Below are 44,870 nucleotides of genomic sequence, written 5' to 3'. Positions count from 1 at the left end.
GCGCCATTAGCTCAATTGGCAGAGCAGCTGACTCTTAATCAGCGGGTTTGGGGTTCGAGTCCCTGATGGCGCACTCAACGGCAGGCGGCGTGTGCTCTCTTCGAGAGCCATGCCGCCTCATTCATTTCTTGTGGGGGCGCAGCTCCATCCCCGACTTCATCGGTGCGGACGAGGTCGCCGACCGGCGCGCGACCCTGGCGGCGTGGCGCAACGCTGCGGTCGTCAAGGCAGTCCCCGACGCCGCGCAACAGCCCCCACACCACCCTGGGGCTTTGCAGCACTGCTCGTGACGCGCCTCACGTCACAGGACGCTCGGTGAATGCGTCGTCGTGATGGAGCCGCGGCAGTACTCGGCGGCTCCATCGGGTGTTCTGACGACGAAGGAGGGGCCGATGGATCTCGCGCTCTGGATCGCCGCCGCCGTGCTGGCCGTGGTCGCTCTGCTCGGAGGTATCAGCAAGACGTTCATCCCCAAGGCCAGGCTCGACGCGATGGACGGCACCTGGACCACCGCGACCGGCGCGGGACCCGTCAAGGCCCTGGGTGTCCTCGAGCTGATAGCCGCGGTCGGTCTGATCGTGCCGCCGCTGGTCGGCATCGCGCCGGTGCTGGTTCCCGTGACGGCCACGTGCTGGGTCGTGCTGATGATCGGCGCGATGGTGACCCACGCCCGTCTCGGTCAGCCCAAGCTCGTGGCCCTGACGGGTTTCTACCTCGCCGTCGCACTGTTCATCGCCTGGGGCAGGTTCGTTCTCGAGCCGTTCGGCGCCTGAAGAGACGGAGACGGCCGGCTCCTGCCGCTAGGCCTCGTTCTTCGTGAGGGTGAGCTCGATGACCGGGATCAGGTCGTCCGGGCGGCACGTCGGGAGGGTGAGGGTCAGCGTGCCGGGCGGCGGCGCCGACGGGTTGAGGTGGGACTCCTCGGGCTCCTCCGAGCCGGCGTCGATCACGATCTCGGTGCCGTCGGACAGGAGTCGCGCGAACGCGGCCCTGCCCGCCAGACCCGGCAGGTACAGGGTCTTGAACGGCCAGGCCAGCACGTGCGCGTAGAGCGTGTCGCCGCGCCGGGTGTAGATCACGCCCGAGGGCGCCTCGGCGTCCTCGGCCGGCCCGGCGCCGTAGACGGCGTCCTGGTGGCGGCGCATCCACCGGCCGACCTCGCGCAGGATGTCGGCGTGCCGCTCCGGAACCTCGCCGCGCGCCGTCGGGCCCACGTTGAGCAGCAGGTTGCCGCCCAGGGAGACCGTCTCGACCAGCATCCGCACGATGAGTTCCGGGCTCTTGTCGTCGACGTTCCCCCGGTCGTAGCCCCAGGCGCCGTTGACCGTCTGGCACGCCTCCCACAGAACGCGCTCGCCGTCGACCTCGACGGGCCGCACCGGCTGGTACTGCTCCGGCGTCACCAGGTCGGCCGGAAGCCCGAACCGGTCGTTGACGATCATGGCGGGCTGCAGTTCGCGGCACATCGCCAGCAGGCCCGCCGCATCCCAGTCCTCCGCCGACTTGCCCGGCAGCCCGTCCCGGACGGCGGGCTGCGTGAAGTCGGCGAACAGGTAGTCGATCCGCCCGTACCCCGTGAGCAGCTCGCGGAGCTGCTCACGCATATAGGCGCGGAATCGACCCATGTCGCGGGTCGCGTTCAGCTCGTCGACGTCGGGCCGGTTCCCCAGCGGGTGCGACCAGTCGATCGTGTAGTCCGGGTGCGACCAGTCCAGCAGCGAGAAGTAGAGCCCGACCCGGAGCCCCTCGGCGCGCAGCGCCTCGACGTGCTCCCGGACCAGGTCCCGCCCACGGGTGCTGGCCACCGAGTAGTCGGTCGTCGCCGTGTCCCACAGGCAGAACCCCTCGTGGTGCTTGGCCGTGAGCACCACGTACCGCTGGCCCGCCTCCTTGGCCAGGCGCGCGATCGCCCGCGCGTCGTACAGGTCGGGGTCGAAGTGGTCGGCGTAGCGCCGGTACGTGTCGTCGTCGATCCGCTCGAAGTACTTCACCCACTCCTGACGGCCCGCCACCGCGTACGTGCCGTAGTGGATGAACATCCCGAAATGGTCGTGGCGGAACCAGGCCGTCCGCTCGGCCGAGGTCAGCGGGTCTGTCATGGTCCGGTCTCCTTGCGTGGACGACGGCGGTCTGCGCCTGAACGTACACAGTCGGCCGCGGTCGGCACAGCGCCAGGGCACGACGTGCCGGGATCTGCCAGGACTACGCGCCGGGATCACGGAGCCCGACGGCGTCGTGCCGCCAGAAGGGCTCCGAGTAGACCAGCGTCCCGGTCATCCAGCTCTCGTACGCCGGGAGCCGGACGGCCTGGAAGGCTGCCTCCGGGATGCGCAGGGACGGCCTGCGGAAGCCGAGCCCGCCTCCGGGCTCGAACCCGAGGCGCGCGTAGTAGCCCGGGTCGCCCTCCAGGAAGACGCCGGGGACCCCGCGCCCGCGGAGGACCTCCAGCCCGTGCCGGACCAGGGCCGAGCCGATGCCGCGCCCCTGCAGTTCGGGCGTCACGGCCAGCGGGCTGAGGACCTGCACGTCGACCAGCCGGCGGGGCGCGTCGAGCAGGCTCCGCGTGAACATGACATGGCCGACCACCCGCCCGTCCCGCTCGGCGACGAGCGAGAGCCCGTCCTCGGGCGTGATGGTGCCGCGCAGGCTCTCGACGAGATCGACGACGACGCGGCCGTGTTCGCCGAACGCCCTCAGGTGCAGGTCCCGCACCGCCTGCGCGTCGCCCGGCAGTTCTCCGCGAAGCTCCATGCCGGGAGGGTACGAAGTTCCAGGCACCGAGTCACAGGAATTGCCAGCCCCGGACGCGGTGGACGGTCGCGGTCTTCGGGTAGTGGCCGCCGGGCGGGCCGATCTCGAAGAGGTCGATCATGAGGAAGAGCGGGTAGCCCGGCGCCTGGGGTATGCGCCGCAGCACGACGCCCTCGCACCCGATGACGGTCTCGCCGTCGCCCCACAGCACCGTCCAGGTGTGCGGGGCGCTCGCGTCGAACGGCAGGGTGACCTCGGCCATGTCGGTCGTCATCCGGGGGTCACCGTGGGCCTTGACCCCGGACCGCGCGACGGTGGTCGCCCCGACGGCAGCCGTGTCGATCTCGAAGACACAGATCTCCCCCGCGTCGGCCTCGGCGGTGTGCTCCGTGCCGACGAGCCAGGCCGCGAGCATGCAGCCCTCGTCCCGACTCGCCGTCACGGTGATGTCGACGCGCCCGGCCGTCGGCGCCCAGAGCAGCCGCTGTGGTGTCTCGGTCCGCACGACCAGCCCGTCCTCCCGATGCCGGTGGGTCCCCCGTCGAGAGCCGAGCGGGCCGGAGTACGTGCCGGTCTGCAGGTTGGACACCCGCAGTGGTGCGTCCTCGGGACGCCAGTCGAGCTGGTCCTCCTCGATGCGCAGTGCGATCCCGCCGCCGTCGGCCGGAGCGTACCGGGCGGCGGACCGTTCCGGCGTCGTCCAGTGCGGCAGGTAGTGCGGCACCCACCGGTGAGGGCTCAGCGTCCCGGTGAAGTCGTCGTCGAGATCCGGCTCGCGATCCGGCGGCGGGGGAAGTTTCTCGATCGGCGTCGACATGGCTCGCGTTCTCTCTCGCCACCCACCGTAGATCGCTGAACGAACGGCCCGCCGGCGCTCCAGCCACGCCTGAACGGCCGACGCCGCGCGCGAAGAGGGCTCATCCGACGAAGATGCAGAACGGGTGACCCATCGGATCCGCGAAGACATAGAGCGGCTCCTCCGGGTCCTCCGAGCGGTCGTTGAGCTGGGTGGCGCCGAGCGCGAGGGCGTGGTCGCGGGCCTCGGCGAGTGCGGCGACGTCGGGGACCGTGGTGTCCAGGTGGAGCTGCTGGGGGACGTCCGGGGCCGGCCAGGTCGCTCTGGGCATGGCGTCGACCTGCTGGAACGCGAGGGGTACGCCGTCGTCGTTCCGCAGGACCAACCAGTCGCGGCCGTTCGGGTCGGGCTCGCCCGGCGGTGGCGGCTCGTCGCCGGGTCGGTAGGTGAGTCCGAAGAGCTTCCGGTAGAACTCGGCGAGGGCGCGGGCGTCGGTGGTGTCGAGCACCACCTGTCGGATTCGCGGGATCATCGTTCCAGCGCAGCACATCGAGCGCGAGACGCAAGATCTCGGCCGCGTGTCGCGGCACCCGCCCGCCCGTACGGCACGCGCTCAGGCGTGCAGGCTCGGCCGGTAGACGAGTTCCTGGGTGCGGCCGTCGAGCGTGCGGTGCTCGATCAGCTCGAGGTCGAAGTCCTCCGCGCCTTCGAAGATGGCGTCGAGCCCGGTCCGGCCGGTGATCACGGGAAAGATCGTCACCTGGACACGGTCCACCAGGCCGGCGGCCATCAGCGCGCGGTTCATCGACAGGCTGCCGTGCGAGCGCAGCGGGACGTCGGACTCCTCCTTGAGCCGGGCGACGACGTCGACGGCGTCGCCGCTCGCGACGGTCGCGTCCGGCCAGTCGAGAGGGCCGTCCAGCGAGGTGGACACCACCGTGGCCGGGAGGTGCCGCATCCGGGTGACCCACGGGTCGTGCACGCCCTCCTCGGTGTTCGCGGCCAGGAGCTGCGTGAACGCCCGGTAGGTGTTGGCGCCGAAGACCATTCTCTGGTCCTGGCTGTACTGGGCGAGCCGGTGGTCGAGGAGCTCGGGGCCCTGCTTGCCCCAGTAGCCGGTCCAGTCGCCGCCGGCGGCGCCGAAGCCATCGAGGCTGGAGAAGACGTCGAAGGTGTACGTGGCGGTCATGATGTCCTCCTGGGTGCGGTCGGTCCTGGCTGTACGGACCAGGGCCGACGGCGGAACTCATCGCTCCCGGGCGGGGGAACTCCACCGCGCGGGGCGGAGGACAGCCTCATTCCCCGCGTGCCGCCGTGTGACCAGCATGGACGCATGACCGAACCCACGTTCCGCACACTGTCCGCGATCGCCTTCGCGCTTGCCGTCCTCGCCGGGATCGCCGAGACCGCGATCGTCCTCGCGTCGATCGATCCCGCGCAGGCCGACGGCGGCCTGCTCCCGCAGCTGGCCCTGCGCGGCCTCGTGTTCGCCGGGGCGCTCGTGTGCGCCTGGTTCCTGGCGCGGGGCCGCCGGTGGGCGTGGTGGGCCCTCCTGCTCGGCCTCGGCGTCCTGGGCCTCGCCTCGATGGTCCTGCCGCCGGCCGCGGAGCTGGCGGCGGGCACGGGCTGGTACGACGCCCTCGGCGGCGACACCTCGGCGGCGTTCCCCGTGCTGCGCGGGCTGCACATCGCCCTCGTGGTGACCGGCGTCGCCGCCATGATCCGGCCGGAGGTCCGCGGATCGCTCGGGGCAGCGCGGGCGACCGCCCGCGACGACAGGCCGGCAGCGGTCGCGCGGTAGTCGGACCGAGATGTCATCGCGACCACGCCTTCCTGCGTCGTGGGACCGCAACCACCACGCACGACGGCGTGGTCGCCGGAATGGCGCGGTCGGTGGGGCGGAGGCCCCGCGACCCGCGGTCCTCGCGGCGACACGCCGTCGGGCCGGTCCGGGACCCGCGGCTTTTCGGGCCTTCCGCACCCGATCCTGGTAGAAAAGGTCCGTGACAGACACCGCGGACTACCCTGCCGACGACTTCTACCGCGACAACTCCCAGACCTCCGGCTGGCTCACGGAGGAGGACCTGGCTGTCGTGCGTGCGCAGCTTCCGCTGGTGTACGTGGACGCGGTACCGGTCCGGGTGGACGACTCGGGGGATGTCGTCGCCGTCGGCCTGCTGCTGCGCGTCGACACGCAGGGCGCGATCACACGCGCCCTGGTGTCGGGCCGCGTGATGTACCACGAACGGGTGCGGGACGCGCTGCTCCGCCACATCGAGAAGGACCTCGGCCCGGTGGCACTGCCGCAGGTGCCGCCGTCGCCGCAGCCGTTCACGGTCGCGGAGTACTTCCCCACTCCCGGGATCACGGCGTTCCACGACCCGCGCCAGCACGCGATCTCCCTCGCCTACGTGGTGCCGGTGACGGGTGACTGCCGCCCGCAGCAGAACGCGCTGGATCTCGCGTGGATGACGCCGGAGGAGGCCTGCGCCGACACCGTGCAGGCCGAGATGATGAACGGGCAGGGCACGCTGGTGCGGCAGGCGATGGCGCACGTCGGCCGGCTGAACTGAGGTCTCCGCGCGCCGCCCGCCGCACCGCACGGCGCCCCGCACCCGGCAGCGCCCCGTCCGAGATGCCCCTCGATGGGGTATAACTTCCCAGGTGCCACCCGGGGCACCCGCGGACGGGGAGGCGCATGCAGAGGCAGACGAAGCTCGCCGGCAAGGTCGCCACCGGCCTGGGTGGTTCGCTCCTGCTCCCGTTCCTCGTGGAGCTGGGCATGGCGTCGCTGCTCGACGAGAACTTCAGCCTGCGGCGCGGCATCCTGTTCGTCGGGGTGCTGGGCGGGATCAGCGCCCTGCTGTTCGGCGTCGACCAACTCGGTCACCTGCGCGCCCGCCGGGCCGAGGCGCGCGCCGATCGCGAGCTGAAGGCGCGTACCGAGCACGTCTCGCACCACGCGCTGCGTCCCTACGGCCCGGAGACCGACGGCGTCGTCGCGCTCTGCACGGCCCGCCTTGCGCCCAGCACCCTGCACTACCTGCAGTACCACACGCGCGGCAAGGGCATCTTCCGGGTCGACGTGCTCGACGACCCCGCGCTCGCGCCACTCCTCGGCCTCGCCGACGCCGACGAGCACCGCCGGGTCTACGAACGCTACGGCGAGGGCCTGCGGGCCATGGTGGAGCTGCTCGACGACGACTTCGTTCAGCTCGACTCCGGCCGCGTGCTCCGGCTCGTGCTCGACGTCGAGAAGGGCGCGGTCTTCGTCGTCGAGGTGCACCACGGCTCGGGCCGCTACCTCCTGGGCGTCACCCTCGACGAGACGGCCGTGGACCGCGCCGACACGGACCTCCGCGACCTCGCCACGACCATCCGTGCCCACCTGGGCCGCGAACGCGGCGCGACGATCCTCTAGCCCGGCCCCTCTCCGACGCCGGATCGGGTCGAGGTCAGGCGGTGGGTGGGAGTCACGACAGCATCAGTTCCGGCCAGTCCGCGAGTTCCTCGCGCATGCGGCGGTCGTGGGTGGCGACGACGACGGCGGCCGGCGTGGCCGTCAGGGCGCGGGTCAGCTCGTCGACCAGGTCGATCGACAGGTGGTTGGTGGGCTCGTCGAGCAGCAGCAGGTGCGGCACGTGCAGCAGCGCCCGCGCCAGCTCGAACCGCCGCCGCTGGCCCACGGACAGCTCGCCGAGCGGCCGGTCCAGGTCCTCCTCCGACAACAGGCCGAGGGATGCCACCGCCACCACGTGGTCGGGATCGAGCTCCCCGGCCGCGAGGAGCGACAGCGCCTCGTCGGCGGCGGTCTCGAACCCGGTCCGCCGCGCGGCTGCGGGCGTCAGGGCCGGGCTCTCCTGCCCGACGACGCCGATCCGCACGCCCTCCCGGGACACACGACTCCCCCGAGCCAGCCCGGCCTCCCCGGCAAGCACCCGCAGCAGCGTCGACTTCCCGGTCCCGTTCGGCCCCGTCACCAGCAGCCGGCCCGACGGCGGCACCGCCACCCTCGTGCCCGGCAGATCCAGCAGAACGCCTGGCACACTTTTCCTGGAGCTCCCGGGCGACGTAGCCGACCCGGCCGCCGCGGCATCCCGCGCAGGCCACGCGCCGGAGGCCTCGCCCGGAGGCTCCCCGCCGTCAGCCACCACGACCCGCGGGTTCCTGACCTCCACCAGCGCCTCGCCCGGGTCCCAGCCCGGCGACATCGCGGGCAGGTCGGGGAACGCGAGCGCCGGCGGCGGGACGGGCACCTCGACGGCCTCGGCCTCGAGCTTCTGGGCGAGGCGGTCGGCGGCCTTGACGTGGATGCGGGCACGGGTGGCGCGCCGGTGCCTCTGCGAGCCCTTGGGCGGGCGCCACTCGTCGGACAGGCCCTCGTAGGAGGCGTCGAGCACCTCGGCGAGGCGAGCCGCGCGCTTGCGCTCGGCCCGGTAGCGCTGGCGCCAGCGGTGCAGTGCCTGGTTCTTGGCGAACCGGTAGGAGAGGTAGCCGGGTTGCCCGTAGAGGACAGGCCTGCCGTCCCAGGAGGGATCGAGGTCGAGGATGGCGGTGGCGACGTCGTCGAGCAGCTCACGGTCGTGCGTGACGACGACCACTCCGCCGCGCCACGCGACGAGCTCGCCCGTGAGGAACTCGATGGCGCTCGTGTCGAGGTGGTTGGTGGGTTCGTCGAGGAGCAGGAGGTCGGCTCGTTCGGCGAGACGGCAGGCCAGGCGGACGCGGTACCGCTCGCCGACGCTGAGCTCGGCGAGCCCGCGGCCGAGGTCTCGGGGGGCGCCGAGGCGGGTGAGGGCGACGTCGACGCGGCGGTCCGCGTCCCAGGCGGCGAGGTGCTCGGCGCGGGCGAGGGTGCGCTGCAGCTCGGCGAGGTCGCCGGCCTCGTGGTCGAAGGCGGCGGCCGCGGCGTCGAGCTCGGCGGCGGCGCGCCGGAGGCCGTCGAGCGTGGCGGCGACGAGGTCGCCGACGGTCTGCCCGGGGACGGGGTGGAGTTCCTGTTCCACGAGCGCGACGGTGCCGTCCCGCCGCACCTCTCCCCCGGTCGGGTCGAGCTGCCCGGCCAGGAGGTGCAGGAACGTGGACTTCCCGGAGCCGTTCTCGCCGACGACGCCGAGCCGCGTCCCGGAGTTCACTGTCACGCCGACCCCCCGCAGGACGTCCCGCCCGGGATAGGAGAAGGCGAGATCGTCGGCCACGAGGTGCATGGGAGAACCCTATTGGTTCCCACGGATGCAGAGTGGTTGCCATGGGTACAGAGTTCCCACGCCTCTGCGTTCCCACGGCCCCGCGTTCCGACGGAGCAGCCGACCCGGCGCCGGGAAGCCGTTCGCTAGGGGGAGGCGGCTTCCCGACACCGGGCCGGGTCCGGGACCGGAGCGTGGCGGGGCGTCTGGGCCCGCCACGCTCCGGCGGTTCCGTGGGTCGGTCAGGCGTGCGTCTCCTCCCGCTCGGAGGGGTAGCGGATCTGCTCCACCATCTCCTGGACCTCCTCGGACGGCGGCCGGGTCGCCAGCGAGACCACGACCGTCACGACCAGGTTGACCACGGCGCCGATGGTGCCGATGCCCTCCGGGCTGATGCCCAGAATGTGCGGGTTCGCACTGGTCCCGAACACCTCGAGCGTGTAGATCATGTAGGTCGCGGTGAACGCGAGGCCGGCGATCATGCCGGACACCGCGCCGGTGGCGTTCGCTCGTTTCCAGAAGACGCCGAGCACGAGGATCGGGAAGAACGTCGATGCCGCCAACCCGAAGGCGAAGGCGACCACCTGGGCCACGAACGCCGGCGGGTTGATGCCGAAGTAGATCGCCACGAGCACGGCCAGGCCCATCGCGATCCGGCTCACACCGAGCCGCCGTGCCTCCGAGGCGTGGTGGTCCACGTACCGGAAGTACAGGTCGTGCGACACCGACGAGGAGATGACCAGCAGCAGCCCGGCCGCGGTCGACATCGCCGCGGCGAGCCCGCCGGCCGCCACGAGCCCGACGATCGGCGCGGGCAGGCCCGCGATCTCCGGGCTGGCGAGCACCAGGATGTCGTTGTTCACGAGCAGGTCGGCGTCGCCCGCCGCGAACACGGCGGCGTTGTTCGTGACCGAGTTGACCGTCTCCGAGGTCTCGGAGACCGACACCAGGCCCGTGGCCTGCCAGTTCTGCACCCATTGCGGGAGCGCGTCGACCGCCTGGCCCTGCACGCCGTCGAGCAGGTTGAACTTCGTGAAGGCGCCGACGGCCGGGGCCGTCGTGTACAACAGGGCGATGAAGACCAGCGCCCACAGCGCCGACCAGCGCGACCCCCGCACCGACTTGGTGGTGTAGAAGCGGATGATCACGTGCGGCAGGCCCGCCGTACCGATCATCAGCGCCATCGTCACGAGGAACACGTCGATCTGCGGGCGTGCGGTGAACGCCTGCGTGTACTGGTCGAGCCCGAACTCGGCCTGGAGCTCGTTGAGCTCGGCAAGGATCTGGCCGAACGACACCTGCGGGATCGGGATGCCGGTCATGGTGTTGGCCACGGCCCAGGCCGGGATCAGGTAGGCGACGATGAGCACCGTGTACTGGGCCACCTGGGTCCAGGTGATGCCCTTCATGCCGCCGAACACGGCGTAGGTGAAGATGACCGCCGCCGCGATGGCGACGCCGCCGGCCTGCGGGATCTCCAGGAACCGCGCGAACACGATGCCGCCGCCGGCCATCTGCCCCACCACGTAGGTGAAGGACACGATGATCGCGACCACGGCGGCCACGGACCGCACGGTCTCGCTGAACCGGTCGCCGACGAACTCCGGGACCGTGAACTTGCCCCACTTGCGCAGGTACGGCGCGAGCAGGAGGGCCAGCAGCACGTAACCGCCCGTCCAGCCCATCAGGTAGATGGAGCCGTCCGAGCCGAGGAACGCGATGAGTCCCGCCATCGAGATGAACGACGCCGCGGACATCCAGTCCGCCGCGACGGCGGCACCGTTGGCGACCGCCGGCACGTTCTGCTCGGCGACGAAGAAGCCCTTCGTCTCGCGCACCCGGCTGCGCCACGCGATGTAGATGTAGACGCCGAAGCTGAGCGCGACGAAGACGAGCGCCCAGACCTGTGTCTCGCTCATGTCAGCCCCCCGTCGTGGTTGCGCTCGTGCACGCCGTACTCACGGTCGAGCCGGTCCATGCGCACGGCGTAGACGAGGATCAGCACGATGAAGGTGTAGATCGATCCCTGCTGGGCGAACCAGAAGCCGAGCGGGAAGCCGGCGATCACGACCTGGTTGAGCTGCTCCACGAAGATGATCCCGCAACCGAAGGAGACGGCGAACCAGACGATCAGCAGCACGACCATGAGCCGCAGATTCTTGCGCCAGTACTCCTTCCGCCACCCGTTGCCCTCGCCGCCGGCGGGCGGCGGGCCGCCCTCCGGCGTCACGACGTCGTCGGACATGTTGCGCTCCTTTGCGTCTCGGTCCGGCAGTGCCGGAAGGACCCGCCCGCACCCACCGGTGTGGCCCGGGTCACATGGTTCCCACGATGAGCCAAGTACCCCGGTCCTCCGGCCTGCAAGGGGCAGGGTGCCCGACGGCGGTCGTGGTCCCGCGAGCGGTCGCGTGCGGCAGGCCAGCGGGTCGATCGGGCCGGCGGGAACCACTCGCGGGACCGGACCGACCGTTCGCGGTCCCGGCGCCCCCGCTCGCACGCCCGGTCGCGCACGCCGGCCGGCCGGGTCGCGGCGCGAGCGCGCCGTTGCTCTACGATCGAGAGCATGTCCTCGACGTCGAGCGCATCCCGGCCCACCGCGCGCCGACGGATCCTCCATCCCGGCAGCACGATGATGATCGTCGGCGCGCTCTGCGTCCTCATCGGCTCGCTGCTCCCCTGGGTCCGCACCGCTGCGGGCAACCTGCCCGGCTACGGCGGGGCGGGGGTCCTGACGGCGGCCCTCGCGATGCTGCTCTTCTCCGGCGCCGTGATCCCCCACCGGATCTCCGCGATCGTGCACTGCGTCGTGGTGGGCCTGCCGGTGGCGGTCATCGTGGCCTGGCAGTCGGTGCGCCTCGGCCACACCGTCGCGACCACCGACGCCTGGTGGCACGTGTGGGCCGGGGAGGGACTGGTCCTGGTCGGCGCGGGCGCCGTCGTCGTCCTCGCCACCGCCTGGCGCCTGTACCGCAACCCGTTCTGACCCCGGTCGACAGGCACACACCCCGCCCCGCCCGCGACCGCGCCAGACTGAACCCCATGGACGACGCCGATACCCGCCCTGCCGATACCCGTCTCGACGTGGAGGAGCACGACACCCCCGCGGAGGTCGACGCCGCCTTCCGCACCCTGCGCAGGGTCGCGGTCTGGCACTTCGTCCTCTTCCTCGCCGCCGTGCTCGGCGTGCCCGCGCTGTCCCTCACCCTCGGCTGGTGGTCCGGCGCACGCATCGACGGCGGGATGAGTCCCGGGTTCGCCATGGCGGCGTTCGGGCTCTACGTGTTCTTCCTCGCCGTCGGGCTGGCCGCGGCCACGCTCTCGTCCGCCGTCGAGGCCCGCATGCTCGGCGGCGCGCACGACGAGGGCGACGACCGCCCCGAGCCCCAGGACACACCGTGACCGCGGCCGGCGCCACCGCCCTGGTGACCCTGGTCACCACGCTCGTGCTCGTCGCCTGGCTGGTGCGCCCGCGCGGCGCCTCCACCGTCGACTTCTACCTGGCGGGCCAGCGCGTCGGGGTGGCGACCAACGCCCTGGCCATCTGCGGCGACTACTTCTCCGCGGCGTCGTTCCTGGGCGTGGCGGCCGCGGTGTACGTGTCCGGCCTGGACGGCGTCTGGTACGCGGTCGGCTTCGCGGCGGGGTTCGTGCCCGTGCTGCTGTTCGTCGCCGCGCCGCTGCGCCGGTTCGGCGAGTTCTCGATCCCCGACTTCCTGGGCCGGCGCCTCGGGTCGGAACGGGTCCGACTGGTGTCGGTCGGCGTGGTGCAGGTGGTCATCCTGAGCTACCTCATCCCGCAGTCCGTCGGCAGCGGCATCACGTGGCAGCTGCTCGTCGGCCGCGGCCTGCCCGGCCTCGACCCGTACGGCACGGGCGTCCTGCTGTCCACGATGTTCGTCGCCGCGCTGGTCGCGTTCGGCGGGATGCGCGGCACCACGTGGACGCAGGCCGTGCAGTTCCTCGTGCTGCTCGGCGCGCTGGTGTGGCTCGCCCTGGCCGTCATCGGCTCCGGGTTCCGCTATCCCGAGGCCGTCTCCGACCTCTCGGCGACCCCGCTGGCCAACCCCGTGCCCGGCCCGGAGGGCTGGGAGCTGCGGGCAGAGACCGACCAGCTCGACCCCGGCACCGCGGCGACCTTCGGCGAACCCGGAGCCGCCTACGGCCCGCTCGCCCAGTTCGCGCTCATCCTCACCCTCGTCATGGGCACGGCCGGGCTGCCGCACGTGATGAACCGGTACTTCACCAGCCCGACGGGCACCGCCGCGCGCATGACGACGGTGTGGGTGCTGGGGCTCGCGGGCCTGTTCTACGCGCTGGCCGTGATGCTCGGCACCGCGGCCCGGCAGAAGATCGCCGACGCCGCCGACGACCACGCCTGGCTCGCCGCCCTCACCACCGACGGCGTGCTGCGCGTGCCCGAGCACGCGCTGCCGGTCCTCGGCCGGCTGTACGGCGGCGACATCGGGCTCGCGGTCATCGCGGCCGGCGCGCTGGTCGCGGTGATGTCCACGATCGCGGGCCTGCTGCTCGCCGCCGCCGCGTCCTGGGGGCACGACGTGTACGAGCGGCACATCAACCCGCGCGCCACCCAGCGCCAGGCGGTGTGGGCCGGCCGGGCGAGCACCGCCGTCGTCGCGCTCACCGCCGCCGGGATGGCGATGGTCATGCAGCCGGACAGCCTCGCGCCGTCCGTCCCGTCCATCGTCGCCGCGATGGTGACGTGGGCCTTCGCCATCGCCGGCTCGGCGCTGACACCGGTGTTCGTGCTGGCCATCTGGTGGCGCGGCACGACGGCGGCCGGTGCGGTCGCCGGGATGCTGACCGGCGGCCTGGCCTCGATCGGCATGTTCGTGCTGGGCGTGCTGCCGGTCGGGCCCGGGATCGGCGAGATGCTGATGACGCCCACGCTGGTGGCCGCGCCGCTGGCCGCCGCCGTCTGCGCGCTCGTGTCGCGGGTGACCCGGCCGCCGTCGGACGTCGACCGCCAGTGGCTGATCATGCACGGCACCGCGGCCGACCGGCAGGCGGAACGCCTGGCACACCTCACGATCCACGGCCCCGGCCGGAGCAGGCGACGCCAGGGCGGCACGATCCACGGAGAAGGTACTGCCCTGGCGGAACGACAGCGCCGGACATCGCGAGGACCGCAGAAGGGGGACTGAGAATGCGTTCGGGGAGCGTGCTGCTCGCAGGGGGGATCGCGGTGACCTGGGTGGTGGTGTACCTGGTCACGCAGGTGATCGTGGATCCGCCGCTCGGAGTGGGGACCACCGTCGTGGCCGGCGCGGTGGCGAGCATCGCCGTCGTCCTCGGGTACCCGTCGGCGCTGCGGGGGCCGCGCTCGGCCACCGCGCTGCGGCGCGGACCCGAACCCCGCCGGGGCACCCGCAGCATCGTGGCGGGCCGCACCATGCCCCTGAGGTCGGGCCTGACCGCCGACGCCGCGCGTCGCACCGCGGACCTGCTCCGCCCGCTGCTCGGCGGCGACGCCGTGGCGATCACCGACACCGAGCGCATCCTGGCGTTCGTCGGGCCGGGCGAGGACCACCACCGGGCCGGCGGGCCGGTGCGGGCGTCCGTGACGCTCAAGGCGATCGCCTCCGGACGCACCGCCACGTCGCGCAGCACGGCGGAACTCGGCTGCGGGGAACCGGACTGCCCGCTGGCGGGCGCCGTCGCCGCGCCCCTCATGGTCGCCGACCGCGTCGTGGGGGCGCTCGTCGTGCTCCGCACGGGCCCGGAGCCCGCCGGGCGCGGGCAGGTCGAGGACATGGCGGGCATCCTGTCGCTGCACCTCGAGCTCGCCGAGGCCGACCGCGAGCGCGAGCTCGCCGCGGACGCCCGCCTGCACGCGCTGCGCGCGCAGATCAACCCGCACTTCCTGTTCAACGTGCTGAACACGATCGCGTCGAAGTCCCGCACCGACCCGGAGGAGGCACGGGCCCTGCTGCTGCGGCTGAGCGACTTCTTCCGGTACGCGGTGCGGCAGGACGGCCAGCTGGCGGAGTTCGCGCAGGAGTACTTCTTCGTGCGGACCTACCTGACACTCGAGCAGGCGCGGTTCGGCGACCGGCTGCGGGTGCGGTACGACATCGATCCGCAGGTGCTCACGGCCCACGTCCCGGTGCTGACGATCCAGCCCCTGGTGGAGAACGCGGTGAAGCACGGGCTGGCCGACAAGGTGGACGGCGGCACGGTGACGCTCCGGGCGCGGGTGGACCCGCTGACCCGCACCACGTCGATCCGGGTGTCCGACGACGGCGTCGGGATGGCGCCCGAGGTCCTGGAGCGTCTGGACGGCCCGCACCTGACCGCGATCCCCGACGGCGGCCGCAAGGGGAAGGCCGGCGGAGGCGAGCGCGACCGCGCGCGCGACCACGAACCGGGCGACGGCGACGGGACGGACGGCGGCCGCGCCCACCATCTCCACACGGGCGTCGGTCTGCGGAACATCTCGCAGCGCCTCACGAGCCTGTTCGGGGAGCGCTTCTCCCTGGACGTCCGCTCCACGCCGCACGAGGGCACCGTCGTGGATCTCCGGGTCCCACTGCGCTGAGTCCACGCCGCACGGCTGGACCGGCTCCGCTCCCGCCCGCCCGCGCCTCCCGCTGCGCTGAGCCCCGCCGCCGGCGGAGCCCACATCCCACTACGCTGAGGCCGTGCGCGACGACGACACCCGCCCGCGTGCGCTGATCGTCGACGACGAGGCGCCCGCGCGAGCCGAGCTGCGGTATCTCCTGGAGGAGCTGGGCGACGTGCAGGTCGTGGGCGAGGCGGCGAACGGCAACGAGGCCCTGCAACTCCTGGAGTCGATCCCGTACGACCTCGTGCTGCTCGACATCCGGATGCCGGGCACGAGCGGTCTCGACGTCGCGGCCGCCGCGCGGAGGCTGCCGCATCCGCCGCGGATCGTGTTCACCACCGCCCACCCGGACCACGCGGTCGAGGCGTTCGACCTGGAGGCCGCGGACTACCTGGTCAAACCTTTCGACGCCGCCCGGCTGGCCCGCGCCGTCGAGCGGGCACTGACCCAGCCCGGCTCGGACGACGGCGCGGGCGGGGGCACCGGCGGCGACGCGCCGGGCGGCCGGGGCACGTCGTCGGGCGCCGAACAGGGCTCCGAGCCCGGCCTGCCGCGGCCCCTGGCGAAGGTACCGGTGCAGAAGGACGGCCGGACGGTGCTGGTGGACCAGCGCGCGATCGTGTACGCGAGCGCCGCGCGCGGCTACTCGTACCTGAAACTGGCCGACGAGCGGTTCCTCGTCACCTTCTCGCTGAACGAGCTCGAGCGTCGGCTGCGCGGGCACTTCTTCCGCACGCACCGCTCGTACCTCGTGAACCTCGACCACGTGCGGGAGCTGGTGCCGGACTTCAAAGGCGCCCTGGCCTGCGTGATGAACGACCGGCAGCGCAGCCGGGTGGAGGTGTCGCGGCGCCAGGCGGCCGAGCTGCGCCGGCGCCTGGGCGCATAGGAAGTTTCATCCCCCTTGTATTGACCTGCACAAATGGGCAGTATGACCTTCATGTCCCAGGCCATTCCCCCCATGCTCAGGATGCTCAACCTGCTCACCCTGCCGGGGGCGCGCAGCCGCAAGGACCCCGGCGCCGCCTTCGACAAGCTGGTGGCGCAGGCGGAGCGCGGGTACCGGCCGCTCGGCGCGGAGGACCTCGCCGCCGTCGAACCGCTGCGGCTGCTCCTGCGGGCACACGCGGCGAATCCCGGCCTGAGTCCCTTCGGCTGGGCGACCGTGCAGGAGGCGATCCGGAACCGGCTCCGGAACCGCGTGATCATCCGGGACGTCCAGGCGCGGCATCCCGAGGTGAGGGAGCAGCCGGTCGTGGCACCGGTGTTCGTGACCGGTCTGCCGCGCACGGGGACCACGTTCACGTACAACCTGATCGCCCGTTCGCCGGGTAATCGCGGTCCGCTGCTGTGGGAGATGCTCAACCTCGGCCTGCCGGTCGAGGACCCGGCGGAACGCGCCCGGATCGCCGAGCGCACCGCCAAGCGGATCTCGTTCGTCGACCGGCTCAGCCCGGACTGGTCGCAGATCCACCCGTTGATCGCGACCAGCGAGGAGGAGGACTTCTTCCTGCGCGACCACTCCGAGCTGCACACCACGGCGTCCGCCGTGCCCGAGTACCGCCGGTACCTGGCCGGGGCGGACCTCACCGACGACTACCTCCTGCTGCGCGAGGCGCTGCAGGTGATGTCGTTCGGGCAGGAGCCGCCCCGGTGGGTCCTGAAGCACCCCGGGAACCTGTGGCGGATGCCCGAGATCCTGCGCGCGTTCCCGGACGCGCAGGTCGTGTGGACGCACCGGGCGCCCGGAAAGGCGCTGGCGTCGGGCTGCTCCATGTCCGAGTCGATGCGGAACATGCACTACAAGCCCGGCGCGGTCGACCTCGAGGCGATCGGCGCCGAGTGGCTGACGATGCTGTCGGAGGGCGTGGACCGCGCCCTCGCGCAACGCGAGCAGCTCGACGAGGGCGTGCTGGTGGACGTCTCGTACAACGACCTGGTCGAGGAGCCGGTCAAGGTGATGCGCGGCGTGTTCGACCACCTCGGCATGACGTGGACCGAGGCCGACGACGCCAATCTCGCGACGGCGCAGGACCGGCCCCACCACAAGGGCCACAAGTACACCCTGGAGCGCTACGGCCTGGACGAGCTCCAGGTGGCGGCGGCCTTCGCGGGCTACAAGATTCCGTCCGCCCTCTCGTAGACCCACGCCGGCCTCCCCCGAGGCAGGAGGCGTGCCGCCGGCGGTACTGCCCTCTCCTGAGCGTCAGCTCGTGCGAACCTCAGCTCGTGCTCAGCGCCCGCACGACCAGCGGGGCCAGGGCGCGGAACGCCTTGCCGCGGTGGCTGATGGCGTTCTTCTCCTCCGGGGTCAGCTCGGCCGCGGTCCGGGTGCCCGGGGTGCCGTCGTCCGCCGCGGGCTGTTCCGCGGGGACCAGGATCGGGTCGTAGCCGAAGCCGTTGGTGCCGCGGGGAGCCAGCGTCAGGACGCCGCGCATCTCGCCCGTGCGGACCTCCTCGGTGCCGCCCGGCGTGACGAGGGCCGCCGCGCAGACGAACCCGGCGCCGCGGTGCTCGGGGCGGACGTCGGCGAGCTGGGCGAGGAGCAGGTCCAGGTTGGCCTGGTCGTCGCCGTGCCGGCCCGCCCAGCGGGCGGAGAAGATGCCGGGCGACCCGCCGAGCACGTCCACGGCGAGTCCCGAGTCGTCGGCGACGGCGGGCAGGCCGGTCGCCGCGCACACCGCACGCGCCTTGATGAGGGCGTTCGCCGCGAACGTCACGCCGTCCTCGACCGGCTCGGGCGCGCCGATCCCGCCGGACGTGACAAGGGCGCCGTCAGGCAGGTCCACGCCGGAGGCGCCGAGGATCGCGCGCAGTTCCACGAGCTTCTTACGGTTGTGGGTGGCGATGACCAGGCGCGCCTCGTCCGGGACGCGAACCGCCGGGTTCGCGGGCGCGCCGCCCTGGGTCTCCGTCCGGTCCGTCACTTCGCCTCCTGTTTCCGCGCACCGCGCCTGAGCACCGTCACCATCCCGCGCCAGCCCAGCATCGTGACGCCCAGGAACGCCGCCGTCACGAGCAGGAACGAGATCTCGGACGAGCCGCCCGTGGCGACCCGCAGGATCATCCCGCCCACCACCGTGGTGAACCAGACCCCGACCCCGACCGGCCAGATCCGGGCCGGATCGTGCCAGGCACGTGTCCAGGCCCAGCCGACGGCCGCTCCCACGGCGAACGGCCAGACGACCCGCCCGAGCTCGAGCACGAGCGTGTCGTGCGCTCTCATCCCCGCGATGGCGAACACGAGGACGGCGACGGCATCGGCGACGATCCCCGGGGCGACGGGGATCCGGCCCGCGCCGGGCCGCCCCGCGTCGTCGGCCGTCGTCATCCGCCCAGCTCCCGGGCGAGCGCCTCCTCCTGGAGCCGCGTCAGCTCGGCGGTGCCCGCCACGGCCAGATCCAGCAGGGCGTCGAGCTCGGACCGGTCGAACGGCGCGTGCTCGGCCGTGCCCTGCACCTCGATGAACTTGCCACCGCCGGTGACCACGACGTTCATGTCGGTCTCCGCGCGCACGTCCTCCTCGTACGGGAGGTCGAGCATGGGCGTGCCGTCGATGATGCCCACGGACACGGCGGCCACGGAGTCGGTCAGCACGGGCTTGCCGCGCGAGGTGATGTGGCCGTGCCGCTGCCCCCAGGCGACGGCGTCGGCCAGGGCCACGTAGGCGCCGGTGATCGCGGCGGTGCGGGTGCCGCCGTCGGCCTGGAGCACGTCGCAGTCCAGCACGATCGAGTTCTCGCCGAGCGCGGACATGTCGACCACGGCCCGCAGGGACCGCCCCACCAGCCGCGAGATCTCGTGCGTCCGGCCGCCGATCCTGCCCTTGACGGACTCGCGGCTCCCGCGTGTGTTCGTGGACCGCGGCAGCATCGCGTACTCGGCCGTCACCCAGCCCTCACCGGAGCCCTTGCGCCAGCGCGGCACGCCCTCCTCGAACGACGCCGCGCACAGCACCCGCGTGCGGCCGAACTCGACGAGCACGGAGCCCTCGGCGTGGTCGAGCCAGCCGCGGGTGATCCTCACGGGGCGGAGCTGGTCGGTGGCGCGCCCGTCGGCACGCGTGATGTCGGAGGTACTGATAGTCACGCCAGAAGCCTACGCGGCTCGACGCATCGACCACGAGCTTCGCCGCACGAGCACGAGGTTCTGCCGCGTCGCGCGGGACGGCGTGCCGCCAGGCTCATGGTCGTCGTCATCACACTGTGTACGTCGCTCCCGGCTGAGCCAGCCTGACGTCGCCGTCGTACTCGTCGCGTGCCTCCGCGAGGGTGATGGCGGGCTCGTTCCACACCGGCAGGTGCGTCAGCAGGAGCCTCCTGGCCCCCGACTCGTGGGCGATCCGCCCGGCCCGCCTGCCCGTCAGATGGATGCCCGGCTCGACGTGGTCGTCCCGCCCCTCGACGAACGCCGCCTCGCTGAGCAGGAGGTCGACGTCGCGGGACAGCGCCACCACGCCCTGGCAGTAGTCGGTGTCGCCGGTGTACGCGATCACCGCGCGCTCGTCCGGCCGCAGCGTGCTCGGCCCGGTCACCCGGACGCCCCACGCCTCGTCCGGGTGGAACACCCGGTACGGCTCCAGGGTCAGCGGCCCGACCTGCACGGGCACGCCCTCCCGCCAGGACCGGAAGTCGTAGTCCGCGTCCATCGTCTCGCCGTCGCTCAGCCCGTAGGACCGCGCGGCCTGCACCGCCGTTGTCGACGGGGACCACACCGGCAGGTGCTTTCCCTTGCCGGTGCGGGCCGACCCGTGCTCCGGGTGGTACCGCAGGTAGACGTACAGGCCCGAGAGGTCGGCGCAGTGGTCGGGGTGCAGGTGGGAGATGGCCACGGCGTCGACGTCGAACGGGTCGACGGCGCGCTGCAGCGCGCCGAAGGCACCGTTGCCGAGGTCCATGACGACGGTCCAGTCCCGTGCCTCGTACCCGGCCGCGGCGGCCTCCGCCGCGGAGACCTGCACGAGGTACGACGACGCCGGCGAGCCCGGCCCCGGCCCGGAACCCGAGACCCCGAGAGTGATCAGGCGCATCAGACGGCCTCCATGCGGGAGACCTCGGGTCCGAGGAAGCGGTGCGCGAGCGGCTGGACGTCGTCCGGCGCACCGGTGGTGAGGAACGCGTGCACGGGCGGGCCCGCCTCGGGGCTCCGCTCCAGGTCGTGCGCCACGAGCTTGCGGTACACGTCCTTGGCGGTCTCGTCCGCGCTGGAGACGAGCGTGACGCCCTCGCCCATCACGTAGCTGATCGGCCCGGTGAGCAGGGGGTAGTGCGTGCAGCCCAGCACCAGGGTGTCGACGCCGGCCTCCTTCATGGGATCCAGGTACTCGTGGGCGTACTTCAGGACGTCCTCGCCCGAGGTCTGCCCCTCCTCGACCAGGCGCACGAACTCCGGGCACGCCTGGGTGACGATCTCCAGCCCGGGGGTGACGTGGAACGCGTCGTCGTAGGCCAGGGACTCGATGGTCGCCCGGGTGCCGATGACGCCGATGCGGCCGGTGCGGCTGGTGCGCACCGCCGCGCGCGCCGCGGGGAGGATGACCTCGACCACGGGGATGCCGTGGCGCAGCGTGTACCGCTCGCGGGCATCGCGCAGCGCGACCGACGACGCCGTGTTGCACGCGATGACCAGCATCTTCACGCCGTCGGACACGAGCCGGTCCATGACGTCGAGCGCCATGGCACGGATCGCGCCGAGGGGCTTGGGGCCGTACGGGGTGTTCGCGTTGTCGCCGAGGTACCGGACCTGCTCGTTGGGTAGCTGGTCCAGGATGGCGCGCGCGACGGTGAGGCCGCCGAGGCCGGAGTCGAAGATGCCGATGGGCGCGTCGTTCACGGGTGCGATGCTAATCGCGCGAATGTGTCCGATCCGTTACCCGGGCCACGCGTCGTGGGTGATGCCTGCCACGTTCGGCGACGCCGGAAGGCCGCGCGGGTGCACGCCACCCTTCAGTTGTCCTCGGAGCGGCTCTCCGGAGGGCGGGGCCGGCCGCGCAGATCCGCGATCATGACCTCCATCAGGGTCTCCAGCGCGAAGCCCGCCGCGACGAACACCCCGGACCAGAACCGCCGCGCGGCGCGCCCGTCGGCGGCGACCGGGATCTCCCGGCCCATCTGCTGGTCCCACATCACCTGGTCGGTCAGCGCGTTGACGTCGTCGTCCGACTCCAGGCCGAGGCGCTGGGCGATGACCAGGCGCATGTCCGTGAGCGCTCCCGCGACGGCGTCGGCGGACTCGCGCGACACGCGCACGGGCGGGGGCGCCCCGTGGCGCCCGAGCGTCTGCCACGGCGCCTTCTCCGGCTCGGGATCGTCCTCGGACGCCGGCGGCTCCAGGAGGTCCGCGAACGCCTCCAGGCGCTCGGCCTTCTCCCGGGCCAGGTCGTTCTGCGTCAGGCGGCGGAACTCCCCCGCGACGGCGTCGTCGTCCTTGCTCGCGTCGGGCAGGAGGCGCCGGACCGCTGGATCCTGGGGCGTGGGCCCGACCGACGAGATCCCCGTCAGCTTCGCGAGGTCGCCGTCCGTGATCTCGTCCGGGGCGAGCAGTCCCTTGTTCCACACACGCGTCGTGCTGCCCGTGTGGGGCGTGGGCACGTCGTTCGGATCGGGTTCGGGCGCGGCGGCGGGCAGGCCCGTCTCGTCGCGGACCATCGCGGCGACGTCGCGCGCCACCCGGGCGAGCACGGCGCGCTCGACAGGATCCATCCGCGACTCGTAACCACGTCGCATGGCGCGGAACGGCGTCATGCCGCTCCCTGCGCGCCGCCGGACTCCTGCAGCGTCGCCCACAATCCGAATCCGTGCATGGCCTGCACGTCCACCTCCATGCGTTCGCGTCCACCGCTGGACACGACCGCCTTGCCGTCGTTGTGCACCCGCATCATCAGCGTGTGTGCCTTCGCCTGGGGATAGCCGAAATAGCTCTCGAAGACGTACGTCACGTACGACATGAGGTTGACGGGATCGTTCCACACGATCGTCACCCACGGATCGGCGGGCTCACGGGCCGCGTCCTGCTCGGTCTCCTGCTGGGTGGCCGTCCCGGCTGAGACTGTTGCCGCGGGCGCGGACAGGGGCATCTGCGCAGCGGAGGAAGTCACCCCCCTACCTTAGCGATCTCAGGGGGTCGGAATCACATCTCCGACCACTGGATTCATAGGCATTCACCTGCGCCTGGCCGGCCGGGTGAATATCAAAGATAGTTTCCCACGACCGTGGCCGGTTTCCAGCGGCCCGACGTCGCGATGTCCAGCACGCGATCCGTCGTCAGGCCGTCGGCGCCGTGCTCCAGCAGCCCGCGGCGGGCGACCTCGCGGAGGTCTGCACCCGTCGCGCCGTCGAGGAACGAGGCGACCAGGCCGGCGTCGACGCCGGTGCCCGGGGGCAGGTACAGCCGGAGGATCGCCTCGCGGCCCGCGGCGTCCGGCGGCGGGACTTCCAGGATGGTGTCGAACCTGCCCGGGCGCTTGACCGCCGGGTCGAGCGCGCCCGGGTCGTTCGTCGTGGCCACGGTGAGGACGTCGTCGGTGGCGCGGGCGCCGTCGAGGGCGTCGAGGAACTCGCCGAAGCTGGTGGTGCCGCGGCTCTCCTTGCCGCCCACCGAGTCGATCTCCTCCAGGACCACGAGGCACGGCCCGAGCGTGCGGACCTCCTCGTAGAGCTCGGTCATCCACGTGCGCAGCACGTCGGCGGTGACCAGCACGACGGTGACGGTGCCGACGAGCTCCGTGGCCAGCACCCGCGCCAGCTTCGTCTTGCCGACTCCCGGCGGCCCGGCCAGCAGCAGGCCGCGGGACGTCGAGTGGCCGAGCGCGCGGAGCGTGTCGCGGCGTGTGGTCACCCCGGCGCAGAACAGCCCGATCTCGTGCCAGATCTCGTCCGGCAGGATCAGGTCGGAGCGCTCCTGGGGCGTCGGCGTGACGGGCCGGATCGTGAGCCGGCCCGTGCCGTTCGCCTGGAGGGTGCGGCCCCGGTACGGGTGGTCGGCGGCGAGGTCGTCGCTCAGGGCGTCGAGGGCGCGCTCCGCGACGTCGCGCCGGCCGGGCAGCGCGCGGGCCGTGAGGAACGGGTCGCCGAACTGGTAGCCGGTCTCGATCGCGACCGGGTGCTCGTCGCGGGTGCCCGCGGGGAAGAGCACGGTCGCGGCCGTCGGAACCGTGACGGCGACGCCCGACCCGAGATCGAGCCGGGACAGCTGCGGGGCACGGCGGTCGGGGCCGCGCTGGGTGACGACGTCGGCGTGCTCCGCGATCCACCGCCCGAGCACGAAGCCGTACAGGAGGTGCAGGACCGGGGAGACGGGACGGGAGACGGTCTCGAGCGAGGCCTCGGGCACGCCCCAGGTGCGGGCGAGCCATTCGGAGGCGTCGCGGGGCTCCGTCGTGCGCTCGGGAACGGGCTGCCCGAGCAGGGCGGCGATCCCGGCGACGGCGGCACGGGCCGCGGCGTCGTGCTGGCCGAGGTCCGGCCAGACGGGGGCGTCGGCGGCGGGGGCGTCGGTCGTGGAAGGGCCCGGCGTCGAAGAGCCCGGCGTCGAAGAGCCCGGCGTCGAAGAGCCCGGCGTCGAAGAGCCCGGCGTCGAAGAGCCCGGCGTCGAAGAGCCGGGCGTGGAGGCGGCGGTGTGGCTGGTGCTCTCGTGCAGGGTGTTCCTCTCGTCGCGTGCGGTCACGGCCTCTGTCTACCAGGTGAGCTATACGAGGTAAAGGGAAATGGGCGGCGCCGCGCGCCGGCCACGGAGACGTCTCCTCCGTGTCCTTGTCGGTGTCGCGCAGTAGAATTCCGGATCATGAGCGATCCCCTCGACAGCCCGCCCGACGATCCCCGCACCAGCGGTTCCACGAGCGTCCTCGAGCGCGAGGAGACCCGTGAGGAGGCGCAGCCGGGGGACCACGAGCGCTTCGCCCACTACGTGCGCAAGGACAAGATCATGGGGTCGGCCCTGTCCGGCCGGCCGGTGATCGCGTTGTGCGGCAAGGTCTGGGTCCCGGGCCGGGACCCGAGCAAGTTCCCGGTGTGCCCGGTGTGCAAGGAGATCTACGAGGGCCTGCGCGACCCGCAGGACGGCGGCGGTTCCGGCAAGGGTGGTTCGGGCAAGGGCGGTTCCGGCAAGGGTGGCGACGGTCCGGCCGGGGGCGGTCCCGGCAGGTGACCAACACGCCGCAGCTCCCGCGCACACCGTCGTCTGCGGCCGCCTCGCACCTGAGCCCCGCCTTCCCGCGCCGTGCCCCCTGGGGTACGGCGTCGAACCTGCGTGCCTGGCAGGCCGAGGCGCTGGAGCTCTACCGCGAACGGTCACCCCGCGACTTCCTGGCCGTCGCCACGCCCGGCGCCGGCAAGACCACCTTCGCCCTGCGCGTCGCCACCGAGCTCCTCGAGGCCGGCGTGGTGCGCCGGGTCACCGTCGTCGCGCCGACGGAGCACCTCAAGCACCAGTGGGCCGACGCCGCGGCGCGGGTCGGCATCCGGATCGACCCCAGCTTCACCAATGCCCAGGGCCGGCACGGCGCGCACTACGACGGGGTCGCGCTCACCTACGCCCAGGTCGCGGCCAATCCCGCGCTGCACCGCGCACGCACGGAGGCGGCCCGCACCCTGGTGGTCCTCGACGAGGTGCACCACGGTGGGGACGCCCTGAGCTGGGGCGACGCCGTCCGCGAGGCGTTCGAGGAGGCCACGCGCCGCCTGGCGCTGACCGGAACGCCGTTCCGCAGCGACACGTCGCCGATCCCGTTCGTCACCTACGCGGAGGACCGCGACGGCATCCGCCGATCCCAGGCCGACTACACCTACGGCTACGGTGACGCGCTGCGCGACCACGTCGTGCGGCCGGTGCTGTTCCTGACCTACTCCGGCGACATGCGGTGGCGTACCCGTGCCGGCGACGAGGTCTCGGCCCGGCTCGGCGAGGCCATGACCAAGGACATGACCGCCCAGGCGTGGCGCACCGCCCTGGACCCGGAGGGCCAGTGGATCCCGTCGGTGCTGCGCGCCGCGGACAAGCGCCTCACCGAGGTGCGCCGCACCGTTCCCGACGCGGGCGGCCTCGTCATCGCCACCGACCAGAGCACCGCGCGCGCGTACGCGAAGCACCTGACGGAGATCTCGGGACAGCGCCCCACCGTGGTGCTGTCCGACGACGCGGGTGCCTCCGGCCGCATCGAGGAGTTCACCGCGTCCGACGACCGCTGGATGGTTGCCGTGCGCATGGTGTCCGAGGGCGTGGACGTCCCCCGGCTCGCCGTCGGCGTGTACGCGACGTCGACGTCGACCCCGCTGTTCTTCGCCCAGGCCGTCGGGCGGTTCGTGCGCGCCCGGACGCGCGGCGAGACCGCGTCGGTCTTCCTGCCGTCCGTCGCGCCGCTCCTGGAGCTCGCCGGCGGGCTCGAGGTGGAGCGGGACCACGCGCTGGACCGGCCCACCACCGCCGAGGAGCAGGGGATCGAGTACGACCCCGAGGCCGGCCTGCTCGCCGAGGCGAACCGCGAGGAGAAGGCGTCCGGCGAGCTCACGCAGGGCACCTTCGAGGCGCTGGACGCCCAGGCGTCGTTCGACCGCGTCCTGTTCGACGGCGGCGAGTTCGGCACGGGCGCGGACGTCGGCTCCGCGGAGGAGCTCGACTTCCTCGGCCTGCCCGGCCTGCTGGAGCCGGACCAGGTCACCACGCTGCTGCGGCAGCGGCAGGCGGACCAGGCCAAGGCGCGCGGCGCCCGGGCCGCGCAGGCCGCGCAAGGGCTCACGGAGCGCGAGCAGGCGGCCGAGCGGGCCGAGCACGAGCACCGCCGGGCGGGCGAGCTGCGCAAGGAGCTGTCCAAGCTCGTGGGCGCCTGGGCCAAGCGGTCCGGCGAGCCGCACGGCGTCATCCACACCCGCCTGCGCCGCGAGTGCGGCGGCCCCGAGGTGCCGCTGGCGACGGCCGCGCAGCTCGAGGAGCGGGTGGCGAAGGTGCGGCGCTGGTTCGTCGGCGCACGCTGACGCAAGCTTTCCCCTCCACGTGATGTTTCCGACACGGTCAGATCGTGAGACGAGAGCGTAAAGTCGGCGCTTTCGGCCTGCCCGCGCCGCTCGGCTGCCATACCGTTGACCGCATGACCAGCGAGCCCCGGGGCACTGGCGCCCCGCTCAGCGACTGGCCTGCCCTGCACCTTGTCGAGCCGGCGCCGCCGTCGGCCCCCGCACCGGGCCAGGGCCTGCCGAGAGACCTTCCCGCGGACCTGCCCGCCGCCCCGCGACCCGCGGCGCGGCCGTCGGTCGCGCTGCTCACCGACCGGTACGAGCTGACGATGCTCCAGGCGGCCCTCGCGGACGGCACGGCGAACCGGCACTGCGTGTTCGAGGTGTTCACGCGCCGGCTCCCGGCCGGGCGCCGGTACGGCGTGCTCGCCGGTACCGGCCGTGTGCTGGAAGCGCTTGCGCACTTCCGGTTCGGCGACGACGAGCTGGCGTACCTGGAACGCGAACGCGTCGTGGACGCCCGGACGCTCGACTACCTCGCCGGATATCGTTTCACCGGCACGATCCAGGGGTACGCCGAGGGCGAGATGTTCTTCCCCGGCTCGCCCGTGCTCCAGGTCGAGGGCACGTTCGCCGAGGCGGTCCTGCTCGAGACGCTGGTGCTGTCGATCCTCAACTACGACTCGGCGGTCGCGTCGGCGGCGTCGCGCATGACCAGCGCGGCGGTCGACCGGCCCGTGCTGGAGATGGGTTCGCGGCGGGCCCACGAGCAGGCCGCCATCGCCGCCTCACGTGCCGCCGTCGTGGCCGGCTTCGCGGGCACGTCGAACCTCGAGGCCGGGATGCGCTACGGCCTGGACACGATCGGCACGGCCGCGCACGCGTTCACGCTCCTGCACGACGACGAGATCTCCGCGTTCCGCTCGCAGGTCGAGGCGTTCGGGCCGGGCACCACCCTGCTGGTCGACACCTACGACGTGCTGCGGGGTGTGGAGCGCGCCGTCGAGGTGGCGGGCACGGGGCTCGGCGCGGTGCGGCTCGATTCCGGCGATCTCGGCGGTCTCGCGGTCGAGGTGCGCGCGCGGCTCGACGAACTGGGCGCGCGCGACACGAAGATCGTGGTCACCTCGGACCTCGACGAGTACTCGATCGCGGCCCTCGCGGCCGTGCCGGTGGACGTGTACGGCGTCGGGACGCGGCTCGTGACCGGGTCCGGGGCGCCGACCTGCGGGATGGTGTACAAGCTCGTCGCGCGGGAGAACTCGGCGGGCCGGCTGGAGCCGGTGGAGAAGTCGTCGCCGGGCAAGGCATCCGTCGGGGGCCGCAAGGCGGCCGGGCGGCGGTACGGGCCGGACGGCCGCGCGACCGAGGAGCTTCTCGTCACGGGGCCGGACGAGCTGGTCACGGCCTGGACCCCCGACAACCGGGACGTCCGCCCGCTGCACGCCCCGCTGGTCGTGGAGGGCGCGGTGGACTCACGCTGGGTGGGGGCGTACGGCGTGGAGAACGCGGTCCGCACCCACGCGAACGCGCGGGCGGAACTCCCCCGCGGCGCCCGGCGCCTCTCCTCGGGCGATCCGGCCCTCCCGACGACGGCCCTGACCCTGACGGACTGACCAGCTCCGCCCAGGCGTCCCCCGGCTACAGAGCCTGCCAGTCCGGCTTCTCCGCGTACGTCTGGCGGTAGTAGTCGGCCAGCTGGAGGCGGCTCGCCGCGGCGTCGTCGACCAGGACGCTGGCGTGCGGGTGCATCTGCATGATCGTCGCCGGCCACATGGCCGAGATCGGGCCCTCCACGAGCTGGTGCACGGCCTCCGCCTTCGCCCGCCCCGTGGCGAGCAGCAGCAGGTGCTTCGCCGACATGATCGTCGCCAGCCCCTGGGTCAGGCAGTGCCGCGGGACGTCGTCGACCGCGCCGCCGAAGAACCGCGCGTTGTCCTCACGGGTCTGCCGCGTCAGCGTCTTGATCCGCGTGCGCGAGGCCAGCGACGATCCCGGCTCGTTGAAGGCGATGTGCCCGTCGGTGCCGATGCCGAGGAGCTGCAGGTCCACCCCGCCGGTCGCGGCGATGGCGGCCTCGTAGTCGGCGCAGGCGCGTTCCAGGTCCTCGGCGTTCCCGTCCGGGCCCCGCACGGCGCCGGGCGCGAAGTCGACGCGCGAGGCGATCTCCCGTTCGATGACGTTCCGGTACCGCTCGGGGTGGTCGTCGGGCAGGCCGACGTACTCGTCCAGCATGAACGCCCGGGCGTGCGCGAAGGACAGCCCGGCCTCGTGCCGCCGGACCAGCTCGTCGTACACCTTCAGCGGGCTCGATCCGGTGGCCAGCCCCAGCACGCTCCGTGGCCGCGCGGTGAGCAGCACCTCGATCGCGTCGGCCGCCAGCCGCGCGAGCTCGTCGGCCGGTGCGATCACGACCTCCATGTCATCGTCCCCTCGTCTTGGTGCCCGCCAGGGCCGGCGCGGGCGCCGCGCCATCGACCTTCGCCGGCAGCTCCGCCCGCTCGTCCCGCCGACCCAGCACCGCGGCGCCGACGGCGGCGACCGGCACGTCCGACGGTGCCAGCGTGACACGTTCGGGCAGGCCGAGCGATGCGAGGAAGGGTGACACCTCCGCCTGTTCCCGCAGCGAGTCGCGCACGACGTCGAGCAGCGGCCGGCCGAGCTGGGCGACGCCGCCACCGAGCACCACGTAGTGCACGTCGACCGTGAGCACGAGCATGCGCACGGCCGCCGCAACCGCGTCCGCGAACCGCTTCCGCACGCGGATCGCGTCGGCGTTCCCGGCGTCGGCCGCCTCGAAGAGCTCGACGGGCGAGGGCTTCCCGTGCCGTGAGGGCCACGCGGTGGCCAGCGCCGTCCCGGACACGAAGGTCTCGATGCAGCCGCGCTGCCCGCAGGAGCACTCGGGGCCCGCGGGGTCGACGGGCACGTGCCCGATCTCCCCGGCGGCGCCGCTCACGCCGCGGCGCAGGCGGCCGTCCATGACGAGGCCGGACGCGACGCCCGTGCCGAGCGCGAGGAACGCGAGGTCCTCGTGGTACGCGGACGCCGGCACCCCGGGCGCCAGAACCGCACCCGCACCGCCGTCGGACACCGTGAGGTCGTCGTGGCACGAGGCTGCCTGCGCGCCCTCCCGCTCCAGCACGTGCGCGGCGCCGACCGCGGCGACGTTGAGGTCGTTCTCGACGACGACGGGGACGCCGCCGAGCGCGGCGGACAGCCGCTCGGCGAGCGGCAGCTCGTCCCGGACGCCGAGATTGACGGCGTGCTTCACGGTGCCCGCCGCCGCGTCGACGATGCCGGGTATGCCCAGTCCGATGCCACCCACGGCGGACAGGTCCAGCCCGGCGGCCGCCACGACGTCGCGGGTGGCGCGGGCGGCGGACCGGACGACGCCCTCGGGCCCGAGCTCGGTGGCCAGGCGGGTGGTGGCGACGAGGCCGCCGCCGGCGTCCAGGAGCGCGCCGAGGATCTTGGTTCCGCCGATGTCCAGGCCGACGGTGTGCGCCGCCGCACCGGACCGGTTGGTGCTCGTGTTCGTCATCAGCCTTTCACCGCGCCGGCGACCAGGCCACCGGACATCCGGCCCTGGACGATGAGGAAGAAGATCACGGCCGGGATCGCCACGAGGACCGCGGCGGCCATGACCGCGCCCCAGTTGGTGGCCTGCGTGACCAGGACGAAGGTGCGCAGCCAGAGGGTCAGGGTCATCGTGTCCGGGCGCTGCATGATGACCAGCGCGAGGACGAAGTCGTTCCACGCGTTGATGAACGCGAAGATGCCCGTGGCGACGAGACCGGGCGCGAGCAGGGGGAACGTGACGCGCCAGAACGCCCCGGCCGGCGAGCAGCCGTCGACCATGGCCGCCTCCTCCAGCTCCTTCGGCACACCCGCGACGAAGCCGCGCAGCGTCCAGATGGTGAAGGGCAGCACACCCGCCACGTAGACCGCGGAGAGGCCGATGATCGTGTTGATCAGCGCCCAGCCGTCGATGATCCGGTAGAGGGAGATGATCATCGCCTCGCCCGGGATCATCTGGATGACGAGGATGAGGATGATGAAGGTGCGCCGCCCCTTGAAGGTGAACCGGGTCAGCGCGATCGACGCGACGAAGCCGATCACGAGGCACACCACGAGGGTGAGGAACGTGGTGCTCAGGGAGTTCATCACCGCGGGGGCGAAGGGCGCGCGCTCCTCGCTGAACATCGCGGAGCGGTAGTTGTCCAGCGTGAAGACGTCCGGCGTCGGGAAGAACGAGATCTCCTCGCCGCGGATCCGGTTGTTCGGCAGGAAGGACGTGTTCAGCATCCAGTAGACGGGGAACACGAACAGCGCGAAGACGACGATCGCGACCAGCCCCCAGCCGGCGTCCTTCGCACGCCGGACGGGTGACCGGCGCACCCCGGGGGTAGCGCTCCCGGACCTTCGCGGCGGGGCCGCGCGCCCCGCCTCGACCGACCGCACCTGGCTCACAGTTCCTCCTCCTTGATGGTGCGGCGCACGTAGTAGACGGACAGCAGGAGCATGATCGCCACGAAGACGAACGCGATGGCGCTGGCCATCCCGAAGTGCCCCTGCCCCATGCCCATCTGGTAGATGTACACGCCGATGGTGTTGGTCTTCTCGCGGTCGCCGCCGATGTCCTGCAGCGCGTAGACCTGGGGGAAGACCTTGAGGTCCCAGATCATCGAGAGCACGACGAGCACCGTGACGATGGTGCGCACGTACGGCAGCATGACGAGCCGGAACCGGGCGAAGGGGCCCGCGCCGTCGAGCTGGGCGGCCTCCAGCACCTCCCCCGGGATCTGCGACAGACCCGCGTACATGGTGAACGCGACGAACGGGATGGCGCCCCAGACGATGATGAAGGTGAGGATCGTGAAGAAGCCGAGCGGGTCGAGCAGCCAGGAGTGGCCGAACCAGCGGTCCCCCGTGATCCGCGTGAGCAGGTTGTTCACGAGGCCGTACTCGGTGTCGAAGATCCAGCCCCAGATCGTCGTCGAGCTCAGGGGCGGCATGGACCACGCGAGCAGCAGGCCGACGGAGACCAGGAGCCGCATCTTCCGGCCGAGCCGCATCATGAGCAGGGCGACGAGGGTGCCGAGCACCATCGTCAGCGTCACGGCGACGACCATGAACACGATGCTGCGCCCGAGCACCTCCCAGAAGCCGCTGTCGGTGAGGATCGCGACGTAGTTGTCGAGGCCCACCCACTCGGCCGGCATGCCCATGACCTGGGCGCGCTCGTACTCCTGGAAGGACATGACCAGCATCCGCACGACCGGGTAGCCGGTCAGCACGCCGAGGATCAGGATCGACCCGGACAGCAGGAGCCAGGGGACGGTGGGGAAGCGCCGGCGACGCGGACGCGGCGGCGTGGGCGCCGGCGCGGGTGGCGCCGCGGCTTCGGTGGCGAGGGAGCTCATGGCCGCCTTCCGATCACGAACGAGAACGACAAGCAGGTGGAGGGGCAGTGTGACGGTCCCCTGCCCGGGCTCCGGGGATGCCCGGGCAGAGGACCGCGAACGTGGGCGGCTGTGTCAGCCGTTGAGGATCGACTCGATCTCGGCGTCGAGATCGGCCGCGACCTGCTCGACGTCCTCGCCGTTGGCGAGTCGCGTGAACTGGGTCTGCAGCACGGTCTGCGCCTCGACGTCGGCCCACTTCGGGGTGGCCGGGGTGAGCTTCGCGTTGGCGGCCGCCTCGACGCCCGCCGCGCCGATCGAGGTGTCCTGCGGGACCTCGCCGGCCAGGGAGACCTTGGCGGGGATCAGACCGATGCCCGCGAGGATCGACTGGTACTCGTCGCTCAGCATGATCTTGAGCGCCTCGTACGCGAGGTCACGGTGCTCGGACTTCTGCGCGATGGCGATGTTCGAGCCGCCGGCGAACACCTGGGCGGCGCCGCCGTCCTTGCCCGGCAGCGCGAACGCCTCGAGGTCGCCGCCGTACGTCGACGCGCAGCCCGGCACGCCGTCCTCGGTCTCGGGCTCCTCGGGCGCGTTGATCGACCACTGGATCCACGTCGGGGCCGAGAGGTAGCCGATCTTCCCCTCGCAGAACGGCACCTGCAGGTCGGTCTCCTGACCGTCCTTCGGCGCGTTCGACGCGTTGAGCATCAGGTCCTGGATCTGCGTCAGGCCGGCGATGCCGCCCTCGCTCGAGAAGCCCGCTTCCCAGGTGCCGTCGTCGGCCTGCTCTGCGATGTAGCCGCCGTTCTCCCAGATGAAGGGCAGGGCGTTGTACCAGTCCTGGCCCGGCCACCACACGCCGGAGAACTTGCCCTCGTCGTAGAGGCCCTTCGCCGTCTCCACGTACTCGTCGAGCGTGGCCGGCGGCTCGGCGTCGACGAGCTGCGGGCTGTAGAACACCGCACGCGATCCCGCGTAGTAGGGCAGCGCGTAGTGCGCACCCTCCCAGTCACCGGCCTCGACGAACCCGGGGAGCAGGTCGCTGCCGCCCAGTTCCTCGAACTCCTCCGCGGTGATCTCGCTGAAATACCCGTTCGACGTGAACGCGGACGCCTGCGTGTTGCCGACCTCGACCACGTCCGGGGCGTCCGAGCCCGCGAGCGCCGTCGTGTACTTGTCGACGAGCCCGTCCCAGGCCTGCTCCTCGATGACGAGCGTGGAGCCCTCGTTCTGCTCCTCGAAGGTCTTCTTCAGGTAGTCGCGGGCCTCGTCGGGCGTGTCGGTGCCGACCAGCCAGACACGGACCTCGCCGGTGGCCGGGCCGCCGTCGCCGTCACCGGCTTCGGCGCCGGACGAGCAGGCGCCCAGTGCCATGGTCATGGATGCCGCCGCCGTGACGGCGACGAGACGGTTCTTTCTCACGAAGTCATTCCTCTCGGTCTTGCCTGTGATGTCGGTGCGGTGCGTTGCCGCGCCCACCCGTGACCACTCCCGTGTGCTCACGACACCCCCAGCTGAGCGGACAGGACCAGGACGGCGGCGCCGAGGAGCACCACGTCCTGGCCGAGAGACGACATCCGCAGCTGGAGCCCGGCGCTGACCGCCGGCATCGTCCGCTGCTGGAGCGTCTCCTGCGCTGCTTCCCGCAGGGGGCCGTCGAGCAGGTCCGCGGGACCGCTCAGGAGCACCTCGGCGAGGTTCAGCGCGCTGACGACGGGTGCCAGGGTCGTTCCGAGCACCCTTCCGACTTCCGCGAGGTCGGCGTCAGCAGTAACGGGGTCCTTGCCCTCGACGGCGCTGCGCAGCGCGCGGGTGGACAGGACGGTTTCGAGGCAGCCGCGGCGGCCGCAGGCGCACAGTTCGCCGTCGTCGACGGCGGTGGTGTGGCCGAGCTCGCCGGCCGCGAAGCGGAGGCCGTGCACCCGGATGCCGTCGACGACGATCCCGGCGCCGACACCGAGGCCGACGAGGAGGAGCAGCATCCCGGAGGCGGCGCCGCCGTAGGTGAACTCGCCGAGTGCCGCCGTGTTGGCGTCGTTGGCGACCTGGACGGGCAGGCCGATCCGGTCGGTGAGGATCTCGGCGAGCGGGACGTCGTACCAGCCGCGGTTGGGCGCCTCGATGACGCGGCCGTGGTCGTCGATGACGCCGGGTGATCCGACGCCGATGCCGAGCACGGGGCAGGTCGCCTGGGCGACGAGCAGGCGCGCGAACCGGGCGACCAGGTCCGTGAGTTCCTCGCCGGTGCGGCCGTCGACGTCGAGGGTGCGGCGCTCGACGACCTGACCGGTCAGGCTGATCACGGCGCCGCGCATCTGGGCGGCGTCGGTGAGGTCGAGCGAGACGATCTGGAACGCGTCGCCGCGCAGGCCGACCAGGATCGCGGGCTTGCCGACGCGCTGGCCCGGCCGCGTGCCGAGTTCCTCGACGAGGCCCTCGGCGATGAGGACCGAGACGAGGTCGGAGATGGTGACGCGGGTGAGGGAGGTGGCCCGGGCGAGGTCGGCGCGCGACGTCGGGCCCTCGTGGAACAGGTGCTGCAGCACGAGCGAGCGGTTGTGGGCGCGGGCGTGCTCGGGGAGCACCTTGGACGTGGCGCGGAGGCGCGCCCCCACTCGTCCGGTGCTGCGTGTCGTCGTCGCCATGTTTGTTAGTACACCTGATTAACGGCTCGCTGTCCATCACCGGGGGGTGCCGTTACCTGACCGTTACCTGACGTCACCCGTCGAGGCGCCAGTTGAGCATCGACTCGATCTGCGCGTCGAGGTCCTTCGCGACCTGCGCGGGGTCCGCCCCGGAGGCGAGCCGGGCGAAGGCCGCCGGGATGATCCCGTGATCCTCGATGTCGCCCCACTTCGGCGTGGCGGGGGTCAGGCGCGCGCGCTGGGCGGCGGCGACCCCGGCAGCGGCGATCGGGTCGGACTGGTCCACCGCGTCCGCCAGCGACCGGCGTCCCGGGATCAGGCCGTTCTCGGCGAGGATCGTCTGGTACCCGTCGCCGAGCATGATCCGCATGACCTCGTACGCGAGCTCGGGGTTCGCGGACTCCTCGGCCATCGCGATGTTCGACCCGCCCGCGAACACGGGCGCCACCTCGCCCGGTTCGCTGCCCGGCAGCGGGATCGCCCTCAGGTCCTTCCCGTAGGTCGAGGCGCAGCCCGGCGCCCCGTCGCCCTCGGGCTCCTCCGGCGCCTGGATCTCCCACCGCAACCAGGTCGGCGCCGAGACGAAACCCGCGATCCCCGCGCAGAACGGCACCACCAGATTCGTGCCGTCGTCCCCGGCCGGGGCGTTCGAGGCCGACGTCATCAGCCGTTGCACCTGCTCCATGCCCCTGATCCCGCCGGGCGAGGAGAAGCCCGCGTCCCACGTGCCGTCGTCGCGCTGCCGGGCCACGTACCCGCCGTTCTCCCAGATGAACGGCAGCGCGCTGTACCAGTCACGCCCGGGCATCCACATACCCGAGAACTCGCCCGTCCGCATCTCGACGGCCGTGTCGACCAGCTCGTCGAGCGTCTCCGGTACGGGGCGGTCCCCGAGCAGCTGCTCGGAGTAGAAGATCACCCGCGAGCCGGCGTAGTAGGGCAGCGCGTAGAGCACGCCGTCGTAGGTGCCGGCCTCCACGAACCCGGGCAGCAGGTCGTCGCCGCCCAGCTCCTCGTACTGCTCCGGCGTGATCGCCGCGAGCAGACCCCCGGCGTCGAGCGCCGCCACCTGCGTGTTGCCCATCTCGACGACGTCGGGCACCACGCGGTGCGAGCCGCCGCTCAGGCGATCGGTCAACACCTCGACGAGTCCGCTCCACGACTGCCGCTCCACCAGCAGCTCCACGTCCGGATGCCGCTCGGCGAACGTCTCGGTCAGGTGGTCGATCGCCGCCTGCGGCGTGTCCTGACCGGCCAGCCACACCCGGACCGTGGTGGGATCCCGGCCCTCCGACGCGCTCGGCTCGCCGCCCGCGGCTCCGGGCGAGCAGCCCACGAGGATGGACACCGCCGCCGTGGCGGCGACCAGGAGACAGATCTTCTTCTTCATGTGGGGACCTCCCGACGGGCCGGCCGCGCCACGGCGGCCGGCGTCGGCTCCCCTGTGCGCCGACCCGTAAGTTAGGTCCCCTACTGAACCGGGTCGAGCGCGCGAAGTCCAGCCGTCACGGCGGGACGGGGCCGGACTTCACCCCCTCGCCCTCAGTCCGTGATCGCCAGGGCGTCGATCTCCACCAGCATCTCCGCGCGCGGGAGGCCCACCATGACGGTGGTGCGGCCGGGTAGCACGCCCGACGGGCAGTGCTCCGCCACGAACGCCGCGTACGCCTCGTTCATCGCGGCGAAGTCGTCCCGCGAGGTGAGGTACACGCGCAGCATGACGACGTCGTCGAACGTCCCGCCCGACGCCTCCACGATCGCGGCCACGTTCTCCAGCGTGCGGGTGGTCTGGGCGGCGACGTCGCCCGGGTACAGGTACTCCCCCGTCGCCGGGTCCACCGGGCCCTGCCCGCTCACCTGGACGAACGGGCCCTTGCGCACGCCCTGGCCGTAGCTGGCGGCGGGTGCGGGGGCGGAGTCGGTACGGATCGCCTGCTTGGTCATGGGATCTCCTCTCAGAGAGTGTTTGTGAACTCGCCTGTTGGCGGTTCGGCCGGTTGCGGCTTCGGCATGCGCCGTGCAGAGCAGCGAACTACAGTTCTTGCATGGCTAGGCATGTGGCGTTCCGGTGGTCCCTCGATCCGACGGTCGAGCAGCAGGTGGCGCTTGCCCGGCATGTGGGTGCGGCCAGGTTCGCGTTCAACACGTGCCTGGAACTGCACCTGGCAGCCCGACGTCGCCGGCACCACGCCGATGGTCTTGGCAGTGTGCCGTGGTCGGGCTTCAGCCTGATCAACACGTTCAATAGGTGGAAACGGTCGGAGGCGGCAGGGCGCCGGTTCGTCGTCGACTCCCGAGGTGGTACCCAGGTGGAGGTGACCGGGCTGGCGTGGCGGGGGCAGGTGTGCTCGCTGGTGTTCGAGGAGGCGGCGGTCGATCTGGGTCGGGCGTTGAAGGCGTGGACGGCCTCTCGTGCGGGCAAGCGTATCGGGCGGCGAGTAGGACACCCGAGGTTCAAGAAGAAGAACGCCACGTCCGGGTCGTTCCGGATCCGTAACCAGCGCTCTCGGACGGGTCGCTCATCGATCCGCGTAGGTGACAGCTCACCCAGGTCGGTGTCGTTGCCGAAGCTCGGCACGATCCGCGTGCGGGAGGACACGCGCCGATTGCGGCGGATGATCGCCAAGCAGCGCGCCCGCATCCTGTACGCGACAGTCTCGCGCGGTGTGCGGGGCCGGTGGTGGATCTCTGTCACGGTCGAGGCCGCCGACTTCCACCCCGAGACTCGACACCGGCCGCGCACCGATGACGATGACTCCGGTTGGGTGGGAGTCGACCGCGGACTGAAGGATGCCGTCGTGGCCGCCACCTCTGACGGTGTCGTGACGCTGCGGGTCAAGCCCGCCAAGACGCTGGCCAACGGGTTGCCGCGGATCCGGCTGCTGTCGCGTGCGGTATCCAGGAAGAAGAAGGGATCCAGCAACCAGAAGAAGGCCCGTACCCGCCTGGCGCGGGAACACCAACGCATCCGCAACCGCAGGCAGTATGCGCTGCATCAGGTCTCCAATCGGCTGGTCAATAACCACGACCGGCTGGTCCTGGAGGACCTGAACATCGCAGGCATGATCAAGAACCGCAGGCTGTCGCGCGCGATCTCGGACGCCGCATGGGGCGAGCTCGCCCGCCAGGTCGGGTACAAGCAGGCCTGGCGTGGCGGACAGGTTGCGATAGCGAATCGCTGGTTCCCGTCGTCCAAGACGTGCTCCGCCTGCCACACCGTGAAGCAGTCACTCACGCTCGCCGAGCGGGAATTCGTCTGCGACGCCTGCGGGCACGCGATCGATCGTGATCTGAATGCTGCGGTGAATCTCGCCGCCTGGGCCCACAACACCGGTGGTGGGGTCCGGGCCGCCGGGGACCGTCAAACAGCCGGCCCCGTCACCAATGCCCACTGACAGGAACGCACTGACCCACACCCTGGTGCGGGTGAAACGAGCCTGGATGACGTGGGAACCGGCAGCCTGACCGCACCCGCGGCCTGAACTGCCGGACGCCCGAGAAGGGCGGTGCCCGGGAACCCTACACGGAGTTCCCAGACATGTTGTCAGTGGAACGCCAGCTGCAGTGGCTCGACGATCTCGTCGCCGTCGACCAGGTACGCCGTGCGGTAGAGCTGGAACGTGGTGCACGGGTGGGAGATGCCGAACCCGACGACATCGCCCGGGCGGATCTGCCTCGCCGCCTCCGGGGCAACCCGGACGAACGTGTGCTGGTCGTTGAGCGCGGTGACCTCGCCCCAGCCCTCCGGCAGGTCGCGTGCCTTGCCGAGACGACCGCCGTCGTCCACGGTACGGACGGTGAGCGGCGTCGGCAGGTCGATGTCCGACGACGCGTCGCGACGCCCCACCGAGCAGATGACCAGTCCGGGTTCCGGCATCGACAGCACCTGGCCCCACACCGTCAGCGCCGGGCGCAGCGGGCCGGCGCCCAGCCGGCGCCACGGGTCGGCGCGCAGGTAGTGGCCGTGGTCGTGGGCGACGTAGGCGCCCGAGCGCAGCACCACGCGGGTCGCCACGGCCGCCCCGGCCGGGTCGGTCAGCGGCCTGGTCAGCTCGCGCAGCACGACGTCGGCGAACGCGCTGCCGCCCGCGCTGAGCACCACCTCGCCGGGCACGAGCCCGGCGACCCGGGCGCCCGCCGCGCGCAGGTCCGCGCACCAGCCGGCCACCGCCTCGAGCTCGGCGTCGCTCGTCCCGCCCGCCACGGGGCCCTCGTACCCGGCGACGCCGACGAGCCGCAGCCCCGCGCGAGTCACCTCCCGGGCCAGCGCCGCGACCTGCGCGATCGAGCGCACCCCGCTGCGGCCGCCCTGGACGCCGACCTCGACGAGCACGCCGAGCCGCTCGGGGAACACGGCCTCGGCGAACGCCGCGTCCAGGAGCGCCACGCCGTCCGGCGAGTCGACGTAGACCCAGACCTCCTCGACGTCGCCCGCGTCCAGCGCGGCGCGCAGCCACCGGGCCTCGCGCGGGTCGGTGAGTTCGTTCGCCAGCAGCACTCGGGCGCGCAGGCCCACCTTGCCCCACCACACGACCTCCCGGAGCTGAGCGGGGGTCGCCACCGTGGCGCCCCAGGTCCCGGCCGCCGCCTGACGCCGGTAGATCCCGGTGGACATGTGCGTCTTGACGTGGGGCGCGAACTCCACGCCCGCCTCCGAGAACACGTCGGCCACGCAGGCGATGTTGTGCTCGAGGGCCGCCCGGTCGACGGTGAGCAAGGGCCAGGACAGCGAGAAGTCGTCGATGCGCACGGGGAGATTGTGCCGGATCAACCACGCCGCACCGGACGCCCCGGGGGCGCTCGCGTCAGGTCGCCGCCCGAGAAGTACTGTGCCCGATCACCCGGGCCGTACCGGGCGGCCCGGGGTCGCTGCCGTCAGGTGGCCGTCCGAGAGCACCGGGACGCCGCGGACCAGGACGTCGTCGATGCCCGACGCGACCACGCGCGGCAGGTCGTAGGTGGCGCGGTCGCGAAGCGTGTCGGGGTCGACGAGGACGACATCGGCCACGGAACCGGCGGCGAGCGTGCCGCGCCCGGCGAAGCCGAACCGGCGGGCCGCGCGGCCGGACAGGTGTTCCGCGGCGTCGTGCCACGACCAGTCGCCCGACCGCACGCGCTCGGCGAGCATCCGCGCGAACGCGCCCCAGCCGCGCGGATGCGGGCGTCCGCCCAGGTAGATCGCGTCGGACCCACCCAGGTGCGCCGCATGGTTCGCGAGCGCCCGCACCGACTCCGCGGAGTTCGTGGGCGGCTGCGCGAACACGCACGTGGCACGCAGGCCGGTCGCGACGAGGATCTCGATCACGGCGCCGGCGGGGTCGAGGCCCAGGAGCCCGGCGACGTCGGGCAGCGTGCGCCCCTCCGCCCAGGTGAGGTTGCGGTGCCCGTGCTCGGGGACCGACGCGAACGTGATCCGCGGCCAGAGCTCGGCCAGCCCGGCGAAGTGCTCGCGCCGCAGCCGCGCGACCACCGCCGGGTCCCGCAGGGCGGTCACCGTGGCCTCGGGGTCCGCGAGCGGCAGCCAGGACGGCAGCGACACCATCGAGAGGATCGAGCATCCCCGCAGGTAGGGGTAGGAGTCGAAGGTGACGTCGAGACCCTCGGTCCGTGCCTCGTCGACGTAGCCCGCGAGTTCGGCCGCGGGCCCGTGGTAGTGCGACACGTGGGTGGCGGCCCCGGACGCCCGCGCGATCCGCACCAGTTCCGCGAATCCGTCGCCGGCCTTGTCCTCGTACCCGCGCATGTGGCTGACGTGCGGCAGCCCGCGCTTCGCGACGACCTCGGCGACCGACACCAGTTCCCGCTCGTCGGCGTACCCGCCGGGAACGTACTCGAGGCCGGTGGAGAGCCCGCAGGCGCCGTCGTCCAGCGCCTGGCGCAGGAGCGCGCGCATGCGCGCGAGGTCCTTCTTGGTGGCGCGCTTCGGGTTGTCGCCGAGCACCTCGTGCCGGATCGTGCCGTGCGGGGCGAGGTAGGCGACGTTCACCGGGACGGTGCCGTCGTAGCAGGCCAGGAGGTCGCGGACGCGGGGGCCGTGGTAGGCGGGGTGCTCGCCGAGGATCGCCGCGAAGTACCCGGCGGGCCAGGTCCCGTCGCCGGGGGCGTACGAGACGCCGTCCTGCCCGGTCACCACCGTCGTGACGCCCTGCCGCAGGAGCGCGTGCTGGGCGTCGGGGTCGAACACGACTCCTTCGGCGTGCGAGTGCGCGTCGATCAGGCCGGGCAGGGCGACCCGGCCGCCGGCGTCGAGCACACGACCGTCGCGGGGCGCCTGGCTACCGGAGGCCGCGCTACCCGGCGCGGCGCCGGCCTGCGTCACCAGCCCGACCCGCCCGTCGGCGAGGTGGAGGTCGACGGGCTCGGACAGCGACCCGTCCGGCAGCGGCAGCCGCGCGCCGCGGACGACGGCGACCTCCCCCGCGCGCGTGGCGGGACCGGTCCGAAACGAGCGTGCCGCCGCGCGCCCCGACGCCACGCCGTCCGCCGTCGTCGTACCTGACGCGGTCGGCAGGTCCGGACCTGCCGCCCCTCGCGGGTGCACCACGATCTCCGCGAGCGCCCCCGCCTCCGCGCCGTGCAGCCTGGTCTCGGCCTCGCGTGCCTCCGCCATCTCCCGGGCCAGGTCCCGGGGCGCGCCCCGCACGCCCGGCCGCCGCTGCCAGGGGTGCGGGCCGTCGAGCGGCCGGTACTCGACGCCGTAGGCGTCGAGCCGCGGCAGGTGGTGCCCGGCCAGCCGATCGAGGAACTCGGCCGACGACGGCGTCCCGGGCGCGCGGTCGGCCGCCGGTGACCAGAGCACCTCGGCGATCGCCGCGAGCCGCGGGAACGCGGCGTAGTCGACGCGGCGCGCGGAGTCCAGGTGCTCGGTCCACACCTGGGCCTGCCCGCCGAGCAGCCGGTCGTGCGGCGCCCGGCCTGCGGTCGAGCACGACACCGGCGTTGGCCCGGAACTCTGCAACAACGTTCTCGTCGTGCCCGGCGGAGCGGGGACGAAGGCGCACGGCTCGTATGCCAGGACGTCCTCGACCGCGCGCAGGAAGCCGACCGGGACCGGCTCACCGGGGTGATCGCCGCCGCGATGGTCCAGGTACCACGCGGCCTCGGGCGCGACGACGACGTCGTGCCCGGCCGCGGCCGCGCGCGACGCGACGCCCGGGCTGCTCGACCGCCAGGCCATGACCACGACGTCGCGCGGCAGATCGGGACCGAACGCCTCGTCCCAGGCGATCGGCCGCCGCCCGAGGGACCGCACGTGATCGGCCAGCCGTGCGACGAACCAGCCGTGCAGGCGCGCGACATCGGGCACGCCATCCGGCCGCGTGAGGCCGAGCGCGGCGGCCCGGTCGCGGACCGCCGGTGAGCGTTCCCAGCGGTCGGTCGGGACCTCGTCGCCGCCGAGATGGATCCACGGCGCGTCGAAGACCTCGGCGACCTCGTCCAGCACGTGCCGGAAGAACGACAGCGACTCGTCGGACGGGTCGAGCACGTCCTCGCTGATGCCCCAGGTGGTGCGGGCTCCGCGCCGGTCCTTGCGGGTCCCGAGGAACGGGTAGGCGGCAGCCGCGGCCTCGACGTGCCCGGGCACGTCGATCTCGGGGACGACGGTGACCCCGCGCTCGCGCGCGTAGCCCACGATCTCGCGCAGGTCGTCCTGCGTGTAGAAGCCGCCGTGCGGAGTGCCGTCACCGGCCCCGGTGCGCCACGTACCCACGGTGGACTCGGCGCGCCACGACCCGGCCTGCGTCAGCTCGGGGTAGCGGCGCACCTCGAACCGCCAGCCCTGGTCGTCGGTGAGGTGGAGCTGGAGCACGTTGAGCTTGTGCATCGCGGCGAGGTCGACGAACCGCAGCACGTCGTGCTTGGGCAGGAAGTGTCGCGCGACGTCGAGGAGGACGCCGCGCCAGCCGAAGCGGGGGTGGTCGGTGACCGTGGCGGCCGGGAGTTCCACGGTGCCCGACGGCGCCGGGAGGCCGGGTTCTCCGGCGGCGCGACGGACGGGCGCCCGGCGGAACGCCCCCGGTCCGGCCAACTGCCGCAGCGTCTGCGTCGCGGCATGCGCGCCATCGAGGTCGGCAGCCTCGATCCGCACCCGGCCCGACCTCCGGGAGTGCCCGGCGACACCTGCGAGAGGCTCGGCGGAGTCGCTCGGCGCGCCCGGAGCGGCCGAGGCAGCCCTGACCGGCTCGGCGACGGCGACGATCCTCAGCCGGTAGCCTCCCGGCGGCACATCCCGGGCATGAGCGAAGCGCACCTCCGGCTCGCCCGCGGCGCCGTCGTCGGGCACGAGTTCGATCCCGAACGCCGCCTCCGTGACCCCTCGCCACCATCGCGCGGCGGGCCGGAGGACCGCGTCCGCGGCGACCCGCGCGCCGTCGCCGAGCGTGACGGTACCGCTCCCGGTCTCCAGCGACACGGGTGCGGGCACGAGCCCGGGACGAACATCGGTCACGGAGTGCAACCCTAGCGCCGACTCGCTCGACGCGATCCGGGCCGTGCCCGCGCACGAACACGCCTGACCTGGTAGGCGTTCGGTGTCCGATCTGCGGCGCTGCCGGCGGCCCTCGCGCTTGCCCGGCGGGCACCGCGGCGGAAGGATCGTGGCATGGCGAGACGTCCCCGGGTCATCGCGTTCGACGTCATCGAGACGATGTTCCCGCTCGAGCCGATCCGCCGGCGGCTGATCGACGCCGGGCAGCCCGGCCACGTGCTGGAGCTGTTCTTCTCGCGCCTGCTGCGGGACGGCTTCGCCCTCGCGGCCGGCGGCGGCTACCGCCCGTTCGGCGACGTCGCGGCCGGCGCCCTGCGGTCGGCCACGGGGTCCGCGCTGGACGACGACGCGGCCGGTGCCGTCCTCGCGGGGTTCGCCGAGCTCGATCCCCACCCCGACGTCCTGCCCGCGGTCCGCCTCGCGCGAGACGCCGGCGTCCGGCTGGTGACCCTGACGAACGGGTCGGCGGAGAACACCATCCGGCTCCTGCGCCGTGGCGGTGTCGACGACGACATCGAGCAGGTCCTCTCGGTCGACGACGTGCGGCGGTGGAAGCCCGCCCCGGAGATCTACCGCCACGCGGTACGCGCCACGGGAGTCGAGCCGGGGCGGCTCGCCCTGGTCGCGGCGCACGCCTGGGACGTTCACGGCGCCCACCGGGCCGGACTCGCCACGGGTTGGGTGGCCCGCCTCGACGACCGGTTCCCGGACGTCTTCGCGGCCCCGGACGTCGTCGGACACGACCTGGTCGAGACGGTCGAGGGGCTCCTGGAGCTGCCGATCGATTGAGGCGGACCGGCCTCGCACAGCCCGGCCCTCGCAGTCAGTACACGTGGACAGGGGTGCCGATGGGCGCGCCCCAGGACCAGATCCAGTCCATCGCGGCGTTGGACACGCGGATGCAGCCGTGCGAGGCCGGGTAGGCAGGGATCGACGGCGAGCCGTGCACTGCGATACCGCCGGTGAAGTACTTCGGCCGGTACAGGCTGCCGAGGTCGAGGGACGACTCCCGGATCCCGTCCACCTGCCGGTACACGGCGTAGCTGCCGCTCGGTGTATGGGCCACGTAGCGGGCGCCCAGCGCCTCGTAGCTCTCCCCGTTGCCCGACGACGCGTTGAACGTCCGGATCACCTTGCCGTTCTCGACGACGAGCAGCACCTGCCGGCCCAGGTCCACCTCGATGCCGGTGCCGCCATGGCGGGAGACCGGCACCACGCCGTTGTCGAGAGCCTTCCTGGTGGCCGGTCCGACCACTCCGTCGCGGCCCAGGCCGGCGACCTTCTGGAGGGCGACCACCCCCTGCCAGGTCTCCGCCCCGTACACGCCGTCCGCCGACGTGACCTGGTAGCCGAGCTGCCGCAGGCGCTCCTGCAGCTCTGCCACGTGCTCGCCCTGCTCGCCGGGGGTGATCTCGGCCAGACGGGCCTCCCGCTCCGCCTCGGCCCTCGCCTTCGCCTCGGCCTCGGCCCTGGCCTCCGCTCTGGCTTCAGCTCTGGCCTCCGTCTCTGCCCGGGCCTGAGCCGCTGCCTTCGCTTCCGCCCGGGCCCTCGCCTCCTCGGCAGCCCTCGCGGCGTCGGCGCGACGCTCGGCAACCCGCTCTCGCTCGGCGGCGCGGCGCGCGTCCAGCGCCGTCTCCAGATCCGCCGGGGTCAGCCCCGCGGCCGACATGACGCCATCCGATCGCTCGGTGCCGCTGGTCGCCGACGGCGTGCCGGATGCCTCCGCCCGGGTCTCGCGCGCCTCGCTACCGCTGGCCGTGACCAGGGCGGCAGCGACGGCCACCACACCCAGGGTGCCGATCGTCATCTTGCGTCTCACGCCGTCGTCCATTCCCGTTCCTCCCGTATGGCGGCTCCGCAGTCGTACGGGGCCGCGGTCCCGGCCCCGGCCATCATGCCGTCGTCTCGCACCGCGACCTGTGCCGCCCCTGTTCAGCAAGCTCACCCGTGCCGTTCTTCATGGGAGGAGACGGCCGGGGCATCCGGTCCGTTGCGCGGCAACGACGGATCGTCACCGGACCGTGACCGCCGGGACGCGGCCGTCTCCGTTGTGGTCGGTCCCGT

Annotated in this window: 43 protein-coding genes and 1 tRNA gene (1 of these 44 running past the window's edge); 16 read left to right on the top strand and 28 right to left on the bottom strand. The window is 72.7% G+C overall.

Annotated features, from left to right (window positions below):
• Together IIE03_RS16100 and IIE03_RS16095 are read left to right on the top strand one after the other, a co-directional pair.
• Positions 1-73 (top strand) — tRNA-Lys (locus IIE03_RS16100).
• A gap of 319 nt (positions 74-392) precedes the next feature.
• Positions 393-773 carry a DoxX family protein gene (locus tag IIE03_RS16095; RefSeq protein WP_192863763.1) on the top strand — a complete coding sequence of 127 codons (381 nt, stop codon included), beginning with the start codon at positions 393-395 and terminating at the stop codon, positions 771-773.
• A 27-nt stretch (positions 774-800) separates the two neighbouring features.
• On the opposite strand, the gene IIE03_RS16090 is transcribed toward IIE03_RS16095, so the two are convergent.
• The 5 genes from IIE03_RS16090 to IIE03_RS16070 form a co-directional block, all read right to left on the bottom strand.
• The gene (locus IIE03_RS16090; protein WP_192863762.1) at positions 801-2,099 is read right to left on the bottom strand and encodes an alpha-L-fucosidase; all 1,299 of its coding nucleotides are present in this window, start codon (positions 2,097-2,099) and stop codon (positions 801-803) included.
• A 103-nt stretch (positions 2,100-2,202) separates the two neighbouring features.
• Entirely contained in the window at positions 2,203-2,751 is a 549-nt protein-coding gene (locus tag IIE03_RS16085; protein ID WP_192863761.1) for a GNAT family N-acetyltransferase, read from the bottom strand.
• A 31-nt stretch (positions 2,752-2,782) separates the two neighbouring features.
• Positions 2,783-3,568 (bottom strand): LamG domain-containing protein, encoded by a 786-nt coding sequence (locus tag IIE03_RS16080; RefSeq protein ID WP_192863760.1) that lies wholly within the window; start codon positions 3,566-3,568, stop codon positions 2,783-2,785.
• Between the two features lie 100 nt (positions 3,569-3,668).
• On the bottom strand, positions 3,669-4,079 hold the full coding sequence (locus IIE03_RS16075; protein ID WP_192863759.1) for a VOC family protein: 411 nt from the start codon (positions 4,077-4,079) through the stop codon (positions 3,669-3,671).
• Positions 4,080-4,160: 81 nt separating this feature from the next.
• Positions 4,161-4,736 (bottom strand): dihydrofolate reductase family protein, encoded by a 576-nt coding sequence (locus tag IIE03_RS16070; RefSeq protein ID WP_192863758.1) that lies wholly within the window; start codon positions 4,734-4,736, stop codon positions 4,161-4,163.
• A gap of 144 nt (positions 4,737-4,880) precedes the next feature.
• On the opposite strand from IIE03_RS16070, the gene IIE03_RS16065 reads away from it, so the two are divergent.
• The 3 genes from IIE03_RS16065 to IIE03_RS16055 all read left to right on the top strand — a co-directional run bounded on the left by IIE03_RS16065 (position 4,881) and on the right by IIE03_RS16055 (position 6,968).
• Positions 4,881-5,348, top strand: a complete 468-nt coding sequence (locus IIE03_RS16065) for a hypothetical protein (RefSeq protein WP_192863757.1) — start codon at positions 4,881-4,883, stop codon at positions 5,346-5,348.
• Positions 5,349-5,550: 202 nt separating this feature from the next.
• Positions 5,551-6,120 (top strand): NUDIX hydrolase family protein, encoded by a 570-nt coding sequence (locus IIE03_RS16060; RefSeq protein ID WP_192863756.1) that lies wholly within the window; start codon positions 5,551-5,553, stop codon positions 6,118-6,120.
• 125 nt (positions 6,121-6,245) lie between these two features.
• Positions 6,246-6,968, top strand: coding sequence for a hypothetical protein (locus tag IIE03_RS16055; protein WP_192863755.1), 723 nt, complete (start codon positions 6,246-6,248; stop codon positions 6,966-6,968).
• Positions 6,969-7,020: 52 nt separating this feature from the next.
• Here the strand turns inward: IIE03_RS16055 and IIE03_RS16050 are convergent, their stop codons facing one another.
• The 3 genes from IIE03_RS16050 to IIE03_RS16040 all read right to left on the bottom strand — a co-directional run bounded on the left by IIE03_RS16050 (position 7,021) and on the right by IIE03_RS16040 (position 10,978).
• On the bottom strand, positions 7,021-8,754 hold the full coding sequence (locus tag IIE03_RS16050; RefSeq protein ID WP_192863754.1) for an ATP-binding cassette domain-containing protein: 1,734 nt from the start codon (positions 8,752-8,754) through the stop codon (positions 7,021-7,023).
• 221 nt (positions 8,755-8,975) lie between these two features.
• Positions 8,976-10,652, bottom strand: a complete 1,677-nt coding sequence (locus IIE03_RS16045) for a sodium:solute symporter family protein (protein WP_192863753.1) — start codon at positions 10,650-10,652, stop codon at positions 8,976-8,978.
• Complete coding sequence (locus IIE03_RS16040; RefSeq protein ID WP_192863752.1) at positions 10,649-10,978, bottom strand: DUF4212 domain-containing protein; 330 nt, start codon at positions 10,976-10,978, stop codon at positions 10,649-10,651. The genes IIE03_RS16045 and IIE03_RS16040 overlap by 4 nt, the downstream gene beginning before the upstream one ends.
• Positions 10,979-11,296: 318 nt before the next feature.
• On the opposite strand from IIE03_RS16040, the gene IIE03_RS16035 reads away from it, so the two are divergent.
• The 6 genes from IIE03_RS16035 to IIE03_RS16010 all read left to right on the top strand — a co-directional run bounded on the left by IIE03_RS16035 (position 11,297) and on the right by IIE03_RS16010 (position 17,459).
• Positions 11,297-11,716: a hypothetical protein gene (locus tag IIE03_RS16035; RefSeq protein ID WP_192863751.1), complete on the top strand. Its 420-nt coding sequence runs from the start codon at positions 11,297-11,299 to the stop codon at positions 11,714-11,716.
• A gap of 56 nt (positions 11,717-11,772) precedes the next feature.
• Complete coding sequence (locus IIE03_RS16030; protein ID WP_192863750.1) at positions 11,773-12,132, top strand: ABC transporter ATP-binding protein; 360 nt, start codon at positions 11,773-11,775, stop codon at positions 12,130-12,132.
• A complete protein-coding gene (locus IIE03_RS16025; protein ID WP_192863749.1) occupies positions 12,129-13,895 on the top strand; it encodes a sodium/solute symporter in 1,767 nt (588 codons plus the stop codon). Before IIE03_RS16030 ends, IIE03_RS16025 begins: the two co-directional genes overlap by 4 nt.
• Before the next feature lie 2 nt (positions 13,896-13,897).
• A complete protein-coding gene (locus tag IIE03_RS16020; protein ID WP_192863748.1) occupies positions 13,898-15,289 on the top strand; it encodes a histidine kinase in 1,392 nt (463 codons plus the stop codon).
• A gap of 103 nt (positions 15,290-15,392) precedes the next feature.
• Positions 15,393-16,205, top strand: coding sequence for a LytR/AlgR family response regulator transcription factor (locus tag IIE03_RS16015; RefSeq protein ID WP_192863747.1), 813 nt, complete (start codon positions 15,393-15,395; stop codon positions 16,203-16,205).
• Between the two features lie 51 nt (positions 16,206-16,256).
• Positions 16,257-17,459: a sulfotransferase family protein gene (locus IIE03_RS16010; protein WP_192863746.1), complete on the top strand. Its 1,203-nt coding sequence runs from the start codon at positions 16,257-16,259 to the stop codon at positions 17,457-17,459.
• A 79-nt stretch (positions 17,460-17,538) separates the two neighbouring features.
• On the opposite strand, the gene rdgB is transcribed toward IIE03_RS16010, so the two are convergent.
• The 8 genes from rdgB to IIE03_RS26785 all read right to left on the bottom strand — a co-directional run bounded on the left by rdgB (position 17,539) and on the right by IIE03_RS26785 (position 23,980).
• On the bottom strand, positions 17,539-18,243 hold the full coding sequence (gene rdgB, locus IIE03_RS16005) for an RdgB/HAM1 family non-canonical purine NTP pyrophosphatase (protein WP_192863745.1): 705 nt from the start codon (positions 18,241-18,243) through the stop codon (positions 17,539-17,541).
• On the bottom strand, positions 18,240-18,647 hold the full coding sequence (locus tag IIE03_RS16000; RefSeq protein WP_192863744.1) for a DUF3054 domain-containing protein: 408 nt from the start codon (positions 18,645-18,647) through the stop codon (positions 18,240-18,242). The genes rdgB and IIE03_RS16000 overlap by 4 nt, the downstream gene beginning before the upstream one ends.
• Positions 18,644-19,405 carry a ribonuclease PH gene (gene rph / locus IIE03_RS15995; RefSeq protein WP_318843022.1) on the bottom strand — a complete coding sequence of 254 codons (762 nt, stop codon included), beginning with the start codon at positions 19,403-19,405 and terminating at the stop codon, positions 18,644-18,646. The genes IIE03_RS16000 and rph overlap by 4 nt, the downstream gene beginning before the upstream one ends.
• 109 nt (positions 19,406-19,514) lie before the next feature.
• Positions 19,515-20,345, bottom strand: coding sequence for an MBL fold metallo-hydrolase (locus IIE03_RS15990; protein WP_192863743.1), 831 nt, complete (start codon positions 20,343-20,345; stop codon positions 19,515-19,517).
• A complete protein-coding gene (murI, locus tag IIE03_RS15985) occupies positions 20,345-21,148 on the bottom strand; it encodes a glutamate racemase (protein ID WP_192863742.1) in 804 nt (267 codons plus the stop codon). Before murI ends, IIE03_RS15990 begins: the two co-directional genes overlap by 1 nt.
• A gap of 113 nt (positions 21,149-21,261) precedes the next feature.
• Complete coding sequence (locus IIE03_RS15980) at positions 21,262-22,017, bottom strand: DUF2017 family protein (protein WP_192863741.1); 756 nt, start codon at positions 22,015-22,017, stop codon at positions 21,262-21,264.
• 38 nt (positions 22,018-22,055) lie between these two features.
• A complete protein-coding gene (gene clpS / locus IIE03_RS15975; protein ID WP_192863777.1) occupies positions 22,056-22,391 on the bottom strand; it encodes an ATP-dependent Clp protease adapter ClpS in 336 nt (111 codons plus the stop codon).
• Positions 22,392-22,504: 113 nt separating this feature from the next.
• The gene (locus tag IIE03_RS26785) at positions 22,505-23,980 is read right to left on the bottom strand and encodes an AAA family ATPase (protein WP_192863740.1); all 1,476 of its coding nucleotides are present in this window, start codon (positions 23,978-23,980) and stop codon (positions 22,505-22,507) included.
• A gap of 117 nt (positions 23,981-24,097) precedes the next feature.
• Here IIE03_RS26785 and IIE03_RS15965 point away from each other — a divergent pair, with 117 nt between their 5' ends.
• The 3 genes from IIE03_RS15965 to IIE03_RS15955 all read left to right on the top strand — a co-directional run bounded on the left by IIE03_RS15965 (position 24,098) and on the right by IIE03_RS15955 (position 27,878).
• Positions 24,098-24,460 carry a DUF3039 domain-containing protein gene (locus tag IIE03_RS15965; RefSeq protein ID WP_192863739.1) on the top strand — a complete coding sequence of 121 codons (363 nt, stop codon included), beginning with the start codon at positions 24,098-24,100 and terminating at the stop codon, positions 24,458-24,460.
• The gene (locus IIE03_RS15960; protein WP_192863738.1) at positions 24,457-26,283 is read left to right on the top strand and encodes a DEAD/DEAH box helicase; all 1,827 of its coding nucleotides are present in this window, start codon (positions 24,457-24,459) and stop codon (positions 26,281-26,283) included. Before IIE03_RS15965 ends, IIE03_RS15960 begins: the two co-directional genes overlap by 4 nt.
• 113 nt (positions 26,284-26,396) lie before the next feature.
• Complete coding sequence (locus IIE03_RS15955) at positions 26,397-27,878, top strand: nicotinate phosphoribosyltransferase (protein WP_192863737.1); 1,482 nt, start codon at positions 26,397-26,399, stop codon at positions 27,876-27,878.
• A gap of 25 nt (positions 27,879-27,903) precedes the next feature.
• Here the strand turns inward: IIE03_RS15955 and nagB are convergent, their stop codons facing one another.
• The 8 genes from nagB to IIE03_RS15915 all read right to left on the bottom strand — a co-directional run bounded on the left by nagB (position 27,904) and on the right by IIE03_RS15915 (position 36,262).
• Positions 27,904-28,683, bottom strand: a complete 780-nt coding sequence (nagB, locus tag IIE03_RS15950) for a glucosamine-6-phosphate deaminase (RefSeq protein ID WP_192863736.1) — start codon at positions 28,681-28,683, stop codon at positions 27,904-27,906.
• Between the two features lies 1 nt (position 28,684).
• Positions 28,685-29,806 (bottom strand): ROK family protein, encoded by a 1,122-nt coding sequence (locus IIE03_RS15945; RefSeq protein ID WP_192863735.1) that lies wholly within the window; start codon positions 29,804-29,806, stop codon positions 28,685-28,687.
• Positions 29,806-30,726: a carbohydrate ABC transporter permease gene (locus tag IIE03_RS15940; protein WP_408632852.1), complete on the bottom strand. Its 921-nt coding sequence runs from the start codon at positions 30,724-30,726 to the stop codon at positions 29,806-29,808. Before IIE03_RS15940 ends, IIE03_RS15945 begins: the two co-directional genes overlap by 1 nt.
• Positions 30,727-30,731: 5 nt before the next feature.
• Complete coding sequence (locus IIE03_RS15935) at positions 30,732-31,688, bottom strand: carbohydrate ABC transporter permease (RefSeq protein ID WP_192863734.1); 957 nt, start codon at positions 31,686-31,688, stop codon at positions 30,732-30,734.
• 114 nt (positions 31,689-31,802) lie between these two features.
• Positions 31,803-33,095 (bottom strand): extracellular solute-binding protein, encoded by a 1,293-nt coding sequence (locus IIE03_RS15930; protein ID WP_192863733.1) that lies wholly within the window; start codon positions 33,093-33,095, stop codon positions 31,803-31,805.
• A 77-nt stretch (positions 33,096-33,172) separates the two neighbouring features.
• Positions 33,173-34,318, bottom strand: coding sequence for an ROK family transcriptional regulator (locus tag IIE03_RS15925; RefSeq protein WP_192863732.1), 1,146 nt, complete (start codon positions 34,316-34,318; stop codon positions 33,173-33,175).
• 73 nt (positions 34,319-34,391) lie between these two features.
• Positions 34,392-35,708 (bottom strand): extracellular solute-binding protein, encoded by a 1,317-nt coding sequence (locus tag IIE03_RS15920; RefSeq protein ID WP_192863731.1) that lies wholly within the window; start codon positions 35,706-35,708, stop codon positions 34,392-34,394.
• Positions 35,709-35,860: 152 nt separating this feature from the next.
• A complete protein-coding gene (locus IIE03_RS15915; RefSeq protein WP_192863730.1) occupies positions 35,861-36,262 on the bottom strand; it encodes a RidA family protein in 402 nt (133 codons plus the stop codon).
• Between the two features lie 101 nt (positions 36,263-36,363).
• On the opposite strand from IIE03_RS15915, the gene IIE03_RS15910 reads away from it, so the two are divergent.
• A complete protein-coding gene (locus IIE03_RS15910) occupies positions 36,364-37,713 on the top strand; it encodes an RNA-guided endonuclease InsQ/TnpB family protein (protein ID WP_192863775.1) in 1,350 nt (449 codons plus the stop codon).
• A 149-nt stretch (positions 37,714-37,862) separates the two neighbouring features.
• On the opposite strand, the gene IIE03_RS15905 is transcribed toward IIE03_RS15910, so the two are convergent.
• Together IIE03_RS15905 and IIE03_RS25970 are read right to left on the bottom strand one after the other, a co-directional pair.
• On the bottom strand, positions 37,863-39,068 hold the full coding sequence (locus IIE03_RS15905; protein ID WP_192863729.1) for an alanine racemase: 1,206 nt from the start codon (positions 39,066-39,068) through the stop codon (positions 37,863-37,865).
• A gap of 87 nt (positions 39,069-39,155) precedes the next feature.
• A complete protein-coding gene (locus IIE03_RS25970; RefSeq protein WP_318843019.1) occupies positions 39,156-42,767 on the bottom strand; it encodes a family 20 glycosylhydrolase in 3,612 nt (1,203 codons plus the stop codon).
• A 153-nt stretch (positions 42,768-42,920) separates the two neighbouring features.
• Here IIE03_RS25970 and IIE03_RS15890 point away from each other — a divergent pair, with 153 nt between their 5' ends.
• Positions 42,921-43,595 (top strand): haloacid dehalogenase type II, encoded by a 675-nt coding sequence (locus IIE03_RS15890; RefSeq protein ID WP_192863728.1) that lies wholly within the window; start codon positions 42,921-42,923, stop codon positions 43,593-43,595.
• A 34-nt stretch (positions 43,596-43,629) separates the two neighbouring features.
• On the opposite strand, the gene IIE03_RS26405 is transcribed toward IIE03_RS15890, so the two are convergent.
• Positions 43,630-44,625 (bottom strand): L,D-transpeptidase family protein, encoded by a 996-nt coding sequence (locus IIE03_RS26405; RefSeq protein WP_318843018.1) that lies wholly within the window; start codon positions 44,623-44,625, stop codon positions 43,630-43,632.
• A gap of 192 nt (positions 44,626-44,817) precedes the next feature.
• Positions 44,818-44,870, bottom strand: the end of a protein-coding gene (locus tag IIE03_RS15880) for an HNH endonuclease signature motif containing protein (protein ID WP_192863727.1). Its footprint extends 1,969 nt past the window's final position; 53 of the gene's 2,022 nt are visible here — the last part of the coding sequence; its start codon lies off the right edge, out of view — the gene reads right to left on this strand; the stop codon is at positions 44,818-44,820.

It is taken from the genome of Myceligenerans pegani (assembly GCF_014892515.1).
Taxonomy (GTDB): domain Bacteria; phylum Actinomycetota; class Actinomycetes; order Actinomycetales; family Cellulomonadaceae; genus Myceligenerans; species Myceligenerans pegani.
The sequence above is the reverse complement of the archived record's forward strand: the minus strand, read 5'-3'. Positions and strand labels throughout refer to the sequence as shown.

Coding starts and splice junctions, on each gene's coding strand:
- IIE03_RS16095 (WP_192863763.1), top strand. CDS start 393: ATGGATCTCGCGCTCTGGATCGCCGCCGCCGTGCTGGCCGTGGTCGCT.
- IIE03_RS16090 (WP_192863762.1), bottom strand. CDS start 2,099: ATGACAGACCCGCTGACCTCGGCCGAGCGGACGGCCTGGTTCCGCCAC.
- IIE03_RS16085 (WP_192863761.1), bottom strand. CDS start 2,751: ATGGAGCTTCGCGGAGAACTGCCGGGCGACGCGCAGGCGGTGCGGGAC.
- IIE03_RS16080 (WP_192863760.1), bottom strand. CDS start 3,568: ATGTCGACGCCGATCGAGAAACTTCCCCCGCCGCCGGATCGCGAGCCG.
- IIE03_RS16075 (WP_192863759.1), bottom strand. CDS start 4,079: ATGATCCCGCGAATCCGACAGGTGGTGCTCGACACCACCGACGCCCGC.
- IIE03_RS16070 (WP_192863758.1), bottom strand. CDS start 4,736: ATGACCGCCACGTACACCTTCGACGTCTTCTCCAGCCTCGATGGCTTC.
- IIE03_RS16065 (WP_192863757.1), top strand. CDS start 4,881: ATGACCGAACCCACGTTCCGCACACTGTCCGCGATCGCCTTCGCGCTT.
- IIE03_RS16055 (WP_192863755.1), top strand. CDS start 6,246: ATGCAGAGGCAGACGAAGCTCGCCGGCAAGGTCGCCACCGGCCTGGGT.
- IIE03_RS16050 (WP_192863754.1), bottom strand. CDS start 8,754: ATGCACCTCGTGGCCGACGATCTCGCCTTCTCCTATCCCGGGCGGGAC.
- IIE03_RS16045 (WP_192863753.1), bottom strand. CDS start 10,652: ATGAGCGAGACACAGGTCTGGGCGCTCGTCTTCGTCGCGCTCAGCTTC.
- IIE03_RS16040 (WP_192863752.1), bottom strand. CDS start 10,978: ATGTCCGACGACGTCGTGACGCCGGAGGGCGGCCCGCCGCCCGCCGGC.
- IIE03_RS16035 (WP_192863751.1), top strand. CDS start 11,297: ATGTCCTCGACGTCGAGCGCATCCCGGCCCACCGCGCGCCGACGGATC.
- IIE03_RS16030 (WP_192863750.1), top strand. CDS start 11,773: ATGGACGACGCCGATACCCGCCCTGCCGATACCCGTCTCGACGTGGAG.
- IIE03_RS16020 (WP_192863748.1), top strand. CDS start 13,898: ATGCGTTCGGGGAGCGTGCTGCTCGCAGGGGGGATCGCGGTGACCTGG.
- IIE03_RS16010 (WP_192863746.1), top strand. CDS start 16,257: ATGTCCCAGGCCATTCCCCCCATGCTCAGGATGCTCAACCTGCTCACC.
- IIE03_RS16000 (WP_192863744.1), bottom strand. CDS start 18,647: ATGACGACGGCCGACGACGCGGGGCGGCCCGGCGCGGGCCGGATCCCC.
- IIE03_RS15990 (WP_192863743.1), bottom strand. CDS start 20,345: ATGCGCCTGATCACTCTCGGGGTCTCGGGTTCCGGGCCGGGGCCGGGC.
- IIE03_RS15980 (WP_192863741.1), bottom strand. CDS start 22,017: ATGGATCCTGTCGAGCGCGCCGTGCTCGCCCGGGTGGCGCGCGACGTC.
- clpS (WP_192863777.1), bottom strand. CDS start 22,391: ATGCCCCTGTCCGCGCCCGCGGCAACAGTCTCAGCCGGGACGGCCACC.
- IIE03_RS15965 (WP_192863739.1), top strand. CDS start 24,098: ATGAGCGATCCCCTCGACAGCCCGCCCGACGATCCCCGCACCAGCGGT.
- IIE03_RS15955 (WP_192863737.1), top strand. CDS start 26,397: ATGACCAGCGAGCCCCGGGGCACTGGCGCCCCGCTCAGCGACTGGCCT.
- nagB (WP_192863736.1), bottom strand. CDS start 28,683: ATGGAGGTCGTGATCGCACCGGCCGACGAGCTCGCGCGGCTGGCGGCC.
- IIE03_RS15945 (WP_192863735.1), bottom strand. CDS start 29,806: ATGACGAACACGAGCACCAACCGGTCCGGTGCGGCGGCGCACACCGTC.
- IIE03_RS15935 (WP_192863734.1), bottom strand. CDS start 31,688: ATGAGCTCCCTCGCCACCGAAGCCGCGGCGCCACCCGCGCCGGCGCCC.
- IIE03_RS15925 (WP_192863732.1), bottom strand. CDS start 34,318: ATGGCGACGACGACACGCAGCACCGGACGAGTGGGGGCGCGCCTCCGC.
- IIE03_RS15920 (WP_192863731.1), bottom strand. CDS start 35,708: ATGAAGAAGAAGATCTGTCTCCTGGTCGCCGCCACGGCGGCGGTGTCC.
- IIE03_RS15915 (WP_192863730.1), bottom strand. CDS start 36,262: ATGACCAAGCAGGCGATCCGTACCGACTCCGCCCCCGCACCCGCCGCC.
- IIE03_RS15910 (WP_192863775.1), top strand. CDS start 36,364: ATGGCTAGGCATGTGGCGTTCCGGTGGTCCCTCGATCCGACGGTCGAG.
- IIE03_RS15890 (WP_192863728.1), top strand. CDS start 42,921: ATGGCGAGACGTCCCCGGGTCATCGCGTTCGACGTCATCGAGACGATG.